Raw genomic sequence first — 57,671 nt, 5'->3', positions numbered from 1 at the left:
ATGTTATGGAAAATATTTTATTTAAAATATCGTTTCCTGCTGAGTTTCATGCCCAAACAGCCGCTGAAGCGTCGGTTATTTTACATCCTCAGGTAAAAGATCGGCTAGCCGATATTGATAAAATTGTTGTGCGTACTCACGAGTCGGCCATTCGTATTATTTCAAAAACGGGTTCCCTTGCTAACGCAGCCGATCGCGATCATTGTTTACAATACATGATTGCAGTGCCGTTAATATTTGGCAATTTAACCGCTGATCATTACGAAGACGAATTTCATAACGCACACCCGATTATTGATAAACTGCGCAACAAAATGCACATTGTAGAAGATGCACGCTTTACCAAAGAATATTTAGAGGATGATAAACGCTCTATCGCCAATGCTATTCAGGTTTTCTTTAAAGATGGCAGTAGCACCGAGGACATAGTTATAGAATACCCTGTGGGTCATCGTCGCCGTCGTGAGGAAGGGATCCCACTATTGGAGCAAAAATTTAAAGCGAATTTAGCATCCCGCTTTGAGAATAAACAATGCCACACTATTTTCACGCTTTGTAAAAATCAAACAGCGCTTGAGGCCATGCCTGTAAATAGCTTTATGGACTTATTTGTTATTGAGTAAGTACACCGCTGGCTGGTTTATGAAAGCGCGTAGATTTAATTATATGGCCAAGTAGTTAAGGCCATAACTTTAAAAGTCACAACTCGCGCCAATAAGAGGATTTAATATGACTGAGCAAAATGAACACAGTATCGCAAACTTTGCAGCGTTAAAAACCGCCATAGTAAATGCAGAAGAAGAGTCTGTAAAAGCGCTATTAACAAAGCAACCTATGCAATATCTTGAAAAAAGTTACCTAATCGATTTAGCCAAGTTAAACAGCAACCTGGCTATTTTAAAGTTACTCGAAGATATTCCCGTTAAAAAATAGCTCATAGCTCCTTATACTAAATAGCCAATAAAGCTTTGCTAAGTATTAGCACAGCTTTATTTAAATATTTTCAAAGTGATAGCTAATATATTTATTATAAACTTCGCCAGGCTTTAGTATTGAGTTTTCAAAATCTGGAAAGTTTACTGCATCGCTATAATTTTGCGCTTCTAAACACACTCCCTGATCAGGGCTTAATGGTGCGGCTAAAAATGCACCAGTATAAAGCTGTATAGATGCTTGGTCGGTGTACAACGACATTTTAACTTTATTGCGTAATGAGCTTAATACCGCTGCAGCTTTGTTTGCTTGTGGCTGATTTATAACAAAACAATGATCAAACCCTGTTGGCCCTGTTAGTTGTGGGTGCTGAGCTGACTGCAGACGCTGGCCAATAATAACCGGTTGGTCAAAACAAAAGTCACTATTTTTGACACTTAACACTCTACCAGTTGGTAAGCTGTTATTGTCACGCTCTAAATAGCTGGCCGCATTTATTTGTAACGTGAGTGGCAAGCAATTTTGCTCACCTAAATTAAAGTAGCAATGATTAGTAGCGTTAATAGGGGTTGCTTTATTTGTGGTTGCGCTAAAACTCATAGTCAACTTATTATCATGTGATAAATGATAACGTATTTGCATTTCAACCTTGCCAGGAAAACCTTGGTCGCCATCTTCTGAGCTTAAGCTCAAAATCACTTCGTTGGCAGTACTCGATTGCACTTGCCAAAAACGCAGAGAAAAGTTATCCGCACCGCCATGTAAGCAATTTTCACCATCATTTTTACTCAGTAAATATTGCTCACCTTCAAGCTCAAAACTAGCACCACTAATACGATTAGCAACGCGACCACAGGTAGCACCTAAATAATAAGTATCGGTTAAATAACGACTGCTATCGGCATACCCGACTGTCATTTCTGTGGGTGTATCGTTTACCGGAAATAAAATAGATTTAACCCGCGCGCCATAATTTAATATTTCGACCCGCATGCCTTGCTCATTGCTTAATATATAACTGTGTAATTGATTCATTTACTGTTTTCTTGTTATGTCTATTAGAACACAAAAAAATCAAAGCAACCTAAGCTGCTTTGATTCAATACATTTTGCGTTAAACGCGTGAGCAGATAGCTATGGCTGTCATACTCACTAAATACGCGCCTTTCATTACCACCAAGTGGTATACAAAGCGATTAAGATGATCACTACACCCAATGCCGCTATGTTAAAGTTGCTTGAGGTTTTAAAGTTAACATCGTCTAGGCTAACGCTACTGTCTTGGCCTTTATCTGGCTTAGCTAATGATACAATTACACACAATGCTAAACACAGTAAAAATACTAAGCCTACTCTGTCCATAAATGGCAGCGCTACCCAGTAAACTTTTAACAGGATTGAGAATACAGCCGAGCCAATTGCCGCAGCTAACGCACCCGCTGAACTGGCTTTTGACCAAAACATACCCATTACAAAAATCACTACAATACCTGGAGTAAAGAAACCGGTGAATTCTTGAATATATTGAAACGCTTGATCGAACTTACCTAATAATGGCTCTGCCACAACCAAGGCTATAGCTAAAGATATTAATGCAGCTGAGCGGCCTATAAATACATAATGTTTTTGTGATTTACCTGGTTTTAACTTGCTGTAAATATCCATAGTGAAAATAGTTGAAATACTGTTAGTCATAGAGGCAAGTGATGAAACAATTGCCGCCACTAATGCAGCAAAAATAAGACCTTTAATACCTGTTGGCATTAACGCCATCATAGACGGATACGCTTGATCTGGCGTGGTAAGTTGCGGGTATAAAACAACCGCAGCAATACCTGGCAACACTACAATTACTGGCATTAGTAATTTTAAATAGGCAGCAAAGGCAATACCTTTTTGTGCTTCTTTAAGGTTTTTAGCGGCAAGTGCGCGTTGAATAATATATTGATTAAATCCCCAGTAGCTAATGTTCATTATCCACAGGCCACCAATTAATACAGATAAACCAGGTAAACTCATATAATGCGGGCTATCTGGGCTTAAAATCATATCAAAGTGGTTTGGAAGCTGATCAGTTAAAACGCCAAAGCCTGCTATTATTCCGTCGCCATCTGCTACTGCATCAAGTGCTAAGTAACTTAAAAATAAGCCACCAAATACCAGCAGTACTACTTGTAAAATATCGGTATAAGCAACAGCTTTCAAACCACCATAAAGTGAATAAGCCACTGAAAAGAGTGCTAAAAAGATCATCCCGTACATCCAGTCAACACCGGCAACGGTTTCTATTGCTAAACCACCAAGCCATAAAACAGCGGTTAAATTTACAAATACATATACCGCTAGCCAAAACAGCGCTAACACTGTTTTAACTTTGCTATCAAAGCGTTGCTCTAAATATTGCGGCATAGTAAATATTTCATTTTTAAGAAATATCGGCAGCATATATTTACCTACAATAATTAAGGTAATTGCCGCCATCCACTCATAAGATGCAATAGCTAAACCAATCGCATAGCCCGAACCAGACATACCAATAATTTGTTCTGCCGATATATTTGAGGCAATTAATGATGCACCAATTGCCCACCAAGGCAGTGCTTTACTAGCAAGAAAGTAGTCTTCGGTATTTTTACTAGCACCTTTCTCCTCTCGCGAGATCCACAGCGCGAGTACTAATAACCCCACCACATAAGTAAAAAATATGGCAATGTCGAGCGGTTGTAATTTCATAACTTTAACCTTGTTGTCTTATTGATTTTTATTGTGTTTTATTAATTACTAAAAGCACCTTGAGAAGCCAGGCATACGTAAACGTCTGCTTGAAGCCCTGTTTTTGCATAATAATGTGTGTCAATAGTGTTACGTACTTGCTCAACTAAATGATCCGGTGTTAAAGCAACGATACAACCACCAAAACCACCACCGGTCATACGCACTCCGCCTTTATCGCCTAAAACTTGAGCAGTAATATCCACTAAAAAGTCTATTTGAGAGGTAGTAATATCAAAATCATTTTTCATTGATAGGTGCGATTGTGCCATAAGTTGGCTCATAGTTACCATATCATTGACGTTTAGCGCTTTGAGAGCTAGTTCGGTACGGGTATTTTCAGTGACTATATGTTTAGCGCGCTTATATATTAATGGCGGTAAATTAGCTTGCTCTGCTTCTATTTCCTCAAGAGTAACATCGCGCAATGCCGGTTTATTAAAGTGCTTTGCTGCAGCTTCGCATTGCTCGCGTCGGGTATTGTATTCGCTGTCGACCAGCCCTCTTTTAACATTAGAGTTAACAATAACTAACGACATTCCCTTTGGAATCACAGCATATTCAAAGGTTAAACTTCTGCAATCGAGCAACATGGCATGCCCTTGCTTGCCCATCGACGAAATTAATTGATCCATAATGCCGCAATTACAGCCGACAAAGTTATTTTCAGCACTTTGTCCCATAAGTGCCGCTTTAACACCATCGAGCGGAATATTGTTTAATGTTGCAAACGTTTTTAAAAGAGCAATTTCAAAACTAGCTGATGAACTCAAACCTGTACCTTGTGGCACATTTCCCGATACCACTAAGTCGGCGCCACTAATATTTGGATAGCTTTGCATTAATGCTTGCAGTGTGCCGCGAATATAATTAACCCACATTTGTTGTTGGCTAAATTCTATTTTATCTAGGCTAAAACTATTGGTTTCGCTGTTACAATCAATTGCTAAGACGTTAATGTTGCGATCAGCTCGTGCTTTTGCAGCAATGTCGGTGCCAAAATTAATCGCAGCAGGTAGCACAAAACCATCATTATAATCTGTGTGTTCACCAATAAGATTAACGCGCCCAGGTGCATGAAATAGCTGTTCTGGCGGGCAATTAAAATGTTGTTCAAATTGGCTAATAAGCATTGTAGTTCTTGGCATTACTGAGCCTCCTTATAATGTACGTTTGGTACATCACGTAATCTTTGTGCTGCTTGCTCTGGGGTTAAATCACGTTGTGATTCAGCCATCATTTCGTAACCCACCATAAATTTACGCACAGTAGCTGAGCGTAATAATGGTGGAAAAAAGCTTGCATGAAGCTGCCATTCACTATGCTCTTGCCCATCATAAGGCGCGCCGTGCCAGCCCATAGAATATGGGAACAAACAATTAAATAAATTGTCGTATTTAGTGGTAATTTGTTTTAATGCATCGGCTAGAGTTACCGCTTGTTCTGGGGTTAAGTCGACCATACGTGTTAACGCAAAACGCGGTAATAATAAGGTTTCAAATGGCCAGCCTGCCCAGTACGGTACAACCACCAGCCAATCTTCATTTTTAACAACAACACGCTCGCCCGACTGCGCTTCACGCTGAGCGTAATCAAGTAATAAGTTACTGTTATATTTTTTAGCATAGTCGCTCAGCGCATGTTGTTTTTTATTTACCAAAGTAGGTAATTGCTGCTGCGACCAAATTTGGCCATGCGGATGCGGATTTGAGCACCCCATCATCGCCCCTTTGTTTTCGAATACCTGCACCCAGTTATACTTTTCGCCTAACTCTAAGCACTGGCTTTGCCATGTTTTAACAATGTCGGTAATGGCGCTAATACTAAGTTGCGGTAAGGTTTTGCTGTGATCTGGAGAGAAGCAAATAACACGACTTTCGCCTTGCTCTGTGGCCATTTTAAATAGCGGATCATCTGTTTTAAATTCTGGAGTATCAATTTTCAGAGCTGCAAAGTCATTAGTAAACACGTAAGTTTTTTTATAGTTGTCATTAACTTCACCGTTTATGCGAGTATTACCAGCACATAAAAAACAGTTTTCATCATGACTTTCTCTAACGTCTTCATCAAGAGTTTCAACTTGTCCCTGCCAAGGTCGTTTGGCACGATGCGGTGAAACTAACACCCACTCATCAATCAATGGATTGTAGCGACGATGTGGATGCTCAGTTGGGTCAAAAATTGTATCCATAAATATCTCAAATGTGGTTTATGATAAAACTAAAAAGGGTAAACGCTTACCCCACTATTTGCAACCTAAAAAATCAACATATACAGCCCACGTTAAATAGTGTAAATTTTATTATTAACAGGATGTAGAAAACGATTACCCGTCAATGACAACAATAAAAGATGTAGCCAGAATTGCAGGCGTGTCTATCGCCTCGGTATCTCGTGTAATTAATAATGGCCCTAAAGTAAGTAAGGCAACCATAGAAAAAGTAAATAAAGTAATGCAAGAGCTTGGCTACACGCCCAATGCTAATGCACGTGCTTTAGTAACCCGAAAAAGTATGACCATAGGCGTGGTGATCCCCGAACTTAGCGATCCATTTTTTGCATCATTAGCCAGCGGGGTAGATAAAGTAGCCCGCGAAAATAATATGCAATTGTTGTTAAGTACCGCAGGACAAAGTGTAGAATCTGAACGCGCTGCTATCAATTTATTACTTGAGCGCCGCTGCCAAACTGTTGTTATGCATAGTAAAATAATTCCTGACTGCGAACTAATTACTTTATGTGAAAAACTCCCCGGCTTAGTGCTTATCAATAGACACATTGAGCAAATAAAACATAAATGTATTTGGTTAGATAACGAAGAAGGCGCAAAAATAGCAGCGCGCCATCTAATGACGCTCAAACATAAAAACATTGCCTGTATAAGCAGTAAATATCAAATTGAAGATCCTGCGCTACGCCTTAATGGTTTTTCGGCAGAACTAAATATGGCAGGTAATCCAATTAGCCCTGCGCTGATTAAATACGCGGAGCCTACCCTACAAGGCGGACAAAGCGCTGCGCAAAACTTATTAGCCTCTGGGCAGCCCTTCAGCGCTATTTTTGTTTATAACGATGCTATGGCTATTGGTGCTATTTCAACACTTGAAGATAATGGCTATAAAGTACCCGGTGATGTGTCGGTGATTGGTTTTGATGATGTGCTGATTGCGCGTTATTCAAGGCCAAAACTAACCACTTTAAACTATCCCATTGAAAAAATGGCGCAGCATGCAGCTCAGTTGGCGTTAACACACTTTAAAAATGAAATAGTTGAAAGTGTCAGTCACAGTGAGCATAAATATTTACCCCGCTTGGTCAAACGAGAGTCAACGAGTATCAAAAATAGCCCATAAATAAAAAAGTTGATGAGTAATACCCTAAAGTATTACCGCATCAACTTATGCATAAATTATAAATAACTTAATCGTAATTAAAACAATGCTTTATTGCGGTACTCTTACCACGCCTTCCATAAGTACCCGTGCACTGCGGCTCATACTGGCTTTAGTTACTTGCCAGTTACCATCCGTATTTGTAGCGTGTGCGCCTACTTTTAAGGTGCCCGATGGGTGACCAAAGTTAACTTCACTCAATGCCCCGCCACCAGCGGCTAAATTAACTAACGTACCGTCAATTGCCGCAGCGGTACCAATAGCTACTGCTGCTGTGCCCATCATTGCATGGTGTAATTTACCCATAGACATAGCGCGCACTAACAAGTTAATTTCACTGGCGTTAATTTGCTTACCGCTTGACGCTTTGTAATTTTGTGCTGCACCAACAAATGCCACTTTAGGTGTATGTTGGCGTGCTGCTGCCTCATCAATATTTTGTATGAGTCCCATTTTAACTGCGCCATAGGCACGAATGGTTTCAAGCTTTTCAAGCGCTGCTGCATCTGCGTTTATATCATCTTGCAATTCAGTGCCGGTATAACCAATGTCGCTTGCATTAACAAAAATGGTGGGAATGCCTGCGTTGATCATCGTCGCTTTTAAAGTACCGACTCCCGGCACTTCTAGGTCATCAACCACATTGCCAGTTGGGAATAACGCCCCGTCGCCATCTGCAGGGTCAATAAATTCAAGTTTTACTTCAGCTGCTGCAAATGTAACGCCGTCTAGCTCAAAGTCACCGGTTTCTTGTACTTCGCCATTAGTCATAGGTACATGCACTAAAATGCTTTTTTTAATATTGGCTTGCCACACACGTACAACAGCAACGCCATTATCGGGTACACGGCTTTTATCAACTAAGTCATTACTAATAGCAAAAGCACCGACAGCTGCGGTTAAATTACCGCAGTTGCCGCTAAAATCAACAAATGCTTTATCTATTGCCACTTGGCCAAATAAATAGTCAACATCGTGATCGGCTTGCTCACTTTTACTTAAAATAACCGTTTTACTGGTGCTAGATGTAGCACCGCCCATACCATCGGTTTGTTTGCCGTACGGATCTGGGCTGCCAATAACGCGCAGTAATAAGTTATTACGTGCCTCACCTGCCACTTGGGCAGGCTTTGGCAAGTCACTAAGGTTAAAAAACACCCCTTTGCTAGTACCGCCACGCATGTATGTGGCTGGTACTTTAATTTGTGGTTTAAACATAATTAACCCTGCCCTTATGCTGTTTTTGTAGCTTCTAAAAAGTCTTGTGCAAAGCGTTGTAATACACCACCTGCAGCATAAATAGACAGCTCTTCTTGTGTATCTATACGACATTTCATTGGTACGTTTAGTACTTCGCCATTTTTACGAGTGATCGACAAGTTAAGTGTGCAACCAGGGGTTGGTTCACCCGTTACATCGTAACTTTCACTGCCATCTAGTTTGAGTGTTTTACGAGTTGTTCCCGCTTTAAACTCTAGCGGTAAAACGCCCATACCCACTAGGTTAGTACGGTGAATACGTTCAAACCCTTCAGCTGCAATTACTTCAACACCCGCGAGTCTTACGCCTTTTGCCGCCCAATCGCGCGACGAGCCTTGGCCATAATCTGCGCCAGCCACAATAATAAGTGGTTGCTTACGCTGCATGTATGCTTCGATTGCTTCCCACATGCGAGTATTTTTGCCCTCTGGTTCTATGCGCGCGTACGAACCTTGCTTAATTTCGCCGCTTTCATCAAGTACCATTTCATTTAGCAATTTAGGGTTAGCAAACGTAGCGCGCTGCGCTGTTAAATGATCGCCCCTATGGGTTGCGTATGAGTTAAAGTCTTCCTCAGGTACGTTCATTTTTAATAGGTATTCACCCGCGGCACTGCTGGCCATTATCGCATTTGAAGGCGATAAGTGATCGGTTGTAATGTTATCGCCAAGTACTGCCAGTGCACGCATACCTGTCATGGTACGCTCGCCCGCTAATGCACCTTCCCAATAAGGAGGTCGGCGAATATAAGTGCTTTCTGGACGCCATTCGTATAGCGGGTCGTTATCTTCACCGTAATCTACGGTTAAGTTAAACATGGGCTCGTATACTTTTCTAAATTGCTCTGGCTTAACGCTTTGCTTAACTACTGCGTCAATTTCTTCATCTGACGGCCATAAATCTTTAAGGGTAACGTCGTTACCTTGCTGATCTTTACCTAGTATATCTTTTTCAATATCAAAACGAATCGTACCAGCAATTGCATAAGCAACAACCAAAGGCGGCGATGCTAAAAACGCTTGTTTGGCGTAAGGATGAATACGGCCGTCAAAGTTACGGTTACCCGACAGTACCGCGGTGGCGTATAAGTCGCGATCAATCACTTCTTTTTGAATTACAGGGTCAAGCGCGCCACTCATGCCATTACACGTAGTACAAGCAAAACCAACAATACCAAAACCTAGCTGTTCAAGTTCAGTAAGTAAGTTAGCGTCTTCTAGGTACGATTGCACGGCTTTAGAGCCCGGTGCTAATGAGGTTTTTACCCAAGGTTTACGCGTTAACCCCTTGGCGTTAGCATTACGCGCAAGTAATGCCGCGGCAATCACGTTGCGTGGGTTACTGGTGTTTGTACAGCTGGTAATAGCGGCAATAATACACGCACCATCTGGCATTAAGCCTGCTTCGTTTTCAACTACGCCTGAAATACCTTCTTTAGCTAAATCGCTTGTAGATACACGGCGATGTGGATTTGATGGCCCAGCAATGTTGCGCCCCACACTTGATAAATCAAACTTAAGCACGCGATCGTACTGCGCTGTTTTTAAGCTATCGCTCCACAAGCCGGTGGTTTTAGCGTAGTTTTCTACCAGTGCAATTTGCTCTTCTTCACGACCCGTTAAACGCAAATAATCTATGGTCATATCGTCGATGTAAAACATCGCCGCTGTGGCACCAAATTCAGGCGTCATATTTGAAATAGTTGCACGATCGCCCAGCGTAAGTGCATCGGCACCTTCACCGTAAAATTCTAAGTATGCTGATACCACACGCTGCGCGCGTAAAAATTCAGTAATAGCCAGTACGATATCGGTAGCGGTAATACCCGGTTGGCGCTTACCTGTTAGCTCAACCCCTACAATGTCTGGCAGGCGCATGTACGAAGCGCGCCCTAGCATTACGCTTTCTGCTTCAAGGCCACCTACACCCACAGCAATAACACCCAGTGCATCAACGTGTGGAGTATGGCTATCTGTACCTACTAAGGTATCTGGGAAGGCAATACCATCGCGGTTTTGAATTACCGGCGACATTTTTTCAAGGTTAATTTGATGCATAATGCCGTTACCTGGCGGGATCACATCAATATTTTTAAACGCTGTTTTGGTCCAGTTTATAAAATGGAAACGGTCATCGTTACGTCTGTCTTCTATAGCACGGTTTTTTTCAAATGCATCGGGATCAAACCCTGCATGCTCTACCGACAAAGAGTGATCTACAATTAATTGCGTAGGTACAACTGGGTTTACTTTAGACGGATCGCCACCTTTAGCAGCAATCGCGTCACGCAGTCCAGCTAAGTCAACCAGTGCAGTTTGACCCAAAATATCGTGACACACTACACGCGCCGGATACCAAGGAAAGTCTAAATCTTGTTTGCGTTCAATCAACTGGTTTAGTGCATCGGTAAGCATTGCTGGATCGCAGCGGCGCACTAAGTTTTCGGCAAATACACGTGATGTATAAGGCAGTGTTGCATATGCACCTGGTTTAATTGCATCAACAGCTGCTTGAGCATCAAAATAATCAACGTTTGAATTGGGTAAGGGTTTTCGATATTCAGTATTATTTATTATAGTCATTAAAATATTCGCTAATTTGGTGACGGTGGTTGTGCACTACTAGCTTATTTAAGGAGAGAGTGAAAAGTGATGAGCCTTAAAATAGTGTGCAGCAAATAAAAAAGGTGAGCACTTTACGTGCCCACCAAATAATTTTAACGTGATTCGATAGGTGTGTAGCTACGTGCATCTGGCCCAGTGTAATCAGCACTTGGACGAATAATACGGTTATTTGCACGTTGCTCTTTAACGTGTGCTGTCCAACCTGTTACGCGGCTCATTACAAATATTGGCGTAAATAATTTGGTCGGAATATCCATAAAGTGATACGCCGATGCGTGGAAGAAATCAGCATTACAAAATAACTTTTTCTCGCGCCACATTACTTCTTCACAACGAACAGACACAGGGTAAAGTACATCATCACCTACTTCTGCTGCGAGCTTTTCAGACCACTTTTTAATAATTACGTTACGTGGATCTGATTCGCGATAAATAGCGTGGCCAAAGCCCATAATTTTATCTTTACGCTCAAGCATGCCCATCACTTCTTGCTCTGCTTGATCTGCGCTGGTGAAGTTTTCAATCATATCCATTGCCGCTTCGTTAGCACCACCATGTAATGGCCCACGTAACGTACCTATGGCACCGGTTACACATGAATGAATATCAGATAGCGTTGATGCACACACACGACCAGTAAAGGTTGAGGCATTAAATTCATGCTCTGCGTATAAAATTAGTGACACATTCATTACTTGAGCAAATAGCTCAGACGGGGCTTTATCGTGTAATAAGGTTAAAAAATGCGCGCCAACTGAGTCGTCATCTGTTTGCGTTTCAATGCGTACGCCATCATGCGTAAAGCGATACCAGTAACAAATAATACTTGGAAATACTGCAACCATGCGGTCAATTGCATCATTGGCTTCGCTAAAATCATTTTCCATTTCAAGGTTACCCAGCATAGAGCAACCTGTGCGCATCACATCCATTGGGTGTGCGTCTTTTGGAATGTTCTCAAGCACTGTTTTAAGCGCTTGTGGTAAGCCGCGTAAGCTTTTTAGTTTAGCTTTGTATTCTGCAAGCTCACCAGTTGTTGGTAATTCGCCACGAGATAATAAAAACGATACTTCTTCAAACTGCGCTTTTTCAGCAAGCTCGCTAATATCGTAACCACAATAAGTTAAACCTGAACCTGTTTGGCCTACTGTACATAATGCAGTTTGACCTGCTACTTGTCCGCGTAAACCTGCACCCGCTAATACTTTAGTACTCATAATTTATCTCCTTAAATTGTTATTATTATTTAGTTGATGAAAAAAGGTTATCTAGGGTATTTTCATAGGTGTGATAATCTAAAAAATCATACAGCTCAGCACGGGTTTGCATATTTTCAATTTGGCTTTGTTGCGAACCTTCATTTAAAATTGAGCTGTATACATTATAGGCTGCTTTGTTCATCGCTCTAAATGCGCTTAATGGGTAAAGCACCATTTCAACGCCTACATCGCCTAACTGCTCTTTAGTATAAATAGGCGTTTGACCAAACTCAGTAATGTTAGCCAATACAGGAACGTTAATCGCTTTTGTAAATGCTTGGTAGTCGGCAAGGTCGTGCACGGCTTCTGCAAAAATGGCGTCTGCACCGGCTTCAACACACGCTGCTGCGCGCTCAATAGCGGCATTTAAACCTTCTTTTTGAAACGCATCGGTACGTGCCATAATGTAAAAGTCACTATCGGTTTTTGCATCTACAGCAGCTTTAATACGGTCAACCATTTCACCTTGGCTAACTATTTCTTTATTTGGGCGGTGGCCACAACGCTTTTGCGCTACTTGGTCTTCAATATGAAAACCGGCAGCACCTGCTTTAGTCATTTCTTTTACTGTACGGGCTATATTAAACGCACCACCCCAACCTGTATCAGCATCTACTAATAAAGGTAAGTCGCTTGCACCGGTAATACGGCGAATATCTTCAAGCACGTTATCAAGGCTAGTCATACCTAAATCAGGCATACCAAAAGAAGCATTGGCAACACCAGCACCCGATAAGTAAATTGCCTGATGACCCATTTTTTCAGCCATCATTGCTGTGTACGCATTAATAGTACCCACTATTTGTAATGGGTGATTATTGGCAATAGCCTGTTTAAACTTTGATCCTGCTGACATTCGTTTCTCCTAACTTTGAACGGTGGCTGCTCTGGGGCAGTTTTGATATTTTAAATACTAAAACGATTTATTTAACTGGCTTTAGTTTGCGCTGCAAGTAAATCAAATTTAGTTTGAATATTGGCTTGTGAAGCACTTATGTGGCGCTTCATCAACATTTCGGCTAATTCTCCATCGTGGTTTTCAATCGCATTAATAATTGCTAAGTGCTCATCAAATGCTTTTGATACACGCGGACCAACCATACCCATTTGTACGCGGTACATTCTTATTAATTGATAAAGGTCGTGGCATAGCAAATGAATCAAGTGGGCATTTTTACTGCCTTTAATAATGCGGTAATGAAAATCTAAATCACCCGCTTCTTGATAGTACGACTCGCCTTCTTTTACTCGTTGCGTTTTTAAATGCTGATTAAGTAATTGCTTTAAACCTTGGACTTCATCGGCTGCCATATTGTCGGCAGCAAGACGACACGCCAAGCCCTCTAAGGCACTGCGCACTTGATAAACTTCTATCAAGCGATCTGCTGTTAACGATACAACTCGGCAACCTATGTTGGCTTTACGCTCAACTAAGTAACAGCTTTCTAAACGATTTAACGCTTCACGCAGCGTTGCACGGCTCACTCCATAACGCTTTGCCAGTTCTGGCTCAGATATTTTACTGCCTTGTGCTATGCTGCCCTCTACTATTTCTCGGCGCATATTTACAAACACTTGATCTGATGCGGTTGTAATAGGTGTTTCATTTAACAGGCTTTGCGTCATAGGTTACTATTAGATTGTCGACAATTTATAAAGCCACTATGAACTCACTACCACTAAGTGTCAACCCTAAAACAGTATGTAAAACTTAAAAAACACACTTATTGTCGACATCATTAGCCTAAAGTATAATAATTATCTGCTCTAAAGTGATAAACCACTGCTAAGTGTCGACACCAATAAAAACTAACTTTTTACCTGTTAAGCACTGAAACACACTTTAAGAAATGTTATTATTTGTCTTTAATATAACGACTGGCCAAACCGTGGACGCAAATACCTTTATCCCCGAGCACTTTATCGATGATGTAAAAACCTATTTACCTGCACACCTAGATATAGACGACTTTATTAATGCTTGCCGGCGGCCACTACGAAAATCTATTCGTGTTAATACCTTAAAAATATCTGTTACTGAGTTTAAGCAATACGCTAAGCAAAAAAATTGGCTACTCACTCCTATTCCATGGTGCGAGGAAGGTTTTTGGTTAGAGCGCCCTGCCGCAGAAGAGCAAAACCTAGCACTTGGCAATACCGATCTTCACCTTAGCGGTGCTATGTATGTTCAAGAAGCAAGCTCCATGCTGCCCCCCATAGCACTAAAACAAAGTATAGAGCACACTAATTACGTTCTTGATATGGCATCTGCACCTGGTTCTAAAACTTCGCAGCTTGCTGCACTAATGAATAACCAAGGGGTGTTGGTTGCAAATGAGCTTTCGTCATCACGCTTAAAAGTACTTAGCGCTACTTTAAAACGCATGGGAGTAGGTAACTGTGCGTTATCGCATTTTGATGGGGTGATTTTTGGTAATTATATGTTTGAGTGCTTTGATAGCATTTTACTCGATGCCCCCTGCTCTGGCGAAGGCACAGTACGAAAAGATGCAGATGCACTAAAAAATTGGTCAATCGACTCTAATATTGAAATTGCCCAAGTACAAAAAGATCTAATTAAAAGTGCATTTTACGCCTTAAAGCCCGGTGGAACCTTAGTGTATTCAACCTGTACGCTTACTCCACTTGAAAACCAACACGTGTGCGACTTTTTACTCAGTGAATTTGGCGACTGTATAATACCCGAGTCTTTAAGTGATCTATTTCCTGGCGCAAGTAAAGCAACTACGCCAGAGGGGTATTTACATGTGTGGCCGCAAACTTTCGACAGTGAAGGCTTTTTTATTGCCAAATTCAAAAAACAAGCAAGTAGTGACAACCCTAATCTAAAAGTCAAAAAAGGTGCTTTTCCGTTTCAGCAATTTGAGAGCAAAAAAAGTGCTGTTTTTATGCAAACACTTAAGCAACAATTTGGTTTAAATACCTTACCGGGCATATTAATGCAGCGCGATAAAGAGCTGTGGTTATTTCCGCAGGAGTTTGAAGCTGTGCAAAACAAAATTAAATACGCCCGTTTAGGCATTCAACTTGGTGCCATTCATAATAATGGCGTGCGTTTAGCCCACGAGTTTGCAACCGCATTTGGTAAGCAGTGTAAAAGTAATGTGTTGCCTTTAACCGACACTCAAGCTAACGACTACTTTCAGGGTAAGGATATTCGCTTAGCTGATGTAAGCCAAAATACAGGAGAGGTTATTTTAACTTTATGTGGCTGCCCTATTGGCTTAGGTAAATGGCAAAAAAATAAAGTTAAAAACTCACTCCCACGCGATCTAGTACAAAATACGCAGCTAATAACATGGGCACAAAGCAATTAAACAGCGTTTAATGTAAAATGTGAGTATTAAAACATGTATACATTTTTGAATATAATTGGGTTGTTAAAAGTACTTAAATTCGGATAATAAATGTGCGGTTTTAATGATTTTAGCTATACTTATATGTACTTTCTTCTTCTCCCTATAATCAAGAAAGCGTCTTCAGTTAACGTAAGGCTCAACTAAGGGCCATTTTATAGCCCAGAGTTTTTATAACTCTGGGCATTTTTATTTGCCACTATCACAATGTTTTTTAAATATATAACTTTTGCGAACAGAATCGAAATCGCCACCAAATTGTAACGATAAACACAATATGGGTAAGCTATTACTTTGTTTTGCAATATCAAATACTTGATTGAATTTATAGCCATATTTAACTGCTAACTTCAATTCGTTAACATATAAAGCTTTGTATTGTGGAGTTAGTTGCGACCAATGAATCAACGCTATTTGAATAATACCTAAATGTACATCAAGCTTATAAGGTCCTACTTTTTTTGCTTGTTGAATATAATCATAAACCTGCTCTGTGGGCCCATCTTGATAACTCACCACTTGCGCCAATGCTATCCAAGTTTCTGCCCATGTTTGCCTTAATTCAATAGACTTTAAAAGCGCTTGTTCGGCTTGTTTATAAGCCAGCTGATGTGTAGGAGCATTAATTACAGTCGGCTGATTTAAAATACTTACTGATAATATTTTTATATACGCATTCAAGTGCCAATAATGAGGATGGCTTGGCTCAAATTTAGCCGCTAAAGTAATAGCTTTTTCGGCCTGCTTTAATTCTGAGCGCTTAATTGGAGAGGACAGCTGTTCCAGCGTATTTCTAGCATTAAAATACCAAGCATTGGCGCGTATGCTTTTTATACTGTAATAGGCAATAAACAAGGTTATAAGCGCTAAAACAATAATAGGGATTAACCTATTTAATTTAAAACTAATCACAAAATAGTGACTCAGTTAAGCGCCAAGGGTTAGTTACAAATAACATATGTGCTTTATCCTCCCCTACTAAATTACTCACAATGTGTTTTGCTTTACTAAGTATTGGCGGCCTACGTTTTACCGAATGCGCATCAGAGGCAACATAATTAACTAAATTACCTTTAAGCATGTCATTGCTAATTTGTTTTGCTTTATCCCCCCACCCCCCTTCAATACTTGAAGCGGTTAATTGAAACTCACAACCTAACTGCTTTAAATGTTCTATATAAAAAGGATTAGCCTGAATATCACGGTTACGTTCAGGGTGAGGTATAATCACTTTAATATTTTGTTTTGTTAACCAGCCAATAAACTTATCGTAGCCTGGTGGTACATGAGAATGTGGTAGCTCTAACAATAAGTAATTTGCTCCGGCTAAATTCCCAATGAAGGGCAATTTATTTGCCTTTACCAGTGCCATTAACTCTATATCAAGGCGTACTTCTGCCGCTACTGCTAGTTTTATAGTAATTTGAGCCTGTTTTGCATGCTCTTTTAAATCAGCTAAGTCTCTGCGAAGTTGTACCGCGGAGTTATCAAATCGCCCTATATGAATATGCGGAGTAATCACCATATGTGTTATTCCATCACTTTGCGCTAGCTTTAATAATGCTAAAGATTCATTTAAATTTTTAGCGCCATCGTCAATACCGGGTAAAATATGCGAATGAATATCAATCATAATTTAGCCATTAGGTTGAGGTTTTTCTGGCGGTTGTGAGTAATCATAATAATCATAGTATCCGTAGCTATGCTCATCTTTAGTTTTGCTCATATCTACTTGGTTAAGTATAACGCCTGCCACATGTGCTTTTACCTCAAACAAACGCTCTAACCCAGCTTTAATCGGTTTTACCCTTGTTACGTCTGCTCTCACTACATACACTACCGAATCAACACTTTGTGCAATTACTAATGCGTCACTAACCGCTTGTGTTGGGGGAGTGTCAATAATGATGTGATCGTACTTGGTTTTTAAAACCTTTAATAACTCATCAAACCGGGCGCTAGAGAGTAACTCTAACGGATTTGATGGTATTTGCCCACTTGGCATAATAGCAACACCAGAGCGCTCATCTAAATGAACGCACTCAGAAAACTGCTCTGTACCAGTAATTAAATTACTTAAGCCCGGGTGAAATACAGGTATATCAAACCGTTTTGCTAAGCTGGGTTTACGTAAATCAGCATCAATCAGTAAAACGCTCCCCATTTGCGCAAGCGATAAGGCTAAGTTAGCTGATGTGGTGGTTTTCCCTTCACCTGGGACGCTTGATGTAACTGCTATTATTTGATGATTTCGGTCTAACTGAGTAAGCAATAAGCTTGTTCTAAATGTACGCACAGATTCTGCAAAGCGACGGTATTTATCCTCTAAATATGCGTATATCGGAAACGGATTCTTTCTCGATATTTTAACTTTGGGTAATAAACCTAGCATGCGTTGCGCTAGTTTACTTTCAACGTCATTTTTTGTTTTTACCGTATCGTTTAATGCATCAAATATAAAGCTCATCACTACTGCAAAGGCAAAGCTAGCTATAAATGTAATTATTACAATAAGCTTTTTATTGGGCTTACTGGGATATTTAGGTGTGTATGCTCTATCGGTAAAGCGAGCTGCTGCTGAGGTGAAGTCGCTGGTTACTTCGGTTTCTTTAGAGCGAGATAAAAATGTATTAAATATATTTCGGTTAGTTTCAACTTCACGTTTTAACTGATTATACTGCGTTTCTTTGCGTGTAATATATTGATAATCATCTCGGATTTTTTTCAAATCCGCTTCTAATGTATTAACGGTTCGAGTTGTTCTGTTTAACTCTTTTTCGATACCTGTAACTAGGCCTTTAATTTGCTTATTTAAATTAGCTTTTACAGTTGCAAGTTCAGCTTTAGCAGAAATCATTTTTGGGTGCTTATTGCCATATACTTCGCCCAAGTCACTCACTTTTCGCTCAACAAGTACTAACTCGCGCTTTACATCTTGTACTACTTTATGTGATGTTATTTCCGGCATACTACCTAAAAATTCTATATTATTATTTCCGTACTCCTTGATTACTCTGTTTATACTCTTTAAATTATTTCTTGCGGCTCGAGCATCAACTAACTGCTGAGACATTTGCTCTAGCTCTTGTGTCACTAGCCCCGCAATACCTTCTATATCAACTAATTGCTGCGCCTCTCGGTACGCCTGCAGTCGAACCTCTGAATCATCTAATTGGATCCGTAACTGTGACAAGCGTGTGTTTAACCAGCTTGTTGCCTGTTGCGTTATCCCCATTTTGGCGCGCATTTGGCTGTCTATGTATACCTCACCTACCGTATTTGCTACTAAGGCTGCAAGTTTAGAATCACTCGACTCAAAACTCACCCTAACTAATTGCGTTTTACGAATTGGTGAAACTATTAATGCTTTATTAAATATACTAAGCAAATCTTGCATTTGTTGCTCAACTTGATCTTCATACGAGAGCGCAGCAACTTCTTTTTTATTTAAAAAAGGCAGCAACTCTTTAATTAGTATATTAACTTCATTAAATATTGAAGGTTTTGGAATAAAGTCAGTGTGTGACTGCAGATCTAGTTTCGTAATAACTTCACGTGCAATACTGTCTGATTTTATTACCTCAAATTGAGTTAAATAATATTCTTTTTGGTTTGAGTCTAAACCATATATTTCTTCAAAACTAACCGCTTTAGCCTGCTCAGCTTCAATTAATAACGTTGCACTTGCTTTATATTTAGGTATTAAAGTTAACGTAATCATTATCGCTAATAATGTAATAACTATCGCAAAGCTCAAAATTCGCCACTTTGCTTGCTTAATAACATTAAAGTTAATGCCCAACTCAATTACATCATCATTATTATTTAATTTTTCTGATTTTTGATTCATTCATCACTGCCTTTAACGGCTTAAAACAAGCGCTGTTCTATTTTAATGGTGTCGCCCGCTGCAATTTGACTGTTTAAACTGCCTCTAATTTGTTGCTCTTTGGTTTGTTCTTTAAAAATATATATTTTATCTATCGATGCTCGCTCTGTTAATCCACCGCCAAGTGCAATCGCTTGATTTACTGTCATTGCCGGCTGATAAGGGTATGCACCTGGGTTATTTACCTCACCATGAATATAAAAAGGTCGATATTGTGTAACTTGCGCATACACATTGGGGTTAACTAAATAGTCAGGCTGTAGCCCTCTTATTATTATTTGTTCAACCTGTGATGTATTTAGGCCAGCGAGTTTAACTTTTCCCAAAAAAGGGTAATTAACTTTGCCACTGTTACCTAATAACGCCGTCACATCTAAATCTGGTTGGCCAAAAACTTTTATTTCAATTTTGTCACCTGGCCCTAAAGTATAGTTTTGCGCATTTTGGCCAAAACTATTAAAACTTAATAAAAAAGCCAGGCAAACAAGCATCCAAAATTTCATCGATTAGCCTTTAAAACAAAGGTAAAATTAATCCCGACAATGACACGATCATATTCAATCGTATTTTGATTAGAGTTTTTATCTATAAAATCAACGTAACTAGATACCATCCCAAAGTTACTAACCAAATAGTTTAAACCTAGTCGAGCCGCTGTTGTTTTATCTTGTCTGCCAACATCCCCAGTGTATTGCTCATCTGCATAATTTAAACTTGCCAACGAACTAAAGTAATTACTCCAATTGTGATCCCAGGTAATGTTATAAACACTCTCTTTAATATAATCACCTGCTACTAAGGGATCTTTAGCTGAGCGGCTAGTTAAAAATTGTAACGATGAATAAGTAAGTGGTTGCCAAAGTACTGCGGCTTCCCAGCTTAAACCGGTAAAATCTTCACGTAGGTCAGAAAAAAAATCTTTGTCTTGATAACCGACTTTGAAGGTACCGGATGTTACCGCCGTTGCCTCCCACTCTATTCCCAGTAATATTTTTCTGTCATCTGAATCTCGTGAAATACCATTGGCTTGCAAAACATCATAGCGGTACTTTTCTTGTGTTAGCTCCAAAAAAGTGCGCGTTGCTGCAAGCGTATTGTAGTAACCGGTTATTCCCACTAAAGTTTTATCATAATCGCGATATTGAGATACAGGTCTAAAATTTTGGTATTTTTTATTGAAAAAACCAGCAATAAGCGCAACTTGAGCTTTAGAGCTTTTTGCGCCATATTCATAACGCGTTGTTACATTTTGCTGTTGGTACTTTACTAATTCATTAACAATATCCCCCAAACCTTCGGTTAAACCACTTCCTCTGGGTTCATATAACCAATCTGCATCACCTTTAATATCGAGTCTATGCTGTTGGGTAAACTCTTTATGAACGCTCGCTGCTGTGGTCACTTGAGTGAAGTTATCTGTGGTATCTTTATTATGAAAGGACGTTATTGTTCCAACATTAAGCTTATAATTGTCTGGGCCATCTTCAATTACAGCCGAAATGTTAGGTGATATATTCCATATTAACCGCGACTCCTCATTAATTGGTGTTCTAAAAAAGTTATTATTAGTACTCACTCCTGTTTGTAGTGTAGGCGTTATTTCGGCACCATCTTTTGTAATAATACTACCTGGTTTTAGGTTAGCCGTTGCATAAGGACTGCCCCCAATACAAACAACGAGTAGGCAAGGGGCAATTGTATTAGTAGGCATTTTCATTCTTAAATCCTTTAAATATTGTTATGATTATTATTTTTATATCAAATAGTAATGACCAGTTCTTAATATAGTGTAGGTCATACTCTACACGTTTCGCCATTTTTATTAACGTATCTGTTTCACCACGCCAGCCGTTAACTTGCGCCCACCCTGTAATGCCTGGTTTGGCTTTGTGCCTAAACATATAAAACTCTACTTTTTTTCTATACTCTTCGTTGTGCGCAACCGCATGAGGTCTTGGGCCAACAATGGACATGTCACCTTCAAGTACATTTAAAAACTGAGGAAGTTCATCAAGACTCGTACGTCGCAAAAATCGGCCTAACTTTGTTATCCTCACATCATTTTTTGTAGCTTGAGTTACCACTTTGCTGTTTTCTGTGACTGTCATTGAACGGAATTTCCAAACTTTTATTTTTCGTCCATCAAGTCCATAACGATCTTGCTTAAATATTACAGGACCAGCTGATGTTAATTTCACTGCCGCGGCAATAACTAATAGTAATGGCGAAATCAATAACAATATAATCATTGAAAACACAATATCCTCTGTACGCTTAATAAACTCATGAGCACCAATGCATGGCGACTCAAACACACTCAAAGTATCAACTTCGCCAACATGTTCAATACGCGCATGTATAAGATTAGAAAGCAAAAAGTCAGGTATTATATGCACATCAACTGTGGTATCACCCAGCTGCAATAAAATGTCTGCAATACGTTTTTCTGCTTTCATGGGAAGAGCAATATATAACACATCAACTCTGCCCTCTCTTGCTAAATCCACAGCTTTTTGTATGTTGCCTGCAACATCATGAGAGGCTAATTTACTAAATAAACGCTCTGGGTTTCTATCATCAAAAAACCCTAAAAACTTAAAGCCTAACTCATCATTCTTCTCAATTTCATCATATAAGTAAGCAGCGGTTTCTGTAGCACCAATGATGGCTACATTGCGTAAATATGAACCAAATTTACGACGATTTCGCCTATACAAGTACACAGCTAAGCGCCATAAATATAAATAAAGCATGCTTAATAAAAACCACAAGCTAATGCCAATCCGAGATAAGGATTCTGAAAACTTAAAAATAAATGATATAAAAAACAAACAAGCGAATGAAACTAATAAAGCGCCCCAAACACACAACATCATTACCCTAAACTTCCCTGCTCGCCACGATCTATAAGTGGAAAATATTTCAGCGCAATATAAGTAAATTAATGCAACACTTAGCACTGATACCATATAAAAAGAGCTTAGATTAAAGTTATAAAATAAGGCGGAGCATTGAAAAGCAAAAAACAATGCAAAAATATCGAAGAGTCTATAAAAGCAGGCATCTGACGAACCTGATAACTTAAATGTCCTTGAAGAGCTCATAACTATTAATTCCTATTAATTGGTCTCAGGTAAGAAGAAGCATCACTAGACTATGGAATTAATACTAAATTAACATCTCAAATTGCACAATTAACATACAGGCGGGTTTACTAATATACAAAAGGTTAAAGCTATTTTATTAAACATATTTCTTAAAATATAAATGTATCTAAACTACAACTCCCCATCTAAACAACAGCCCTTTTTTATGTAATCATGCTTAGATATTTAAATAAACAATGCATGAATCCATCTGGTTAATATTATGAGTAGGGTATACGTAACTTACTCTCTCAGTAAAAACTATGCCGATGAATAAAAGCTAATAGCATAATATTACAATAAATTTTGCACATTTTTGGCTCTGTTCTTGATGTGTAATTTGCCCTACAGCTATTTTTAATTATCATCTACTTAGTTTTAGCAACTACATTCATTTACTAACAACATAATAGCAACCTATTACCTTGGGGCTTAATTACTGTTTACTTGAAGGTTTTAATAGTTTTATTTATAGCCAATAAAATAAACAACTTAAAAAAACAAACACAAAATAAACAAACATAAAACAAAAACAAACATAAAAGATCGCTTTATACAGCCTGCTTATCAGTGTTTAGGTTTAAACTGCGACTATATAAAAACTACTATCAACCAAACCCTGTGAAATAGTACATTTTTACCCTAGTGTAATCCTTTAGAAAAATAATAGGCTGTACAAAAAGTAAGAGAGCAGACCGCTAACTGGTTTAGATAATAATTAATAACACAACCGAAAACACGTTATAAGTGTTTGCTTCTAAGTTTTAAATAAGCATAGTGCGTCTATTATTTGGTGGGTTTAAGGTAGCCTGGGGGAATGTTATACTACACACGGTGGCAATGACTAACCAGTAAGGCTTACACAAACGTTTGGCGTTAGTTAATAAACAAAAAACGCTAAGTACTGAAGAGCTTAAGCGCAAACAATATCAAGCCTAAATACGGTGAATACTGAAAACTTAGCTTTTATATTTTGAGTTGATGGGAGCCCTACACACTTGCAAATTAACAATAATATAAGCTAGGCTCTATTTATCTAAAGAACAAGATAAGTCTTTGTAAATAAAGTTAATATAATTTTTTAATCTGATTTTTTATGCCACGAGGTATAAACGAAGCCAACCGTTCTTTTAAGCTTGTAACTGCTTCATGCTTTAGATTATAAAAGCCGTTGTTAATTATTTGGTTACTAGCTGCACAAAAAACTGGTTTTTTAGTGATATGATTAATTTCAATACTTTGCTTATAGTCGCTTTCAATAAAAAGCTCTGCACTACTTTTTTGATAAAATAAAGCTTTATGCTTTGCATGACTAATTTGCTTTTGTCCTCCTTCTTTACCAGGTAAATCTTGCATAATTAAATACTCGTATTCTACTTTATACTTTTTTAACCATATCTCAGTCTGTTCTCGATACTTTTCTGACCGGCTGGTAACAAGCGCATAAACTTTTCTAGAGGGTATAAATAATGGCTGTGCATTTAAAATAAACTCAATGTACTTTTCGGCATCATTAGTTTGCTCTTCAGTAGGGTCAATACACAAAACACCATCTATATCTAAACAAGCAGTCGTTAAAATTGGATGATGAAAAATGTTCCATTCAAACACCCTTGGTGATGGTAGGTACTCTAGAAAAAAATCAACATCATTTCTTTGTTTTAGTGATGAGTAAATTGCACATGTCGTAATTTTACTGTGTAAATATGTGGGAATTAAAGCCATATCAGCTTTAATCGAGTCACCTTTTGCAATACTGTCATCCACTAATAATATTTTTTGTGCGTTTTGTGGGTATTTTAAATATTGATTTTTACTTTTTCGTGTACTTCCTGTTTTGAGCTCTGAATTATTAATTAAAGAAATCAAATCCGTACAATGAATATTCAAATACAATGCCAGCATATTAGCTGGTGTTAAACCACTTCTTGGAAGGCCTACAATTAAATCAAAGTTTAAACTCTGTATTTTAGGCAAGTGTTCTTTTATATCCTGACTTAAATGACAATAACTTTTATAATTCATTAGAATCACCCTCCCTTAAAAACATTTTACCTAACATACTAAAATTATTATTAATTACATTGCTTTTATTAAGGTTAGTACAATTTATCGCAATAATGTAGATCTCACGTCAAAAATAGCCATCAAATTGTTATTATATCTTTGATTTAAGCGTTAGCTTCACGCTAATAGAAATTAACTTTTACCACTCCCTTTAATTACAAAACTCTTTTAGTACTGGAGCGATATACATTTAAAAAAAACAATGGGATCCCGACAACATAACGAGAAAATAACCTTTTAGGCTCTAGAGCAAATCTGTATAGCCACTCAAAACCAAGCTTTCTAAATATCGTCGGTGCGCGCTTTACCCTACCCGCTTGAAAATCCAATATTGCACCACCACATATTATTATCATTTTATTTTTGCTCTGTAGTTTTAGTTGTGTAGCTATCAGCTCTTGCTTAGGCATACCCATAGCAAGAACGACTACGTTAAGACTCTCAGTTTGATACTGTAAATTGTGCTCAAGATAACAGTCGACATCTTTAAACCCATTTAAACTATAATATTGGGAGGTGTTAAAAAGCGAGGTTGCACCTATATCTAACCAAGGTTGCTGAGTACCGTACGCAAAAAGGGTCATTTCCTTGTTAGATAAATATAATTGCGAGATTAATCGCGGAATAAAGTCTGTACCATTTAAGTTAGATTGAGGGTCAATATTGTTGTACAAGCACGCTAATTCAACCCCTTTACCGTCTCTGAATAAATAATCTAAATCGAAAAAGTTAGCTTTTATAGCATCACTACTACTTATTAAGTTATATGCATACTGATTTAAAAAACCGATCGAAATTGCTTTATCCGTATTTGTGATACGCTCTAAAATACTGGCTAAAGATACCTCATTGACTAAAGTTAATGACTTTAAGATAGGGTCCATCGCTTTAAGCTCCTATTTTATTACTTTAAAGTCAGCAAACTTTATTTTTCTTTGTGAATAATAAAAAATACCAACCATAAGCTTTCGCAAATAGTGATAGTAAAGAGCAGTACTTTTTAGTTTGTGGTTATTTAATACCGCGAAAGAGCCTTGAAAATACTTATATCTAAATTCTGGTAATGGATCACGATGGCCAATAGCTGCAGAGTTCATAAAAAATATAACCTTACTAATAAGTGAAGCTTTTATTGCAAAGTCTAAATCTTCACCTCCATTATTTTTAGCGCCGACGCCAAAGTTTTCATCAAACAGCCCTACTTCATTAAATACTTTAGATGCATAAAATGTAGTGTTAGATGATGCGTATCGTATTAAGTTTGACGAATTATGTTCATTAGAAGTAAAGGGGCTAATACTTGGTGCTGATGAAAATTGAGTATAAAACAATTCAAATCGACTGAGTGCTTGTAGTTCATTAAAGCTATTCCAAAACCCTTCTGGGTACCAACAGTCATCGTCTGGGCAGGACACGAAATCAAAATTATTCAATGAATACCGACTGTTCACTTCTTTAATAAGCTTATTTCTGGCCTTTGATAACGACACAATATGACTTTGACTAATTGTGATTAGCGTATAGTTACTAGCTAGCCCAAGTAAACACTCTTCACTGTAGCCATCTGCACTTTGTAATAGTACATAGTGTACAAATTGAATGTTTCTTACACTATTTATCGATAATATTAGTCTTTTTAAGTCTTTGATATTTTCGTCATTACATATACATGTTGTTAGTAATAAAATTTTCATTACAATCCCTATAAGTAGTTATTACATAATATGAAGTTAAAATTTTATAAAGAAATAATGGTGGAACATTCCGTTAAAATCGAAATCAGAAATATAAATTCTGTACCACAAAAATAAAATAAACGCGATTAAAGATAATGAAAAAAACAGTAGCTTTAGCCTGACAACACGTAGTATTAAAGAAAATATATATACCAAGCCAATCCATCTAAAATAGTCAAAGTAGGCATAATAGCGTAGCTGTAAGAAGTTTGTTGTATGCATAAAACAAATTAATACGATAATACCTATATAATAAAACCACATCTTATCAAATGTCGATTTACGCCTAACCATATAGGCGAATATAGAAAGCAGTACGATAGCAACATCTAAAAGCTTAAATAGTATTCCTGAACCTCTATCATCTAATTCTTCATAATTGGTAAATGTGGCGTAATAAACTAAAAGGTATAATATTGATATTGCCGCAGAGCCCATAACGACATATAAAATTTTGTATCTATTACTTCTTTCATCAGAGGCCGTAACATAATAAACAACAAAATAAATTGCACAAACAACCACGGCTGCATTATGTGTTAATGATGCGATGACACCAAAAAAAATGGCGAAGCGTATTTTGTCAAAATATAAAAAAAATAGAGTAATAATTAAGAAAGAACCTGAGCAATAATGCCGTATCATGTTAAACATGTTTGTAAATTTCATTGAATAAAAAATAAAAAACATCAGCGCTAACGCAATTAACACCTCACTAAATTTAGCTGAATCTAATATCTTGTAAATAACAATACATGCTGGTAAATAGATAAATAACGTAATCGTATACGTATAAAATATATAATTGCCATTCGTTAATTTTGAAAAGAAGTAAGAATAACCATGATAAATCGGCTCCGATATTTTCGGTTGTACCAAAAAGCCATCATTAATAAAAATTGCATAATCTTCATCAAAAATACTCAAAAAACCATATTGATAATTATTGAATGCAAACCATTGAGTTGAATACCAGCCTAAGTCATTGCCTATTCCTAAAAAATCGCCAAATGCCCATGCTTCTTTGTGTAAATTCATATTGCAAAAAAGCAAAATAAAGCTAATAAAAAAAACGTAAAGCCACTCAGATCTTTTAGTTGTTAAATACGTGAATAAAGCAAAAATTCCTATATAAAAAGGCGCTAGCAGTGAAACTAATGATACAAAAACAAGAATCAACATTGTTCTATTTAACAGAAAAGTTTTATTGTGATAGATCAAAATAAAGCTTCCTTTTACTTTGAGTAATATTGATATTTCATCCCAAACTTTACGAGTAACTTAAATGATTCATAAAGTTGTTCGCTTGTTCTTGAGCGCCATACTATTTTTGTGAACAAAAATTTAAATAAAGAGAAATTGCGCCCATGTTCAAGCCAGTAATTATGATAGTCAATTGTGCTCCACCTATAATTCAAATCGTTTTGCTCTGAAGCTGACAACGTGACCTTATTACTTAGCTCTTTTTCTAATTTACACCTGAGCTGTACGCCTGCTATTGGTCGAGTACCTGTGGTAATACTCGCTCCATTGTGGATTGTATGCACAAAGACATTTTCAGCAAATACGCACACACTATAATTTTGAATAAAGGCCTTTAACATTAAGGTATGATCTTGTAAGTAAGGTGTATCATAAAACCCACCTATGGCTTCTAAAACACTTTTTTTTATCATTATCATTGAAGTATAACAACTCCCAGATAGCAAAAAGGTCTTAGCGTCATGGCCTACAAACTTATCATCGTTTGCTAAAACACCTTTACCATTTTCTTCTACTTGCATATGGCTACAACAGACAGCAGGCTGCTCTTGTTGGTGTTTAAAAAAGTTAAGTTTTTCGAGTAATTTCCCATCTATAAAAAAATCATCATCGTCTAAAAAAGTAACATACTCGCCATTGGCTTGCTTAATACCAATGTTTCTGGCAATCCCTGCTCCTGAGTTTTTTTCTAATGGTATGTATTTTATTTTTTTAGAGACAATTAAATCCTCTAAAATAGACTCTGTATTTAGCTGATGCTCTGACCCTTTACCATTATCATCAACAACTATTACCTCACAAAGTGAGTTTATAAGTGCACTTTGTATTGCATTTCTTATTTTTGTGACTCTTCCATAAGTAGGAATAATGATGCTTAACTCAACCATTTAGCTTAATCCTTTTAATTTTTATAAATGAAATTTAGCATAACCAAGTTTTTAACTTTGTTATTTTATATACATCAATCGACATCCAAATATTCCACAGCACTAGACTCATGCTTACAGCTAAAGCCGCCCCAATTGCTTGATAGATAGGCACTAAAATAAATAACAACAACACGTTTATTAATAATGTAGCCAACAATGCTTTTAATGAACGTTTTTCATTTCCTGTCATATTCAGCACTAAACCAACAGAGCCAAAACAAATATTAATTATTTGGCCAATACATAAAATAATAAGAATTGGATGGGAAGCCAGATATTGCTCTCCAAAAAGTATTCTTATAAACCAATCCCCAAAAAAAATTAAAACAACCGCTATTGGTATTGAAAAAGTGGCGCTTAACTTTACACTTTTAGTTAGTAAAGCCTGTGTTGACTGTATATCGCCACTTCTATACAACCTAGCAACTTTAGGGCCTATAATATTGTTTACCGCTGCAAACCCTAAGGTAACTAATGTCACCCCTTGTAAAGCTACCTTAAAAGAAGCGACAGACTCTTTATCATCAAAGTAGCCTAAAAATACGTTTGCAAGCTGTGCATTCATGGTGCTAATAAATATCATTAGCGTAAACGGGAGTAATGCAATATGCCATTTTTTAAAATAGTAAGTAGGTTTAACATGGTTAAGGTTATTCGATCGCTCTTTAAATATTAGCCCTAAGCCTAATAACAGCGTTAATGCCGATGTTATTAACTGTACTTTTATAAGCAGTAAACTGGTGAACTCAGTTTTTGATACAATTAAATATAAGTAAACTAAAATGGCTAAAAATGGCATCAAAATAAACTCTGGAAATAAGCCTAGAATTGGTTTTCTAAAACCGTTTAAAATAGCTCCTTGCTTTGCAGAAAAGCTTTTTATAGGGATCAAAAAAATTGCAAACCAAAGTAAACTAGCAGTCTGGGAACTTATTAAGCCTAAATATAAAATAAGCATGGTCGTAAGCATCACAAGCGCAGAAATACTGATAATAAATGCCGATGACCACCTGAGTAACCCCTTTAATTCTCCCCATTTACCTTCCAATTCAGCATGTGCAATTTCACGGATCAATAATTGTGGTAAACCTGCTATAACAGGTATTGTGACTATGGCAATAATTGATAAAACATAGGTATATAAGCCATATTGCTCAGGTCCTAAATAACGGGCAAGTATTACGCCTGCTATAACGGATAAAGCACGGCTTATCATTTGTAAACCGGCTGTGCCTAAAAACTTATTTAAAATAGCTGGCGATTGGCTCAAAAAACTTACCTTGTAATAATAGAGTCATATTTATAACTTCAATAAATCAAAACTTTAAAATTCAATAACTAAATAAATTAACTGACTGACTGTTTTAGATTTATAAAGATCTCAGTGTAGTAACCATATTAGTAATGTGTACTGCTTTATTAAAATTCACTAATCACTGCTACGTAAAAAATGCGCACATAATTAGTACTCATATACAAACATCGTTTCCTATGTCGACTTTTGTGCATATTTAACAGTACTTTTTTGCCCTAAAAAAATTCGTGATGCGTAATTACTTTTTGATAATACAATTTCAACTGCAATCGGACCAAAGATCCCAAAGAACATGCCAAATACAATATTAAGCTCTGTCGATTGCACACCTAAATAAACTAGTAACATTCTAGATAAAACCAAAAAGTAAACATGGTATAAGTATATTGAAAATGAATATTTACCAATAAACACAAGGGGTATAATCTTTATTTTTGCAAAGTAAAATAATGAACAACCAACAAAGCCAGTTACTAGCCCCATTAGGCTGTTTCTTTCAAAGTTACTCTGGCTTTGTAGTTGTAAAAATTTATACAACATAAGGCCAGCAAACAAAGTTAATAATATTGTAACTAACTTTATATTTAGCTTTTCTTCGCTGTGTCTTTTTGAGCTAAGTAAGCACCCTAACGAGAAGAAAGGTAATAAAAATAAAAATCCAGATAATGAAAAAAATAAATTTCTGTAGGCATAAATACGCATAAAATAATCCCCGTAAATAGCGCAAATATGTATTTATTTTGAGTTGTAGTTTTTATAAATGATGATAAGCCATAAAATAAAAACACCAAAAACATTGCTTGTAAAAACCAAAAATGAAATTTACTTTCCCATATCACGCTAAAGTAATAAGTAATATTGGTTATTTCTATTTTTTGATTTGCTCCTAAAGTATGTGCCTGAATAAATAGATAAATTGGGCCTACAAAAATTAGAGGAATGATTAGTCTAAAGTACTTTCCTTTTAACATAGAAAAAAATTGCTCTGATGTCACTCCTCTAAAAGAGAAAATAACGCCGCCTAAAAATGCAAATAATGGCATTCTGACATTTTCTAACATTAAGTTAAAAAAATAAAAGTCGTTATTTTCGGGTAACTTTAAACCTGATATATTTGGTTCACCTATTAAGTGATTAAGTACTAATAATAAACAAGCCCACCCTCTGAGTGTTTCTAGGCTGAGAATTTTTTTTATTTTCATCTTCACTCCCTTAAAGTAAAAGCGTGAACCATTTATTAAATATACTTATTCTCTTAATTTATTAACCATTGTTTTTAAAAGCTAATTTCATTTTACTTGCTAACTCCCTATCAAACTTTTCAGGCAAGAATTTAATGTACCCATTCCCAGGAGTAAACGTTAATTCACCAAAATATATTTTATCTTGAATATAGAGATCAACTCTTACAAAAGAAAATGAGCTACTCAATGCTTCTACAATTACAACTGCCTCTGCAAAATTTTTTGGTTTGAGTTCAACTTCTCCAATATCACATCCAGCCCTTAAGATTGGAAGTGGTTGCCATAACCTTGAATAGTAGTTGTGCGTTTGCTTATTGCTTGTCCTTTGTGAAATTACCTGTACAAATTCAATTGCGCCCTCTATACAATAAAATTTATAGTCTTTTAGGCCATCTGTTGATTCAATAAACTCTTCACAAATAACTAGCTGCTCAACGTTTTTATACTGTTTTTCTTTACTTATTGCATAAAAATCAGACTTAAGCCATTGTGTAATTAATTGGCGAATTTCAGCATTACAATGATCATTTTTATTATTGATAACAAGATTATAGCCACTACCGTTATTTAGTTTTATGACAAATTTATCTGGCATTTCGGTTAAATTAAAATCTTCAGCTACGGTACAAGTTTTTAGTAAGGTTGGAAGGTATTTTTCACCGCATTTATCAGCGACAAATGCTCTAACTTTATATTTATCCACAAAAATAGAAAAATCAGTTAGTTTCTTACTTAGTTTCCACGAGAAAATCCTATCGCTAAAAGTAAGCACTTTCTTTTTTGAATAAAATTTACGGTGAAGCTTTAAATATTCATATCGAATATATATAGAGTCAGGTATCAATACCTTTAATTTATTTTTCAACAGTTTCAAAAATAAACCCATCCGTTGACTCTCTTAAATTTACTAAACGTAAAATAATTTTTCTAACTCCAAAATTGGAGCTACCATCAAACTCACTTGGTTTAAAATAGAACAATTCATCTTATAATAGATCAACTTATAAGATTAAACTTTTAATTTACTTAGTAAAACAGATCTCAAAAAACTCATAAACATTGTATTTTCATGTGCACCGAGATTGTGTTTAATATTGAGCCTCTCATGTATTACTTAAGCTTTAAGTAATTAATATATATGGTTTATCAATGGTATAACTTAACAATGTAGTGTATTTGCTACATAGCACTTTATATCAATTGCCATACAATTTAATAAAGTCAAAATTTAGTGCCAATTTTTATTATATCCAACGAGCAATCTTTAAAACTTTTAACGCATATGTTGGGGTCACTAATCGCGATTACGTACATTTAAAGTACAAAACAACGCAATTCAATAAACATTAAACCACACCTTTTAATTAGTCAATGCTAACAAATTGTTTCATTAAAACTTATTTAACCTACTTTATTGCTAGTTTCGGTTTTAATGCTAATAATATAATAAGTGTCGCATCTAAATTTTAAGGAACTACTTGTGCGTTTGGGGTGCTGCATTGTTATCTTGTTATCTTTTTATGTTTACTCACAAGACACAATCAATTACTTGCGTAATAGCGAAATAATTGAACGTGCAAAACAACATTATGGTAAAGATGGACATAATCGCATAAAGCAATGGCTTAGGTTTATTGATGCATCGATTGATAAGAATGAATGGCGGCAGGTACATCTGGTTAATAATTTTTTTAATGAACATATAAAATACAAAACAGATAATGAGCTTTGGAATAAAAATGATTATTGGGCTACACCAATAGAAAGTTTGGGTGTAGGTATGGGGGATTGTGAGGATTACGTTATAGCTAAATACTTTACTTTAATTGCGCTTGGTATTCCTGAAGAAAAAATAAGGTTTATGTATGTGCGTCAACACACCATTAATCAGCCCCACATGGTACTGATATACTTTCCTGAAGCAGACCAAATTCCTTTTGTTTTGGGTAACTTTAATACCCAGTTACTCCCCGCAAATAAACGTCACGATTTAACACCTATATACAGCTTTAATGGCCAAGGTTTATGGTTAGCCAAAGCAAAAGGGCTTGGTAATAAAGTTAAAAATAGTAGCGGTGTGTCGGCTTGGGATACTATGCTAAAAAGAATTGAAAAAGGTGAGCTTGCACTCGTAAATGGAATTGATACAGGAGATGAAAATAATGTATCACCCTTTTAAACAAGGTATGAGTCTTAAAATACAGATCTACGGGCTAATAATTTGTATTTCCATTTTATCTTTTTTTGTAAGAATTATTATTGATGTAGATACAACCCGAGACTATTTACAAACACAAATGGCAAGCCATGCAAAAGACACAGCTACAAGCCTAGGACTTTCTATCTCCCCTTATTTGGATACAGATGGACTCATAATAGGGCAAACTATGGCAACCGCAATATTTGATTCTGGTTATTATAGTAAAATACGCTTTGTTAATACGAAACATGAAACGCTATTCTCATTAGAAAACCCTACCCATGTAGATTCTGTGCCTCATTGGTTTACAAACACTGTAAAATTAAGCGCGCCTACAATGCAATCTGAAATAAATACGGGTTGGATCATTGCTGGTACACTTGAAGTTACCAGCCACTTAGGAGAGTCATATTTAACTTTATGGCTACACACAAAGCGTAGCTTTTATAGTTCGCTCATATTATTAATTGCTTCACTGCTGATCACTTATTTTATTTTACAAACAATATTCAAACCTTTAAAAGCAGTTGAGAAGCAAGCACTGCTTGTTACTCGCAAACGCTTTACACTCAATAATAAAGTGCCGTTAGCCCACGAATTGCGCATAGTAACCAAAGCAATTAATAATATGGTGCTTAATTTGCAAAGTACATTCGACTCTTTAGCTAAACAAACCCAAGCACTAACAAACGCCGTGTATAGTGATCCACTAACAGGGTTAGGTAATCGCAAATCTTTTGAAAACTATTTTAACGCCGTTACCCACTCCATTACCTCTGAGCGTCCAATGACAGCAACAATGGTCACACTTCCCTCGCTAGTAAACATTAATCGAACACTTAGCTATCAAAGGGGTGATGAGTATGTGACTGACGTTGCTAAAATATTAAAACTCTCTTTAGCTGAACTAAATAATTATAGGTTATGCCGAATAAATGGCAGTACTTTTGTTTTTATTGCGCCATACGATATTACTTTTTTATATAATTTACACGCTAACCTTATTGACCTGTTTAGCCAAAAACAGCACAGCTCACATAATAATGGTTATGCCCGCTTAGCTTCTATAAATGTTGAAAAAAGCTTAACACTGAGTCATTTACTTTCGTCATTAGATACCAAATGTACTATTGGAGAAAGTACGATTGACGCTAACATTGATAATAAAATAGTCTTTAGTGTTGAAGAGTGGCAAAAAATAATTCAGAGCATAATTAACTCTGGGGAAGTGAGCTTTTCAGTACAGCCTGTGAAAAAAAGTAATACCGAGTTTACACAGTGCTACTTTGAGGTATTTGCGCACTTTATCTATAACAATGAAAAAATAAACAATAGTCACTTATTCGCTATGGCCGAAAAGTTAAATTTGACAGAAGAACTGGATAAAAAATTAATCCGTGATTTTATTAATATTAAAATGCAATATCCAGAGGATAAATTCGCATTAAATATAAGTAAGTCCTCATTATATTCACCGGAGTTTATACAATGGCTAGGTGCGTTTTCTCAACACTACCCCTGCCTCAAAAACAATCTTATTTTTGAGCTTCATGAATTGAGCTTACTAAGTAATATACGCGTTGCTGCACTTCATATTGATGCGATAAAAGAGGTTGGTATTAGTGTGTGTGTAGAGCACTTTGGCACCAGTTTAACCTCTTTTAAGTATTTACATGGTCTTGATATTGAGTATGTGAAAATTGACGGTAGCTACATTCAAGATTTAATTGATAATCCGCAAAGTCGCTTTTATATTCAAACTGTAAATAATATTTGTCATGGCTTTGGTATTAAAGTCTTAGCGTGTTTAATTGAAAAGCCCGAAACATTAAACATACTCGAAAGCTTAGGTTGTGATGGTGTTCAAGGGAATTTAATTTGCTCCGCCTCACAAGTAATCAACATTATTGATGAAAACACAAATAAAAAGTTTACTTTTCATCCAAATGTATTAGAATTTTGTAAATAGCCTATTTTTTAAACAAGGGTCGATCATGAAATCAATTATCTTATTTGGACTAATAGTAGGTCTGTGTGTATTTTATGTACCGCAAACTTATGCACAAACTAATACATCAAAATCTGTTCAGTCTGCAGGGATAGACAACTTGATTTCGATTTTAAGTAATGCACCAATAAATGTATCTCCTGAGCAACTGCAACAAGACTTAGTTGCCGCCATTAAAATTATTTGTAAAAACAATATAAAAAACCAACTAGACAAAACCTTGCCACGAGGCAATTGTAGTAACGCTCAGGTTGATCAAATGATTACTGCCGTTATTGCTGCTTTTGGTGTAGACAGCCCTATGGTTGCTACTTTATTAGCCGCACTTTCTGCATACGGAGTAGATTCAGACACTATTACACTTGCTGCAATTAATGCAGGCATAGATGCTACTATTGCTTCACAAGCCACGGCAGCAGGCCCTATCCAAGCACAACCTAATCCTCCTATTAGCTTACCTGTATTGCCTACACCTCCTGGATCGGGTGGTACTGGTGGTGATACTGGTATATCTGAAGTTGGTAACTAACTTTATTAAATATAAATGCAGCCTTAGCGCTGCGTTTATATTTTGAGATGGCTGTGAATCGCTTTATATTTTTTGTTATATGTTTAATTATTTTTTTACTCCCCCTACCCCTTGGCAGTTACCGCCCATGGGCAATATTAGCTATAGGCGTGCTGATTAGCTTTACGTTTTTATTGCATTTATTTAATAGTGCTATTAAAAATAAACAACTGCTTTATCCTCCTTTATACTCTTGGCCTATATTTATTGCTCTTGGCGTTGTTGTTTTAGTATGCACAATACAGCTATTTAGTATAAGTGTTGATCCGTTTCAAACTCAGCAAATGTTAATTAAAACCTGGTTTATGCTATTATTTTGCTGGTTAATTTTTATTTACTGTAACCACTCCCTACGAATTAAAAAACTAGTTTACACTGTTATTTTTGCTGGGGTTTTTCAGGCCTTATATGCAAGTTATTTAAGCTTATCACCCGATATTATTAGCCCATTATTTAGTTATAAACATACCGATCGTGCTATTGGTACTTTTACTTATTCTAACTTTTTAGCCAACTATTTAGCGCTGTGCTTATGCTTAGGCATAGGTGTGTTGATCAGTGAGTTAAAACGCTCTGCTAACGACAATACACAATCACTCACACAAACATTACGTGACTGGGCTGGTATATTATTAAGCTCTAAAATTGTATTACGCGTATCATTAATTATTATTATTGTTGCCTTAATATTAACTCGCAGCCGCATGGGTAACTCGGCATTTTTTATCGCTTTAATGGTTATGAGCTTATTGGCTTTATTTATTTACAGACAAAAGCCCAAAGCGTTTAAACACCTTATTATTAGCTTTTTTATTATCGATTTAATTATTATTGGTGCAATATTTGACGTTGAAAAAGTAAAACAGCGTATTAGCGAAACCAGTATACACTCAGAAACGCGTGACGAAGTGGTACGCGACTCTATACCACTTATATTAGATAAACCATTGCTGGGATCAGGTGGGGGTACTTTTTACACTGCTTTCCCTGCGTATCAATCAGAGCCCTTTTCTGGCTACTACGATAATGCGCATAACGATTATATACAATTTGCTGTGGAGCTAGGTATACCGGCAACATTAGCACTTAGTTTGCTGATACTTTATTGTTTATGGCTCTGTATTGCGACCATGCGCCAACGCAAAACCGCACTTTATCAAGGAGTAGCATTTGGCTGTGCAGTAGCTATTATTACTATGCTACTGCATTCTTTAGTCGACTATTCGCTGCAAGCAGGCGCTAATTCAATGCTGTTTATGGCTATTTTATGCTTAGCTATTTTAACTAATAAATTACCTGCGCCTAAAACTATAAAAAAAAGACGTAATCAAGCCGACTAGTGCTGTGCTAAATCAAACTCTGTTAAGTGACCGTCGCCATGAATAAGCTGATAGCGGGCCAAATTACCTTGCTCTAGCGTTATTAAGCTAATAGCTGAATCGCTCACTAAATACTTTTGCCCATCGCCTTTGGTTTGGTGTTTATCAACCTCCATATGCCAACGTTTAGTAAAGAAATTCAGCGGACTTTTCGGGCTATATAAAATTGAATCGAGTTTATCGAGTATATTTATTAATTTACGCGGAAATTCATTTTTTATACCACTGGCAGTCAGCTGCCACACTCTATTAGGATGATCGCCAAAACGTTTTTGCACCGAAAAACAAAAGGAGTAATGTACATCACCAGATAAAATTAGCGTTTCGTTTGGGGTATCGTCTCTTCTAAAAGTATCGAGCAATTTTCTTGCCGAGCCTTCGTGAGCCATCCAGTTCTCTACGTCTACCGTGAGCGGTTGGCCGCACATATTAAATAGCGCTTGAATAGCTTCAATCGATTTAACGCCAAATACTGGCGCGGGCGATACAATAATAACTTGATCATGGCTCAATAAGCTCTGCTCAAGATCAGTAAGTCGCTCCCAATCAAGTAGACCAGAGGGCTCATTAAAATTTTGCTCATTACGCCAACGATGTGTGCGAGTGTCGAGCACCACCACTTTAGGAACCGTTGTCAGTTCATAATGCCAATGACTAAATTCTGTTAGTGTTTTATCAAATGTTTTAAATTGCCAAATATTACTACTCGCTAAGCTGTGCTTAAACGCAGCGATTAATGTGCCCGTTTTAGTGAGTGCATCATTTCCCATCCCTTGAAACAACCAGTAACTAATTAAACCATTGCTTACAATACGTTTACTCACTGGGTTTTGACTAATCGCTTGCTCCCATCCAGCTGTCAGGTTCCAGTCATCGGTTACATCATGATCGTCAAATATCATTAATGTAGATACATTGGCAAACAACCGCTCTACATCACTCAATCCTTTTGTATAATCAATCAGTGCTGATTTTTCGGCGTTAAAAATAGTCTTGTTTTGCTCGTTTTGACCTGCATACGTTATGCTTTGTATATCTACACATTGCCAAGCGGCAGCACTAAAATTTAATAAATAAAGTGCTATATATTCTTCAAAGTGAATAAGGTGATTGTGGGCTTTTACACTTGAAAAGTGAGGTTCATCTTTTTTCAGCCAGTAACTAACACCTAACTTTGAGCGTTTTTGCCAAGGTGTTTTTGGTAAGAACAAATGGCGATTATAAAGCTGCTCATTTATATCGTTCGGTAGCTCAACTGTAAGTGGTTGCTCTTTATAAATACCTAAGGCTTCAATTAACTGATGAATGGCTAATAACATAGGTCCTGCTACGTCATCGGCATAAACCTGATCACCGCTCAGTAATAGCAATTGTGCACCTTGGTTGTTATTACCGCGCTGAGTGTTTTGCCAATGACTTGCACAGACTAAACTGTCTTTTGCGGGATGATGTGCATTACGACATGATCCGTGCAAAATATCACTGAGTTTATTGGGAATTACAAATGCAGGTGTTGCTTGATTGCTATAGCACCAAGGCGATAAATCAATTGGAGTATCGTCAACTATAAGTTCGTAGCTTAATAAGCTGTCAGTAGGAAACTTATGATTTACTGGCTTTATAATGACGAAATGCAGATATAAGTGCTCGCCGAGAGAAACGCTGTGCTGATCGCTGTAACATTCATAATTTAACAGTTCAATGCGACAGTTTACAGGCTTAGAGGTAGCAAACTGAATGCATACACTGGTTTGCTCTGCACGGCGCACCATAGGCCCCATTAATAAAATAGGAAGTTGCGCCGTGTGAGTTTTCATGTATTTAGCCTTTGGCTGCTAATTTAAATAAAGAGTAAAAGTTCTCTGTAGTCGCTTTTGCCAGCTCGTTAAAGCTAATTCCCTTTAATTCACTAATGTAATAAGCCACATCTTCTACATATGCTGGCTGATTAGTTTTTCCGCGATACGGTACTGGTGCTAAATATGGAGAGTCGGTTTCTATTAACAAGCGATCGAGCGGTATTTGTTTTACCACTTCTTTTAACTCTACGGCATTTTTGAAGGTAACAATGCCCGAAATCGAAATATAAAAGCCCATATCAATGGCTTTTTTAGCCATATCCCAATCTTCAGTAAAACAATGTAGTACACCACCACAATTTTCGGCGTTATGCTGTTTCATTAAATTAATGGTATCGCTACGAGCGTCACGAGTATGAATAATTAATGGCTTTTGTAGTTGATTTGCTACTTCTATATGACCTACAAAGCTTGCCTGTTGTACGGCATGCGTGTCTTTTGCGTAGTAGTAATCAAGTCCTGTTTCACCAATGGCGACGACTTTATCGTGCGACGCTAAATCGATTAATTGTTGCTTATTAAGCGCATCTTTTTGATCAAGTGGATGTACGCCACACGAAGCTGACACATCATCATAATGCTTAATTTTATCAAGCATATTCGGGAATTGATCAAGTGTTACGCTTACACATAAAAAGTGTTCAACCTTTTTTGCACGCGCTTTATCAAGCACTTGGTCAAGGTTTAAATCGAGCTTATCAAAATCAAGGCGGTCTAAATGGCAATGAGAATCTACAATCATGGTACTACTTACATGGTATAAGTTGGATTACCGGAGTTTAACATAGTCCCCAGTAGTTTTTCGATCTTGGCGTTTAGGTTTGTTTTATCATCTAAAAAACTAATACCTATGCCAGGCGGGTTAGAGCTTTGCGCTCCTTGTGGTGTGATCCACGACACTTTCCCGGTCACAACGTCATCCTCTAACGCATCTGGAAGGGTAACTCGTAAAGCGAGTGAATGCCCTACTTCGTAACGCATATTAGTGCGTACAAATAAGCCGCCTTTTTTTAAATAAGGCATATAACAGCAATATAATTCATCTAAATCGTCTATATCTACTAATAGCTCTTGCATGCTCAGTCCTTTAATTATTTCGCAGTACGGACGCTAATCTCGATACTGCTAGCGGTAAATTTAGCCCGAGTATTTTGGTATTATTTTGTAAAAACTCGTTTAGAGCATGTTGCACATTTTGATAAGCGTCAAAGCTCATGCCTTGCATAAGCTGTTGTTTTAATTGCTCGCTTAAAAACAACGTAAATATACGAATAAGCTCAGGCTGTTTATTTATTATTGCTATTAACTCAGTAAAATTATGACTTTGTTTAAACTCAGTTGCAAATTTATAAAGTGTATTTATATTTTTTAGCTGATTTTGCTCTTGCCAGTATTTAACTTGCAGTGGTTGGCTGTAAAACAGCGGCAACCAGGTGTAATTAGTTATTTCTAGTGATTCTAACCATTGCTGAGCAAGTGCTAAGTTTGTTACTTTTACATCCGTTTTTGCACAGCGACTTAAAACAGTGGCTGGCAATTGTGTAGTTTGACTGGTTGTGAGAATTAAAAACCGGCTTTGACTTGGCTCTTCTAGCGTTTTTAATAACGCATTTGCAGCAGCGGTAGTCATTTTTTCGCAGTTTTCGATAATAGCGACTTTATTACCATTTTGCGCTGCCGAATGATGCATAAAATCACTAATACCACGTATATCGTCTACGCCAATACTCTGCCCATCAACTTGCGTTAAGCGCTTATCAGGGTGAGTACCTGCCTTTATTAATAAACAACTTTTACACTGTCCACAAGCCGATAATACACTTTTTTTTGCCGCAACTTGCTCGGCTATATTGTTGCACAACAATGCATTTGCTAACTGGTTTGCAAAAGCAAACTTGCCAACACCAATAGGACCACTAAACAACTGCGCATGATGAAAGCGCTGTGCTTTAAAACTTTGTGTTAAGCGTTGCTCTATATCGTGTAGCCAAGGCAGTCTCATATTATTTTTGCTCTGCAAAAAATGTGCGTAATACATTCGTTATATCACGATGTACGTGCTCAATGCTTTGGTTTGCGTCAACAGTTTTAATGGAGTTGTCGTCATTAGCAAGTTCTAAGTAACGCATCCGTGTACGCTGAAAAAACTCAATCGCTTCTTGTTCTATTCTGTCTAATTCGCCTCGACCTTTAGCGCGTTCAAGGCCAATAACCGGATCAATATCTAAGTAAATGGTTAAATCGGGTTTTAGCCCTTTTAATACCATGGAAGAAAGTGATGCAAGTGTATTAGCACTAATACCACGCCCACCACCCTGATACGCCTGCGATGACAAGTCATGACGATCGGCAAGTACCCATTGCCCTTGCTCAAGTGCTGGGTTAATAACATTATGCATTAGCTGCGAGCGTGCAGCGTACATAATTAATAACTCAGTTTCGAACGCTATTTCTTCGTCATGTTGTGCTTTTACTAATGTACGTAACGACTCAGCAAGCGGCGTACCACCGGGTTCACGCACATTAATAAAATCAATTTTTTTGCTGTTTAAAAACGACTGGCACAAAGCAATAGCGGTAGATTTACCGGCCCCTTCTAACCCTTCGATTACTATAAATTTAGGTTTCATAAAAAATTAGTTCTTTTTGTTTAATATATACGTTTTAACTGCCGCATTGTGTTGCTTCAATGTGGTTGAAAATTGATGACTGCCATCACCTTTTGAAACAAAGTAAACATACTCAGTTGTGGGTGGATTAACCGCGGCTAAAATAGCTGCCTTTGATGGCATGGCAATGGGTGTTGGCGGCAGGCCATTAATACGATAGGTGTTATAGGGCGTGTAGTTACGCAAGTCTTTGCGTTTAATATCGCCGTCAAAGCTCTCCCCAATGCCGTAAATTACGGTTGGATCTGTTTGTAGACGCATATTAGTATTTAGTCTGTTTACAAATGCAGAGGCGATTAATGGCCGCTCAGTGGCAAGGCCCGTTTCTTTTTCAATAATGGAGGCCATTATCAGTGCTTCGTACGCTGTTTTATAGGGTAAATTTTGTGCACGCTGCTGCCAAGCAGTATCAAGGGTTTGCTGCATTTTTTGGGCGGCGCGTTTTAGCACACTGCTAATTGTGTCGTTATTATGATAGTGATAGGTTTCGGGAAATAACCAGCCTTCTAAGTGCATATCACTGCCAAGTATTTGCTGACTTAGTTGCTGCTCTTTTAAATCATTTTTTAAGTTATTGGCATTTTTAATAGCGGCTAATACTTCGCGCAGCGCTTGGCCTTCAATAATTGTAAAACTAAAGCTAACTTGTTGGCCATTATTTATTTTTTTTATATTGCTAATAACACTATCACTATTAAGTGCGTAAAGCCCCGTTTTTAAATCTGTGAGTGTTGGGTCTAGTTTAGCAAGTAATTGGTAACGCCAGCAGTTTTCTACCCAGTTATTGGCTTGCCATTGCTTACATAACTGATTAAAGCCAGTACCTTTTTTCACTTCAAATTGGGTGTTATTCGCTACTTTTAATGGGCTATGGAGCGTTGCTTGTAATTGCTGATAACCAAAAACACTGGTAATTATAGCTAATAATAATACCGATAAAGTAACTTTTAACACTTAGCCTCCTTGGCTAATAATTTATTTAATAATAACTGGCTATGCACAATATCAAAGCTACGCTGCTCAAGACGATTAATAGGCACTACGCCCATTAAGCTATTACAGATAAAAACCGCATCTGCTTCAAGCAAGTCTGCAATACTTACGCACTTAAAATCAACGGCTAATTTATCACATAATGATTGTAGATAAACCCCCTTTATCCCGCACTCATTAAGGCTTGGGGTAAATAATTTATTTTGCTTAATAGCAATAATATTTGCTGCAGAGGCTTCTATCACATTGTTGTTATAATCAAGTACAAGCACATCGTCACAAGGTTGCGTTTGCAGCGCTTTTTTTATTAATACTTGTTCAAGGCGGTTTAGTGTTTTGAGCCCTGCAAGCAAGGGTTGTGCGGCTAGTTTAATGGGGCTGATGTTAAGGCTTATACCCTCATCTGCCAGTCTGCTGTAATTTTGAGGATACTCTAAAACACTCAATAACACGGTTACATTACAGGTTTGCGGCAAACCATAACCGCGCCCTCCTTCGCCTCGCGTTATTACAATTTTAAGCACACACAACGTATGCTCCGCTATACTTTTAGCTATGTGAGCTTCAAGTTCAGCAATATCTACTAATGGAAAACCAAGTCGTGCAGCACATTCAATTAAACGTGCTTTATGATGTGACCAATGCTCTACTTGCCCATTTACTACTTTTGCAGTTGTAAAAAAGCCATCACCATAATTTAAGCCACGATCGTACGCGCTTATAGTGCTGTTTTTAACTGTTGTAATAATAGTTTGTGTGTTTTTTTGTGTTTTTTGCATATAAAAAAAGCCCAGTTAAACAACTGAGCTCTTATAGTCTGGTCTGTTGTTTAAAAAGATTATACCTTTTTAAACAGTAACGAGCCATTAGTACCACCAAAGCCAAACGAGTTACATAGTGCAAACTCTAATTTTGCATCTCGGGCAGTGTGCGGTACATAGTCTAAATCGCACCCTTCATCTGGGTTATCAAGATTAATTGTTGGGGTAACTTTTTGATCGGTTAACGACAATATTGAAATAATCGACTCAACCGAACCAGCAGCACCTAATAAGTGACCCATCATAGATTTAGATGAACTCACCATTACGTCTTTTGCTGCACTGCCAAAAACACTTTTAACGGCCGAGGTTTCTGCTTTATCGCCTGCATGAGTCGATGTACCATGTGCGTTAATGTAACCAATTTGGTCCGCATTTACTTGCGCATCGTTTAGCGCATTTTCCATCGCTAATGCTGCGCCTGCACCATCTTCTGGTGGTGAAGTCATATGAAATGCATCACCACTCATACCAAAACCAACTAGTTCTGCGTAAATTTTTGCACCACGTGCTTTTGCGTGTTCGTATTCTTCAACAACCACAACACCCGCGCCATCTGATAATACAAAACCATCGCGGTCTTTATCCCAAGGACGCGAAGCCGCTTGTGGATCATCGTTGCGTGTTGAAAGTGCACGAGCAGCATTAAAGCCCCCCATACCAATTGGTGTACAGGCTTTTTCAGCACCGCCAGCCACCATAGCATCTGCATCGCCATACGCTATCATACGGGCAGCATGGCCAATATTATGCAAACCCGTAGTACAGGCTGTAACAATAGAAATATTAGGGCCACGTAGTCCATTCATTATTGATAAATGACCAGAAATCATATTAATAATGGTAGAAGGTACATAAAATGGGGATAACTTACGCGGTCCACTATTAAGTAGTTTTATATGGTTTTCTTCAATAAGCGTTAAACCACCAATACCTGAACCCACTGCTACGCCAATACGCGTCGCGTTTTGTTCAGTTACTTCAAGGCCTGAATCTTTAAATGCTTGGATCCCCGCGGCAATGCCGTATTGAATAAATAAATCCATTTTTTTAGCATCTTTTGCTGGCATATAAGCCGATGCATCAAAATCATTGATTAGACCCGCGAAATGCGTACCAAATTTTGATGTATCAAAGTGTGTGATAGTTTGAATACCACTTTTGCCATCTAATAAGCCCTGCCAGGTTGATTGCACATCATTACCTAGCGGCGTCAACATTCCTAAGCCAGTTACGACAACTCGACGTTTAGCCACGGTTTGCCTCCAATAAGGTGTTTTATAAGGGGATAATAATACCCAAGCAACTTCAAAGTACTCGTCCCAAATTAGATTTAAAACGCATAATACCAATAAAATCAGTGTAAATTAGATTGATGTTTAGCTTTGCTTTGAATCATATACTTTGAAGTGGTTTGGATATAGAGATTAAGGGCAGCGAATGCTGCCCTTAATATGCGATTAATTACTCAGCGTGAGCTGTAACGTAATCGATAGCAGATTGTACTGTAGTGATTTTTTCAGCTTCTTCATCAGGGATCTCAGTATCAAACTCTTCTTCAAGAGCCATTACTAATTCAACTGTATCAAGAGAATCTGCACCTAAGTCATCTACGAAAGAAGATTCATTCTTCACTTCTTCTTCTTTAACACCTAGTTGTTCGATGATAATTTTCTTTACGCGTTCTTGGATATCGCTCATTCTTCTTTCCTTTATTAAAAACGCCAATGCGTTATTTTCAGATTGCGGCGTAGTTTACGTCGCATAATTCTCTGATTCAATCTTTTGACCATAAATAATTGTCTGGTCAAACCTCTTGAGTGTACGTTTCGTCTTTTATCGCTTATTTTAACCACGATTTCAAGTATGTTTAAAGCAAGATTGCCAATAATTCAATCTTTTTTGGCAATTTAATTACTTATATTTAATTACTTTCTTTGCACATAGGCTATTAAACCATGTACATCGCACCATTTACATGCAAAGTTTCACCCGATACATACGCAGCCGCATCTGACGCTAGGTAACATACAGCAGCAGCAATTTCATCTGGTTGCCCTAAACGCCCTGCTGGTACATTTGCCAGTGTGGCTGCTTTTTGCTCATCCGTAAGACCATCAGTCATATCGGTTTGAATAAAACCAGGCGCAACTACGTTTACCGTAATACCACGCGACGCTACTTCGCGTGCTAGTGACTTAGAAAAGCCAATAACACCGGCTTTAGCCGCTGCATAGTTAGCTTGCCCAGCATTACCCATAGTGCCCACTACTGAGCCAATATTGATAATACGACCGTTCTTTTTCTTCATCATTGGGCGTAATACTGCCTTAGATAAACGGAATATAGAACTTAAGTTAGTGTCGATAATATCATCCCACTCACTTTCTTTCATGCGCATTAATAAATTATCGCGAGTGATGCCGGCATTATTTACCAATACGTCAACATCGCCAAAATCAGCTTTAATCGCCGCCAATGTCGCCTCAATAGATGCAGGATCAGTTACGTTTAACGCATAGCCTTTACCGCTTTCACCTAAATACTCGCTAATTTTAGCAGCGCCCGACTCACTGGTTGCCGTACCCGCTACTTTTGCGCCTTGGGCAACTAAAGTAGTTGCAATGGCTTTACCAATACCACGGCTAGCGCCCGTGATCAGGACAACTTTGCCCGCTAATGAAAATAAATTAGTCATATTTTATACTCTTATTTTGCAGCATCAATTGAGGCACAGTCGTTAACTGAACCACAGATCATTGCTTTATCAATTCGTTTTGCAAGGCCAGTTAATACTTTGCCTGGGCCAAATTCGTAGCTTTGCGTTATACCTTGTGCAACTAATGCTTGTACTGTTTCAGTCCAGCGTACTGGGCTGTATAACTGGCGTACTAATGCGTCTTTAATTGCATCAGCTGACGTTTCAGCTTTTACATCAACATTATTAATAACAGCGCATTTAGGCGCGTTAAATGTTAACGCAGCTAAATCAATAGCTAGCTTTTCAGCGGCCGGCTTCATTAGCTCACAATGCGATGGTACGCTAACAGCAAGTGGCAATGCACGTTTTGCACCTGCATCTTTACACGCTTGAGAAGCGCGATCTACAGCCGCTTTATGGCCTGCAATAACAACTTGCCCAGGAGAATTATAATTTACAGGAGAAACCACTTCACCCTGCGCTGCAGCGGCGCAAGCCGCTTTGGTTTCATCGTCGCCTAAGCCAATAATAGCAGCCATTGAACCCACACCTGCAGGTACGGCTTCTTGCATATATAAACCACGGTTTTCTACTAGCTTTACCGCTTCACTCAAGCTTATTACTTCGCTACATACTAATGCTGAGTACTCACCTAAGCTGTGTCCAGCCATAACAACATCTGCATCTGGGTTAGCTGCTAACCAGTCACGGTAAATAGCAACACTGGCTGTTAATAATGCAGGTTGAGTGCGGTGAGTTTGATTTAGCTTTTCTTCTGGGCCATTAAGAACCAGTTCTGCTAGGTCATATCCTAACGCCGCTGACGCTTCGCTAAAAGTTGCTTTAACAATGTCTGAGCTTTGGAGTAACTCAGTTAACATGCCAACACTTTGTGAGCCTTGACCTGGAAATAGAATTGCAATTTGTTGTGCCATATTTTGCTCTTTTTAATTAAACAAATAAATAATGTTATAAACACGGCAACTCAATTACTACTCGTTCACCGTGTCTTTAGAATGTATTTTTTCAAAAATTGCGGCTATTTTGTCAGGAAGTTGGCGTTCAACCTCCTTTACCGCTTCATCAATTGCTGCTTGAAATGCTTTAGCTGAGGCATTTCCATGGCTTTTAACCACAATACCGCGCAATCCTACCAGACTTGCACCGTTATACTGGTCGGGGTTCACCCTTTTATAGAGTTTTTTTATTATAGGACTCAGCATAAACGCCATGCATTTATATACGAGGTGCTTTTCAAGCGCGGCGGTAAACTTATTCATTATAAGTTTTGCAATCCCTTCACAGGTTTTAAGCGCCACATTACCCACAAAGCCTTCGCATACAATAACATCGGCTTTTCCGGTAAATATATCGCTACCTTCACTGTAACCAATATAGTTGATTAAAGGGCTTTGCTGCATTAATTGTGCAGCTTGCTTAATATCTTCATGGCCTTTGATATCTTCAGAGCCAATATTTAATAAACTTACTTTGGGATTATCGCAGCCAAGTGCTTGCCCTGCGACTACCGACCCCATAATGCCAAATTGATATAAGGTTTGCGCATCGCAATGTACGTTAGCACCCAGATCGAGTAAATAAACAGGGTTTTTTCGCTCTGTAGGTACCGCAGAAATAAGTGCTGGACGTTTTACACCAGGAAGCATTTTTAACACGTAATGTGCCATAAAGAATAACGCGCCAGTATTACCTGAACTTACGCATGCTTGAGCCTCGCCCGATTTAACTAAGTTAAGGGCAACGCGCATAGATGAATCTTTTTTGGAGCGTACAGCAACACCGGGCTTACATGCATTTGTAACAACTTCGCTACAGTGGCGAATAATAAGTCGAGGGTGTGCTAGTGAATCGAGTGATTCGAGTTGTTTTGATATGACTTGCTCATTACCGCATAAAATTAGCGTTAAATTAGCATGAGCATTTACCGCGTTAACGGCAGCGGGGATAGATGAACGGGGGCCGTAATCGCCCCCCATCATATCTAACGCTATGGTTAGATTATTCAGCATAAAGAAATCTCTTATTTAGAAATTACTTGAACGCCTTTGTAGTAACCATCTGCAGTCACATGGTGGCGACGATGAGTCTCACCAGATGTTTGATCTACAGTTAAGCTTGGACCACTAATCGCATCGTGTGAACGGCGCATGCCGCGTCTTGCACGAGACTTTTTGCTTTTTTGTACAGCCATAGTCTTCTCCTAAGAATCTTTCTTAAGTTGTTTCAAAATATCAAATGGATTAGGTTTCTCATCTTCCGCCTTTAAAACACCAAAGCTGGCAGGCTTTGCTGAATAACTGCATGAAGCTTCGTTGTGGGTAGAGACTAATGGAACTGCTAAAATTAATTCGTCTTCAATTAAATTAAAAACGTTAATTTCACCATTTTCATCAAGCGCTACTTCATCGTAGTCTTCTGGAAAAATGTCTGATTCTGTTTCATCACCAACTGGTGAATAAACAAAATCTTGCACCAAATCCAACCCTAAATCACCATTACAACGTTGACAAGTGACAGTTACGTGTGTGGACAAATTGCCTCTAATCACAACAAAACCTTGGTCGTCGTTTTTGCAATGAATTTTTACCGCTATTTCACCTACTTCTTCCTGCACAACTTCTCGTAAACGAGTTAGTTTCTCAAGCGGTACAATGCCGTCATACTTTAAACGGTGTTGCGCTGCTTTGCCTGGATGAAGAGTGATGGGAATTTTCACCTTTTGCATAGGGGCTGCATCATATAGATAGTTAGTTGGTTAGTCAAAGTAAAAAACCATATTTACGTGGTTTTTCACGTGTTTTACTCACAGATCTGATTTATCCTAACTCAATCTGATTTTGGTTAGGAAAACAATCTATGAAGTACCCACTTATATTAGCCTCAAGCTCACCCTTTAGGCAGTCTTTATTACAAAAATTCAATCTACCATTCGATACATTTTCACCGAATGTTGACGAGTCAGCATTAAACAATGAAACCCCTGCACAACTAGTTAAGCGTTTAAGTGAATTAAAAGCCCGCGCAGCTAGTAAACACTTTAGTAAAGGCTTAGTGATTGGCTCAGATCAGGTTGCTGTATTTAATGAGCAAATTTTAGGTAAACCTCATAATAAACACAATGCCGTAAAGCAGTTATCCCTTTTTAGCGGCCATAGTGTAACATTTTTAACTGGCCTGTGCGTTTACGATCTTACATCTGGGGAGAGTAAAACCTGCATTGAACCATTTAATGTTACTTTCAAAACACTCACTGATGCGCAAATAAGTGCTTATTGCGATGCTGAGCAGCCCTATAATTGCGCAGGCAGTTTTAAAAGTGAAGGCCTAGGGATTTGTTTATTTGAAAAATTAACTGGAGACGATCCCAACAGTTTAATTGGTTTACCACTGATCAAACTCAGCCAATTATTAGCTGAGTTTGGCCTTGATGTGCTAAGTGCGCAATCAAATACCCCCCTTAGTTAATGCTCAGGCAGCAATAACTGTTGCAACTGCTGATAACTATCAACAGTTGCAATCGGGTTAAACTCGCTAAGTTGCTTTGCGTTATGTACACCCATAGTGACACCTATGCTATCCATACCCGCGGCTTGCGCCATTGCCATATCAATTTTTGTATCGCCAATCATAACCGCTTCATCGGCGCTTATGCCAAGCTCTGCTAATAATTGAAACAACATATCCGGCGATGGCTTAGAGCTTGCGTCATCACTACTACGCGTTGCACTAAAATAATGCCCTAACTCACTTTGATGTAATAAACGATCGAGTCCTGCGCGCCCTTTACCTGTTGCCACGGCTAAAATAATGCCACTGTGCTGTAGTGCTAATAGCACTTTTTCTACATCGGCAAATAATGGTGTAGCCGTAGTATCTGTTTGGTAATGCTGCTTATATCCACTAATTAACGCTTGGTGCTGCGCTCTATGCAGCGGAAATAATACCGCAATGGCTTTATCAAGCGACAAACCTATAATGCTTTTTGTTGCTTCATTGCTTGGCGGTTCTATATTTAACGCAACGGCACTGCTGCGAATACAATTAACTATTTTAGTTATTGAATCCATTACTGTGCCGTCCCAATCAAAAATAACCAGCTTGTACTTTTTGAGCGAACTGACTGCTATCACGTTTTATTAGCACGCAATTTAACTAAGCAATTAGCCAGTGCTTTATCAAGCGGTGCTTCTACGCGCATGGTTGTTTCGTTTTTAGGATGATAAAAAGTTAAGTCATGAGCATGTAAAAACAAACGATTTAACCCAGTTTTACGCATCGAATTATCAAACTCTTCATCGCCATATTTATCATCACACGCAATGGGATGCCCTTTGCATTGTGTATGCACACGTATTTGGTGAGTACGCCCGGTAACCGGTGACGCCTGCACTAACGAGCACTCGTTAAAGCGCTCAAGCACTTTAAAGCGGGTATGTGAGGGTTTACCTTCAGTGTTATCTACACGCACTACGCGCTCCCCAGACTTAAGCGTATTTTTACGCAGCCCTTCGGTAACATTTTTAGTTTTAGAGTCCCATTGGCCATCAACTAGCGCCCAATAGTTTTTTTCCATGGTTTTTTCACGTAACTGCTCATGTAAAGCAGTCAGTACTGAACGGCGCTTAGCAATTAATAAACACCCCGACGTATCGCGATCTAGTCTATGCACAAGCTCTAAACTGCGCTCTTCTGGGCGTAATACTCGCAGCGCTTCAATTAGACCATAACTTAAGCCACTACCACCATGTACCGCCATACCCGATGGTTTATTAATAACAATCAGGTATTTATCTTCAAATATAATATCATTTTCAAGGCGTGTTACTTTATCAAGTTTTGAAGGCACAAACTCTTCTCGTTCTGCCACCCTAATTGGCGCAATACGAAGAACATCTTCTAGCTGCAGTTTATATACCGGCTTAATGCGTTTTTTATTAACGCGCACCTCACCTTTACGCAAAAGTTTATAAATTGCGCTTTTAGGCACCCCTTTTAAATGGGTAATAAGAAAGTTATCAATTCGTTGACCTAAATGGTCTTCGTTGATCGTGACATAAGTTACTTGTAAGTCGTTTTTTTCTGACATTGCCTAATCACTAATTTAAGAAAAATAATTTAGTTGCTAACACAGTTATAATAGTGGGATAATCAGCAGCGCAAATATTTAGTATTTGCAAATAACAACGGTGCTTTTTAACGCAGTAATACATTCGTGATGCACATTCTGGGTAATTGATCATACAGATCCGAGTTAAGTTTTCCAAAGCTTTTATACATACCCAGTCAACACGTGCGATCAATTAGCGGCAATGCGCGTAATATATTGCCAGTTAAGTTTGAACATGAATTGATTTTTAATGCGATTGAAAAAGCAATGAACAGATAATTTGTCTGATAGTGACGACGTAAAAACGTCGTTCAGCACTTGCTCAATTGTAGTACCGTACAGCAGCTTATTTAGAACTAAAAAAATCTAATAAATAAGTCGTCATTAACATTGGCAGCGATTTTTGCTCACAAAAATGGATTTTAGTAGTACATCACATTGTATTACTCACTTACTTAACGAGCCCTATGCGCCTAAATATGAACGGCATTTAATAAGATTAGTATGACAGGCCAACTTCTGGGTATAACGTGTAACGTAGCTGAAAAGCCGACAGTTTTAGCCCTGCTATGAATTTAATAGTAATAAATACACTATTGTTTGCCTGCATTTAAAAATACTGCGTACGCAAAAAACAGAGCCGTTCCATTAAAGACCCAGTCGTGAGGCTGCACATTCTAAAAATAGGAATAACTGAACAGACGTGAAAACAGCGTCATGTCAGCGACACAAACTAGTAGAGTAACAATATGAAACGTATGCTAATCAATGCAACGCAGCAAGAAGAAATGCGCGTAGCACTGGTTGACGGCCAGCGCCTATATGATTTAGATATAGAAAGCCCAGGTCACGAACAGAAAAAAGCCAATATTTATAAAGGCAAAATCACTCGCATTGAACCATCTCTTGAAGCAGCATTTGTTGAATACGGTGCTGATCGTCATGGTTTCCTTCCTTTAAAAGAAATTGCCCGTACTTACTTCCCAGCTGGGTATACTTTCCATGGCCGTCCGAATATTCGTGACGTGATCAAAGAAGGTCAAGAAGTTATAGTACAAGTTGATAAAGAAGAGCGTGGCCAAAAAGGCGCAGCACTTACTACCTTTATCAGCGTTGCCGGTAGCTACTTAGTTTTAATGCCTAATAATCCTCGTGCTGGCGGTATATCTCGTCGCATTGAAGGTGATGAGCGTACTGAACTAAAAGAGTCACTTAGTCGTTTAGAACTTCCTAAAGGTATGGGCTTAATTGTTCGTACTGCTGGTGTTGGCAAATCGTTTGAAGAATTAAACTACGATTTAAAAGCCTTACTTGTTCATTGGGAAGCAATTGGTGTTGCAGCCGACAGTGCTAAAGCGCCGTTTTTAATACACCAAGAAAGCAATGTAATATTTCGTGCAATTCGCGACTATTTACGTCGTGATATTGGCGAAATATTAATTGATAAACCACGTGTTTTTGAAGAAGCTAAAGCGCATATTGAACGTTTTCGCCCTGACTTTATGAGCCGTGTTAAGCTTTATCAAGGTGATACGCCATTATTTACGCATTACCAAATTGAAAGCCAAATTGAGTCTGCGTTCCAGCGTGAAGTACGCTTGCCTTCAGGTGGTTCAATTGTAATTGATCCTACAGAAGCATTAACCTCTATCGATATTAACTCGTCTAAAGCAACAAAAGGCGGCGATATTGAAGAAACAGCACTTAATACTAACTTAGAAGCAGCAGATGAAATTGCACGTCAATTACGTCTTCGTGACTTAGGTGGCTTAATTGTTATCGATTTTATCGATATGACACCACCACGCCATCAGCGTGAAGTAGAAAACCGCCTAAAAGATGCTGTTCGTCCTGATCGTGCTCGTGTACAAATTGGTAAAATTTCACGCTTTGGTTTACTCGAAATGTCGCGTCAGCGTTTGCGCCCTTCATTAGGTGAAGCAAGCCAAGGCCCATGTCCACGTTGTAGTGGCCAAGGTACGATTCGTTCTAACGAATCAATTGCCCTGTCTATTTTGCGTTTAATTGAAGAAGAAGCAATTAAAGACAACACTGCACAAGTTAATGCTCAAGTGCCTGTTGCTGTTGCCGCTTATTTATTAAATGAACAGCGCCGTAGTGTTCATCGCATGGAAAAACAACATAAGTGCGACATAGTGATCATTCCTAATCAACACATGGAAACACCACACTACGAAGTAATGCGCTTACGTAAAGACGAAACGATTGAAACAGTAAGCTATGGACAAATTGTTGCTCCAGAGCCTGAAGCATTTGAAATGTCTAAGTCGCCTGTAGCACCAGTACGTGAAGAGCCAATGTTAAAAGGCGTTGTAATGCCTGCAGCACCAGCTCCACAAGCGGCTCCTGCTAACGTTGTTGCCCCTGCTGAAACTAAAGCGCAAAGCGGTTTACTGGATGCAATTGGTAAGTGGTTTAAATCTTTATTCGCCAGCGAAACCGTTGAAGTGAAAAAAGAAGAAACACAAAAACAGCAACAAGAAACGCGCGATAATACGCGTAATAACGATAATCGTCGCCGTAATAACAACAATCAGCGTCGCCGTAATAACCCTCGTTCTAAGCCACGCACTGAGCGTACTGCGGATGAAGAGGTTAAAACTAACTCTGTATCAACACCTGAAGCAGCAACGCAAACTAACGAGAACCAAGAGAGAGGCGAGAATCGCAATAAGCGTCGTCGCAATCCTAATTCACGTAAGCGCCCAGAGCCACGCACTGAAGATAAAGATGCAGTAAAAGTTGATGCACCTGCAAAAGCAGAAGCTGAAACTAAGCCAGTTCAAGCCGAAGAGCCAAAGGATCAAAAACCAAAGGTTCGTCGCCAGCGTCGTAATTTGCGTAAAAAAGTACGCCTGCAAGATGAAAATGCTGAGCAGGTACAAACAACAGATGAAACACCTGTACAAGCTACAGAAAAAGAAACACCAGTAGCCCAAGAGCAAGCACCTGTTGTAGAAAAGCAAACTCAAACAGCGGCAGAAAAAACAGCTCATATTAAAGAAGAAAAAGTTGAAGATGTTGATTCTAACGATGAAACACCTACAACCGAAGACGAGCAAGAGCAAACTCGTACACGTTCACGTCGCTCACCTCGTCATCTTCGTGCATCAGGTCAGCGTCGTCGTCGCCCTGAAGGTGAAGGCAATGAAGCTAAGTCAGATGAAGCACCGGCATTTGTTCCTGTTGCCGACCAAGCTGCTGCAGAGTATGAAGCAGAGCTTAAAGCTAAATCTGCAGCTACACCTGCGGATGCAGCGCAACAAGTTGAACAAGCCGTTGCGGTTGAAGACTTAGCCAAAGTTGAAGCTGTAGAAGAGCCAGTACAAACTGAAGAGCCAGCTAAGGTTGAAACTCCAGTAGCAGCTGAAGAGCCAGCTAAAGTTGAAACGCCAGTAGCAGCTGAAGAGCCAGCTAAAGTTGAAGCGCCAGTAGTAACTGAAGAACCAGCTAAAGTTGAAACTCCATTAGTAACTGAAGAGCCAGCTAAAGTTGAAACCCCAGTAGTTACTGAAGAGCCAACTAAAGTTGAAGCGCCAGTGGTAACTGAAGAGCCAGCTAAAGTTGAAGCGCCAGTGGTAACTGAAGAGCCAGCTAAAGTTGAAGCGCCAGTGGTAACTGAAGAGCCAACTAAAGTTGAAACTCCAGTGGTAACTGAAGAGCCAACTAAAGTTGAAGCGCCAGTGGTAACTGAAGAGCCAGCTAAAGTTGAAACTCCAGTAGTAACTGCAGCACCACATGTTAAAACAGCGATAGCTCAAGGGTCAGCAAGTGCGCCAATGGCACAGCCTACCCCTGTAGCTGATAGCGAAGTAAAACATACATCTGTTGCTATGGCTCACGATAAACGTGAACTAGTGCCAGACAGTGGTTTACGTGCGGGTTCAATCAAACCTGCTGGTCGTGCAAGTTCTACAATGACTAAAACAATGAGTGTTGATTAACAATACTCATTAAAAAGCCCCGCTAGTTAATTATTAACTAGCGGGGCTTTTTTGTACCTGTAACTTTATATCAATCGCATTAGTCTTGTTCTTTTTCCATGAAGCGTTGTAACTGATCTTTTAAATTTGGCGGAATGCCTTTGATCACTAAGGTATCGGTTGCTTCATTATAAGTAACACGTTCACCTAAGTGTTTACGCTCAAAGCTCACACTTACACCGCCACCTAAACCGGAGAACTTAACCATACTTGCCACTGTTTTTTTATCAACGGGGAATGACTCTTCTAAATCGTAACTTTGCTCTTTGCAAAAGCTGTCAAACGGACTGTCATCGCCTTTTGTAAGTGTTGCCGAAAGCTCACTTACGTTGGCATCTTCACCTGTCGTTACACAATCATTACAGTAATCAAATACTTGTTTACGTAAATCATCTTTTTCTGATTTATCAAATTGTTGCTCTGATAAGTAATCCTCTACAGCACTGAGCATTACTTGGCTTTGTTGTTTAGGATCAATACCTTCTTCACAGCCTAAAAAGTCTAAGAAGAAATCGGCAACTTTGCGCCCTGCGCGGCCTTTAATAAATGAAATATAACGATTGTCTTGCGCTTGGGTGTCCCAAGCGGTTAAATCGATTCGTGCCGCTAATTGCATACGCGAAATATCTAAATGACGTGACGATGCTAAATCAAGCTCAGAGGTAATTGAGTAATGCTCTTTAATATTAATCATCGCAATCAGCATGTAGTCTGTGGCCACATACTGATAATGACAAAACACTAAATAACCTGTTTCATTAAATGCGTATTTATCAAGTTCCTCTTTTAACACACTCGATGCTTGATCTGTCATATGCCAAAAGCCAAGTTCGTTGTTACGGTAACTTTGCATTGCCGATGCAACTACGCTGTTTTTATCGCCACTAAAAGCGCAAAAGCCTTTACCTGGCTTACCATTATATGCATGATGCAATTGCTCAATAAACACAGCTACTTTATCGTTGATTAGCATTTCATCATTACGTAAATGAATTTGAGTATCGCCGTCTTTTTTGTCTACATAATGAACGACTAGTTTTTTAACGTCTGTTGCCATCTTTGTTTTTCACGCCTCTGGTGTTAAAATGTGAGAATATAACTATTAAATTGAACCAACTGATGCCAATCTTATCAAAATACTCTAATGAACAAGTAGAACAAATCGTCGATCAGCTTATTGATGTGTTAACTCAACACAATGCGCCGGTTGATTTGAGTCTTATGTGTTTAGGAAATTCTATCACGCATATCTTAAAAGAGCATGTACCAACAGGGAAAAGACAAGCCGTTACCGAGAACTTTGCTAAAGCTCTCGCACAGTCGGTTAAATAAACTCTATGAATTTATCGCAGCACAATCAGTTTTCATCAAAAGCGAGTCAATTACTAAGTTGGGGGCATTGGTTTACCTTTGCCAATATTGGCTTAGCGCTCTTAATTAGCTTAAGCTACTTGTTTGCCGACTCGCCACCTACAAGCTTTATGGGTATTACTTATATGCTAGTTACTTGGCTTAGCCATACTAGCTTTATTGCCTTTTTAGCGTTTGTGCTGACGGTATTTCCGCTCAGTTTAGTTTTTCCATACCCTCGCCATATTCGCGGTATGGCTGCAGTTATTGCTACCTTTGGCGCCTCTTTACTCACACTTGATGCTTATGTTTATTTTAATTTAGGTTATCACTTAAGTAGTTCTGCTTTACCTGAGATCATTTCGCTTTTATGGCACCGCTTAAACAGCTCACCCGCTTTAACAACTATTTTAGCCGGTGGCATAGTTTTAGTTATTTTAGGTTTTCAGTTAACGGTCAGTAATTTTACTTGGCAAAATTTAGCGCGTTTAAAGCAGCTCAAGTTTGCTCGCTACGCGAGTTCATTTTTAGTGATTTGTTTTGCTTTAAGTCATAGTATTCATATTTGGGCAGACGCTAATTTAAAGTTTGATGTAACTAAACAAGATAACTTTTTACCACTCTCTTACCCTACAACGGCTAAAAGCTTATTAGCTAAAAATGATCTACTAGACATAGAAAGCTATAAACAAGCGCATAATGTGCAAATTAATCAACAAAACATTAGCTACCAATTGCCTACTCCGCTGACAAAATGCGAAGATTACACACCGGCTAAAATTGAT

General features: G+C 38.2%; 51 protein-coding genes and 1 pseudogene (2 of these 52 cut by a window edge). 12 read left to right on the top strand and 40 right to left on the bottom strand.

The window, feature by feature from the left end; all coding sequences use genetic code 11:
• Positions 1-623, top strand: the end of a protein-coding gene (locus tag AAEZ22_RS05265) for a bifunctional 2-methylcitrate dehydratase/aconitate hydratase (protein WP_352296457.1). The gene continues 865 nt to the left of window position 1, outside the view; only the last 623 of its 1,488 coding nucleotides appear in the window; its start codon lies off the left edge, out of view; it ends in the stop codon at positions 621-623.
• 106 nt (positions 624-729) lie between these two features.
• Entirely contained in the window at positions 730-933 is a 204-nt protein-coding gene (locus tag AAEZ22_RS05260; protein ID WP_352296454.1) for a hypothetical protein, read from the top strand.
• A gap of 60 nt (positions 934-993) precedes the next feature.
• Here the strand turns inward: AAEZ22_RS05260 and AAEZ22_RS05255 are convergent, their stop codons facing one another.
• The 4 genes from AAEZ22_RS05255 to AAEZ22_RS05240 all read right to left on the bottom strand — a co-directional run bounded on the left by AAEZ22_RS05255 (position 994) and on the right by AAEZ22_RS05240 (position 5,896).
• Positions 994-1,968: an aldose epimerase family protein gene (locus AAEZ22_RS05255; RefSeq protein ID WP_041454464.1), complete on the bottom strand. Its 975-nt coding sequence runs from the start codon at positions 1,966-1,968 to the stop codon at positions 994-996.
• A gap of 135 nt (positions 1,969-2,103) precedes the next feature.
• The gene (locus tag AAEZ22_RS05250; RefSeq protein ID WP_086995003.1) at positions 2,104-3,666 is read right to left on the bottom strand and encodes a sodium/sugar symporter; all 1,563 of its coding nucleotides are present in this window, start codon (positions 3,664-3,666) and stop codon (positions 2,104-2,106) included.
• Positions 3,667-3,707: 41 nt separating this feature from the next.
• A complete protein-coding gene (gene galK, locus AAEZ22_RS05245; RefSeq protein WP_352296451.1) occupies positions 3,708-4,853 on the bottom strand; it encodes a galactokinase in 1,146 nt (381 codons plus the stop codon).
• Positions 4,853-5,896 (bottom strand): UDP-glucose--hexose-1-phosphate uridylyltransferase, encoded by a 1,044-nt coding sequence (locus AAEZ22_RS05240; protein ID WP_352296448.1) that lies wholly within the window; start codon positions 5,894-5,896, stop codon positions 4,853-4,855. The genes galK and AAEZ22_RS05240 overlap by 1 nt, the downstream gene beginning before the upstream one ends.
• A gap of 145 nt (positions 5,897-6,041) precedes the next feature.
• On the opposite strand from AAEZ22_RS05240, the gene AAEZ22_RS05235 reads away from it, so the two are divergent.
• Complete coding sequence (locus AAEZ22_RS05235) at positions 6,042-7,058, top strand: LacI family DNA-binding transcriptional regulator (protein WP_179807279.1); 1,017 nt, start codon at positions 6,042-6,044, stop codon at positions 7,056-7,058.
• A gap of 90 nt (positions 7,059-7,148) precedes the next feature.
• On the opposite strand, the gene prpF is transcribed toward AAEZ22_RS05235, so the two are convergent.
• The 5 genes from prpF to AAEZ22_RS05210 all read right to left on the bottom strand — a co-directional run bounded on the left by prpF (position 7,149) and on the right by AAEZ22_RS05210 (position 13,866).
• Positions 7,149-8,315, bottom strand: a complete 1,167-nt coding sequence (gene prpF, locus AAEZ22_RS05230) for a 2-methylaconitate cis-trans isomerase PrpF (RefSeq protein WP_041454466.1) — start codon at positions 8,313-8,315, stop codon at positions 7,149-7,151.
• A gap of 14 nt (positions 8,316-8,329) precedes the next feature.
• Positions 8,330-10,939: a Fe/S-dependent 2-methylisocitrate dehydratase AcnD gene (acnD, locus tag AAEZ22_RS05225; protein ID WP_011328449.1), complete on the bottom strand. Its 2,610-nt coding sequence runs from the start codon at positions 10,937-10,939 to the stop codon at positions 8,330-8,332.
• A gap of 134 nt (positions 10,940-11,073) precedes the next feature.
• Positions 11,074-12,198, bottom strand: a complete 1,125-nt coding sequence (gene prpC, locus AAEZ22_RS05220; RefSeq protein WP_011328450.1) for a bifunctional 2-methylcitrate synthase/citrate synthase — start codon at positions 12,196-12,198, stop codon at positions 11,074-11,076.
• A 25-nt stretch (positions 12,199-12,223) separates the two neighbouring features.
• A complete protein-coding gene (gene prpB, locus AAEZ22_RS05215) occupies positions 12,224-13,096 on the bottom strand; it encodes a methylisocitrate lyase (RefSeq protein ID WP_011328451.1) in 873 nt (290 codons plus the stop codon).
• 71 nt (positions 13,097-13,167) lie between these two features.
• Positions 13,168-13,866: a GntR family transcriptional regulator gene (locus tag AAEZ22_RS05210; RefSeq protein WP_011328452.1), complete on the bottom strand. Its 699-nt coding sequence runs from the start codon at positions 13,864-13,866 to the stop codon at positions 13,168-13,170.
• Positions 13,867-14,129: 263 nt separating this feature from the next.
• Here AAEZ22_RS05210 and rsmF point away from each other — a divergent pair, with 263 nt between their 5' ends.
• The gene (gene rsmF / locus AAEZ22_RS05205) at positions 14,130-15,578 is read left to right on the top strand and encodes a 16S rRNA (cytosine(1407)-C(5))-methyltransferase RsmF (RefSeq protein WP_041454719.1); all 1,449 of its coding nucleotides are present in this window, start codon (positions 14,130-14,132) and stop codon (positions 15,576-15,578) included.
• A 228-nt stretch (positions 15,579-15,806) separates the two neighbouring features.
• Here the strand turns inward: rsmF and AAEZ22_RS05200 are convergent, their stop codons facing one another.
• From AAEZ22_RS05200 to AAEZ22_RS05135, 14 genes and pseudogenes are all read right to left on the bottom strand, one after another.
• Positions 15,807-16,529 (bottom strand): VpsP family polysaccharide biosynthesis protein, encoded by a 723-nt coding sequence (locus AAEZ22_RS05200; RefSeq protein WP_352296443.1) that lies wholly within the window; start codon positions 16,527-16,529, stop codon positions 15,807-15,809.
• On the bottom strand, positions 16,522-17,250 hold the full coding sequence (locus tag AAEZ22_RS05195; protein WP_179807281.1) for a tyrosine-protein phosphatase: 729 nt from the start codon (positions 17,248-17,250) through the stop codon (positions 16,522-16,524). Before AAEZ22_RS05195 ends, AAEZ22_RS05200 begins: the two co-directional genes overlap by 8 nt.
• A 3-nt stretch (positions 17,251-17,253) precedes the next feature.
• Positions 17,254-19,467: a GumC family protein gene (locus AAEZ22_RS05190; RefSeq protein ID WP_089368428.1), complete on the bottom strand. Its 2,214-nt coding sequence runs from the start codon at positions 19,465-19,467 to the stop codon at positions 17,254-17,256.
• A 20-nt stretch (positions 19,468-19,487) separates the two neighbouring features.
• Complete coding sequence (locus AAEZ22_RS05185; RefSeq protein WP_089368429.1) at positions 19,488-20,009, bottom strand: polysaccharide biosynthesis/export family protein; 522 nt, start codon at positions 20,007-20,009, stop codon at positions 19,488-19,490.
• A complete protein-coding gene (locus AAEZ22_RS05180) occupies positions 20,006-21,223 on the bottom strand; it encodes an outer membrane beta-barrel protein (RefSeq protein WP_352296440.1) in 1,218 nt (405 codons plus the stop codon). The genes AAEZ22_RS05185 and AAEZ22_RS05180 overlap by 4 nt, the downstream gene beginning before the upstream one ends.
• Positions 21,207-22,610, bottom strand: a complete 1,404-nt coding sequence (locus tag AAEZ22_RS05175) for an undecaprenyl-phosphate glucose phosphotransferase (RefSeq protein WP_352296437.1) — start codon at positions 22,608-22,610, stop codon at positions 21,207-21,209. Before AAEZ22_RS05175 ends, AAEZ22_RS05180 begins: the two co-directional genes overlap by 17 nt.
• A 1,110-nt stretch (positions 22,611-23,720) precedes the next feature.
• Positions 23,721-24,677: a phosphoribosyltransferase gene (locus AAEZ22_RS05170; protein WP_011328461.1), complete on the bottom strand. Its 957-nt coding sequence runs from the start codon at positions 24,675-24,677 to the stop codon at positions 23,721-23,723.
• A gap of 197 nt (positions 24,678-24,874) precedes the next feature.
• Complete coding sequence (locus AAEZ22_RS05165; RefSeq protein ID WP_089368434.1) at positions 24,875-25,603, bottom strand: WecB/TagA/CpsF family glycosyltransferase; 729 nt, start codon at positions 25,601-25,603, stop codon at positions 24,875-24,877.
• Positions 25,604-25,615: 12 nt separating this feature from the next.
• Positions 25,616-26,413 carry a glycosyltransferase family 2 protein gene (locus AAEZ22_RS05160; RefSeq protein WP_182683396.1) on the bottom strand — a complete coding sequence of 266 codons (798 nt, stop codon included), beginning with the start codon at positions 26,411-26,413 and terminating at the stop codon, positions 25,616-25,618.
• A gap of 36 nt (positions 26,414-26,449) precedes the next feature.
• Positions 26,450-27,637: an EpsG family protein gene (locus AAEZ22_RS05155; protein ID WP_011328464.1), complete on the bottom strand. Its 1,188-nt coding sequence runs from the start codon at positions 27,635-27,637 to the stop codon at positions 26,450-26,452.
• A 53-nt stretch (positions 27,638-27,690) separates the two neighbouring features.
• Positions 27,691-28,605, bottom strand: coding sequence for a glycosyltransferase family 2 protein (locus tag AAEZ22_RS05150; RefSeq protein WP_089368435.1), 915 nt, complete (start codon positions 28,603-28,605; stop codon positions 27,691-27,693).
• A gap of 34 nt (positions 28,606-28,639) precedes the next feature.
• Positions 28,640-29,917, bottom strand: a complete 1,278-nt coding sequence (locus AAEZ22_RS05145; protein WP_352296434.1) for a flippase — start codon at positions 29,915-29,917, stop codon at positions 28,640-28,642.
• A 219-nt stretch (positions 29,918-30,136) separates the two neighbouring features.
• Positions 30,137-31,164, bottom strand: a pseudogene (locus AAEZ22_RS05140) (acyltransferase family protein).
• Between the two features lie 61 nt (positions 31,165-31,225).
• Positions 31,226-32,092 (bottom strand): ATP-grasp fold amidoligase family protein, encoded by an 867-nt coding sequence (locus AAEZ22_RS05135; RefSeq protein WP_341255318.1) that lies wholly within the window; start codon positions 32,090-32,092, stop codon positions 31,226-31,228.
• A 594-nt stretch (positions 32,093-32,686) separates the two neighbouring features.
• Here AAEZ22_RS05135 and AAEZ22_RS05130 point away from each other — a divergent pair.
• From AAEZ22_RS05130 to AAEZ22_RS05115, 4 genes are read left to right on the top strand one after another with little or no spacing between them, the layout of a single operon-like run.
• A complete protein-coding gene (locus AAEZ22_RS05130) occupies positions 32,687-33,385 on the top strand; it encodes a transglutaminase-like cysteine peptidase (protein ID WP_089368437.1) in 699 nt (232 codons plus the stop codon).
• Complete coding sequence (locus AAEZ22_RS05125) at positions 33,369-35,375, top strand: bifunctional diguanylate cyclase/phosphodiesterase (protein ID WP_341255317.1); 2,007 nt, start codon at positions 33,369-33,371, stop codon at positions 35,373-35,375. Before AAEZ22_RS05130 ends, AAEZ22_RS05125 begins: the two co-directional genes overlap by 17 nt.
• Before the next feature lie 25 nt (positions 35,376-35,400).
• Positions 35,401-35,943, top strand: coding sequence for a hypothetical protein (locus AAEZ22_RS05120; protein ID WP_011328472.1), 543 nt, complete (start codon positions 35,401-35,403; stop codon positions 35,941-35,943).
• 53 nt (positions 35,944-35,996) lie between these two features.
• The gene (locus AAEZ22_RS05115; protein ID WP_352296430.1) at positions 35,997-37,322 is read left to right on the top strand and encodes an O-antigen ligase family protein; all 1,326 of its coding nucleotides are present in this window, start codon (positions 35,997-35,999) and stop codon (positions 37,320-37,322) included.
• On the opposite strand, the gene AAEZ22_RS05110 is transcribed toward AAEZ22_RS05115, so the two are convergent.
• From AAEZ22_RS05110 to yceD, 14 genes are all read right to left on the bottom strand, one after another.
• A complete protein-coding gene (locus tag AAEZ22_RS05110) occupies positions 37,319-39,178 on the bottom strand; it encodes an alkaline phosphatase D family protein (RefSeq protein ID WP_192531806.1) in 1,860 nt (619 codons plus the stop codon). The two genes, AAEZ22_RS05115 and AAEZ22_RS05110, sit on opposite strands and share 4 nt — an antisense overlap.
• A 4-nt stretch (positions 39,179-39,182) precedes the next feature.
• On the bottom strand, positions 39,183-39,962 hold the full coding sequence (locus AAEZ22_RS05105; protein ID WP_011328476.1) for a TatD family hydrolase: 780 nt from the start codon (positions 39,960-39,962) through the stop codon (positions 39,183-39,185).
• A gap of 8 nt (positions 39,963-39,970) precedes the next feature.
• Entirely contained in the window at positions 39,971-40,297 is a 327-nt protein-coding gene (locus AAEZ22_RS05100) for a PilZ domain-containing protein (RefSeq protein WP_011328477.1), read from the bottom strand.
• A 10-nt stretch (positions 40,298-40,307) separates the two neighbouring features.
• Positions 40,308-41,222, bottom strand: coding sequence for a DNA polymerase III delta subunit-related protein (locus AAEZ22_RS05095; RefSeq protein ID WP_182678855.1), 915 nt, complete (start codon positions 41,220-41,222; stop codon positions 40,308-40,310).
• 1 nt (position 41,223) lies between these two features.
• Complete coding sequence (gene tmk / locus AAEZ22_RS05090; RefSeq protein ID WP_011328479.1) at positions 41,224-41,850, bottom strand: dTMP kinase; 627 nt, start codon at positions 41,848-41,850, stop codon at positions 41,224-41,226.
• A 6-nt stretch (positions 41,851-41,856) separates the two neighbouring features.
• A complete protein-coding gene (mltG, locus tag AAEZ22_RS05085; protein ID WP_352296427.1) occupies positions 41,857-42,843 on the bottom strand; it encodes an endolytic transglycosylase MltG in 987 nt (328 codons plus the stop codon).
• Positions 42,837-43,661: an aminodeoxychorismate lyase gene (pabC, locus tag AAEZ22_RS05080; RefSeq protein ID WP_350552147.1), complete on the bottom strand. Its 825-nt coding sequence runs from the start codon at positions 43,659-43,661 to the stop codon at positions 42,837-42,839. The genes mltG and pabC overlap by 7 nt, the downstream gene beginning before the upstream one ends.
• Positions 43,662-43,720: 59 nt before the next feature.
• The gene (fabF, locus tag AAEZ22_RS05075; RefSeq protein WP_011328482.1) at positions 43,721-44,959 is read right to left on the bottom strand and encodes a beta-ketoacyl-ACP synthase II; all 1,239 of its coding nucleotides are present in this window, start codon (positions 44,957-44,959) and stop codon (positions 43,721-43,723) included.
• A gap of 208 nt (positions 44,960-45,167) precedes the next feature.
• The gene (gene acpP, locus AAEZ22_RS05070) at positions 45,168-45,404 is read right to left on the bottom strand and encodes an acyl carrier protein (RefSeq protein ID WP_006792304.1); all 237 of its coding nucleotides are present in this window, start codon (positions 45,402-45,404) and stop codon (positions 45,168-45,170) included.
• Between the two features lie 250 nt (positions 45,405-45,654).
• Positions 45,655-46,401 carry a 3-oxoacyl-ACP reductase FabG gene (fabG, locus tag AAEZ22_RS05065; protein ID WP_011328483.1) on the bottom strand — a complete coding sequence of 249 codons (747 nt, stop codon included), beginning with the start codon at positions 46,399-46,401 and terminating at the stop codon, positions 45,655-45,657.
• Between the two features lie 11 nt (positions 46,402-46,412).
• Positions 46,413-47,339 carry an ACP S-malonyltransferase gene (fabD, locus tag AAEZ22_RS05060; RefSeq protein WP_011328484.1) on the bottom strand — a complete coding sequence of 309 codons (927 nt, stop codon included), beginning with the start codon at positions 47,337-47,339 and terminating at the stop codon, positions 46,413-46,415.
• Between the two features lie 57 nt (positions 47,340-47,396).
• The gene (gene plsX / locus AAEZ22_RS05055; RefSeq protein ID WP_011328485.1) at positions 47,397-48,434 is read right to left on the bottom strand and encodes a phosphate acyltransferase PlsX; all 1,038 of its coding nucleotides are present in this window, start codon (positions 48,432-48,434) and stop codon (positions 47,397-47,399) included.
• Positions 48,435-48,445: 11 nt separating this feature from the next.
• Positions 48,446-48,616: a 50S ribosomal protein L32 gene (gene rpmF, locus AAEZ22_RS05050; protein WP_011328486.1), complete on the bottom strand. Its 171-nt coding sequence runs from the start codon at positions 48,614-48,616 to the stop codon at positions 48,446-48,448.
• A 9-nt stretch (positions 48,617-48,625) separates the two neighbouring features.
• Positions 48,626-49,150: a 23S rRNA accumulation protein YceD gene (gene yceD / locus AAEZ22_RS05045; protein ID WP_011328487.1), complete on the bottom strand. Its 525-nt coding sequence runs from the start codon at positions 49,148-49,150 to the stop codon at positions 48,626-48,628.
• Between the two features lie 131 nt (positions 49,151-49,281).
• Between yceD and AAEZ22_RS05040 the strand changes: the two genes are divergently transcribed.
• Positions 49,282-49,890: a Maf family protein gene (locus tag AAEZ22_RS05040; RefSeq protein ID WP_058373622.1), complete on the top strand. Its 609-nt coding sequence runs from the start codon at positions 49,282-49,284 to the stop codon at positions 49,888-49,890.
• Here AAEZ22_RS05040 and AAEZ22_RS05035 read toward each other — a convergent pair.
• Complete coding sequence (locus AAEZ22_RS05035; protein ID WP_182683383.1) at positions 49,887-50,555, bottom strand: HAD-IA family hydrolase; 669 nt, start codon at positions 50,553-50,555, stop codon at positions 49,887-49,889. The two genes, AAEZ22_RS05040 and AAEZ22_RS05035, sit on opposite strands and share 4 nt — an antisense overlap.
• Positions 50,552-51,511, bottom strand: coding sequence for a 23S rRNA pseudouridine(955/2504/2580) synthase RluC (gene rluC / locus AAEZ22_RS05030; protein WP_011328490.1), 960 nt, complete (start codon positions 51,509-51,511; stop codon positions 50,552-50,554). The genes AAEZ22_RS05035 and rluC overlap by 4 nt, the downstream gene beginning before the upstream one ends.
• 770 nt (positions 51,512-52,281) lie before the next feature.
• On the opposite strand from rluC, the gene rne reads away from it, so the two are divergent.
• Positions 52,282-55,497, top strand: coding sequence for a ribonuclease E (rne, locus tag AAEZ22_RS05025; protein ID WP_352296423.1), 3,216 nt, complete (start codon positions 52,282-52,284; stop codon positions 55,495-55,497).
• Positions 55,498-55,576: 79 nt separating this feature from the next.
• On the opposite strand, the gene yejK is transcribed toward rne, so the two are convergent.
• Entirely contained in the window at positions 55,577-56,593 is a 1,017-nt protein-coding gene (yejK, locus tag AAEZ22_RS05020) for a nucleoid-associated protein YejK (protein ID WP_011328492.1), read from the bottom strand.
• Positions 56,594-56,655: 62 nt separating this feature from the next.
• On the opposite strand from yejK, the gene AAEZ22_RS05015 reads away from it, so the two are divergent.
• Together AAEZ22_RS05015 and AAEZ22_RS05010 are read left to right on the top strand one after the other, a co-directional pair.
• Positions 56,656-56,868, top strand: a complete 213-nt coding sequence (locus AAEZ22_RS05015; RefSeq protein ID WP_011328493.1) for a YejL family protein — start codon at positions 56,656-56,658, stop codon at positions 56,866-56,868.
• Positions 56,869-56,873: 5 nt separating this feature from the next.
• Positions 56,874-57,671, top strand: the 5' portion of a protein-coding gene (locus AAEZ22_RS05010) for a DUF3413 domain-containing protein (protein ID WP_182679242.1). Its footprint extends 696 nt past the window's final position; only the first 798 of its 1,494 coding nucleotides appear in the window; it begins with the start codon at positions 56,874-56,876; its stop codon lies beyond the right edge, outside the window.

Origin of the sequence: Pseudoalteromonas sp. 20-MNA-CIBAN-0454, from assembly GCF_040308685.1 — a bacterium.
GTDB lineage: Bacteria > Pseudomonadota > Gammaproteobacteria > Enterobacterales > Alteromonadaceae > Pseudoalteromonas > Pseudoalteromonas nigrifaciens.
The sequence above is the reverse complement of the archived record's forward strand: the minus strand, read 5'-3'. Positions and strand labels throughout refer to the sequence as shown.

What these genes read in the sequence shown, in the direction of transcription:
- AAEZ22_RS05160 (WP_182683396.1), bottom strand. Translation starts at nt 26,413, where the DNA reads ATGAAAATTTTATTACTAACAACATGTATATGTAATGACGAAAATATC.
- rpmF (WP_011328486.1), bottom strand. Translation starts at nt 48,616, where the DNA reads ATGGCTGTACAAAAAAGCAAAAAGTCTCGTGCAAGACGCGGCATGCGC.
- yejK (WP_011328492.1), bottom strand. Translation starts at nt 56,593, where the DNA reads ATGGCAACAGACGTTAAAAAACTAGTCGTTCATTATGTAGACAAAAAA.
- yceD (WP_011328487.1), bottom strand. Translation starts at nt 49,150, where the DNA reads ATGCAAAAGGTGAAAATTCCCATCACTCTTCATCCAGGCAAAGCAGCG.
- pabC (WP_350552147.1), bottom strand. Translation starts at nt 43,661, where the DNA reads ATGCAAAAAACACAAAAAAACACACAAACTATTATTACAACAGTTAAA.
- AAEZ22_RS05260 (WP_352296454.1), top strand. Translation starts at nt 730, where the DNA reads ATGACTGAGCAAAATGAACACAGTATCGCAAACTTTGCAGCGTTAAAA.
- AAEZ22_RS05100 (WP_011328477.1), bottom strand. Translation starts at nt 40,297, where the DNA reads ATGCAAGAGCTATTAGTAGATATAGACGATTTAGATGAATTATATTGC.
- galK (WP_352296451.1), bottom strand. Translation starts at nt 4,853, where the DNA reads ATGCCAAGAACTACAATGCTTATTAGCCAATTTGAACAACATTTTAAT.
- AAEZ22_RS05105 (WP_011328476.1), bottom strand. Translation starts at nt 39,962, where the DNA reads ATGATTGTAGATTCTCATTGCCATTTAGACCGCCTTGATTTTGATAAG.
- prpB (WP_011328451.1), bottom strand. Translation starts at nt 13,096, where the DNA reads ATGTCAGCAGGATCAAAGTTTAAACAGGCTATTGCCAATAATCACCCA.
- AAEZ22_RS05125 (WP_341255317.1), top strand. Translation starts at nt 33,369, where the DNA reads ATGTATCACCCTTTTAAACAAGGTATGAGTCTTAAAATACAGATCTAC.
- AAEZ22_RS05185 (WP_089368429.1), bottom strand. Translation starts at nt 20,009, where the DNA reads ATGAAATTTTGGATGCTTGTTTGCCTGGCTTTTTTATTAAGTTTTAAT.
- AAEZ22_RS05165 (WP_089368434.1), bottom strand. Translation starts at nt 25,603, where the DNA reads ATGGACCCTATCTTAAAGTCATTAACTTTAGTCAATGAGGTATCTTTA.
- rluC (WP_011328490.1), bottom strand. Translation starts at nt 51,511, where the DNA reads ATGTCAGAAAAAAACGACTTACAAGTAACTTATGTCACGATCAACGAA.
- AAEZ22_RS05250 (WP_086995003.1), bottom strand. Translation starts at nt 3,666, where the DNA reads ATGAAATTACAACCGCTCGACATTGCCATATTTTTTACTTATGTGGTG.
- rne (WP_352296423.1), top strand. Translation starts at nt 52,282, where the DNA reads ATGAAACGTATGCTAATCAATGCAACGCAGCAAGAAGAAATGCGCGTA.
- AAEZ22_RS05175 (WP_352296437.1), bottom strand. Translation starts at nt 22,610, where the DNA reads ATGAGCTCTTCAAGGACATTTAAGTTATCAGGTTCGTCAGATGCCTGC.
- AAEZ22_RS05190 (WP_089368428.1), bottom strand. Translation starts at nt 19,467, where the DNA reads ATGAATCAAAAATCAGAAAAATTAAATAATAATGATGATGTAATTGAG.
- AAEZ22_RS05170 (WP_011328461.1), bottom strand. Translation starts at nt 24,677, where the DNA reads ATGAATTATAAAAGTTATTGTCATTTAAGTCAGGATATAAAAGAACAC.
- fabG (WP_011328483.1), bottom strand. Translation starts at nt 46,401, where the DNA reads ATGACTAATTTATTTTCATTAGCGGGCAAAGTTGTCCTGATCACGGGC.
- acnD (WP_011328449.1), bottom strand. Translation starts at nt 10,939, where the DNA reads ATGACTATAATAAATAATACTGAATATCGAAAACCCTTACCCAATTCA.
- AAEZ22_RS05180 (WP_352296440.1), bottom strand. Translation starts at nt 21,223, where the DNA reads ATGAAAATGCCTACTAATACAATTGCCCCTTGCCTACTCGTTGTTTGT.
- AAEZ22_RS05235 (WP_179807279.1), top strand. Translation starts at nt 6,042, where the DNA reads ATGACAACAATAAAAGATGTAGCCAGAATTGCAGGCGTGTCTATCGCC.
- AAEZ22_RS05240 (WP_352296448.1), bottom strand. Translation starts at nt 5,896, where the DNA reads ATGGATACAATTTTTGACCCAACTGAGCATCCACATCGTCGCTACAAT.
- AAEZ22_RS05135 (WP_341255318.1), bottom strand. Translation starts at nt 32,092, where the DNA reads ATGGGTTTATTTTTGAAACTGTTGAAAAATAAATTAAAGGTATTGATA.
- AAEZ22_RS05150 (WP_089368435.1), bottom strand. Translation starts at nt 28,605, where the DNA reads ATGGTTGAGTTAAGCATCATTATTCCTACTTATGGAAGAGTCACAAAA.
- acpP (WP_006792304.1), bottom strand. Translation starts at nt 45,404, where the DNA reads ATGAGCGATATCCAAGAACGCGTAAAGAAAATTATCATCGAACAACTA.
- AAEZ22_RS05155 (WP_011328464.1), bottom strand. Translation starts at nt 27,637, where the DNA reads ATGTTGATTCTTGTTTTTGTATCATTAGTTTCACTGCTAGCGCCTTTT.
- AAEZ22_RS05095 (WP_182678855.1), bottom strand. Translation starts at nt 41,222, where the DNA reads ATGAGACTGCCTTGGCTACACGATATAGAGCAACGCTTAACACAAAGT.
- AAEZ22_RS05110 (WP_192531806.1), bottom strand. Translation starts at nt 39,178, where the DNA reads ATGAAAACTCACACGGCGCAACTTCCTATTTTATTAATGGGGCCTATG.
- plsX (WP_011328485.1), bottom strand. Translation starts at nt 48,434, where the DNA reads ATGCTGAATAATCTAACCATAGCGTTAGATATGATGGGGGGCGATTAC.
- fabD (WP_011328484.1), bottom strand. Translation starts at nt 47,339, where the DNA reads ATGGCACAACAAATTGCAATTCTATTTCCAGGTCAAGGCTCACAAAGT.
- tmk (WP_011328479.1), bottom strand. Translation starts at nt 41,850, where the DNA reads ATGAAACCTAAATTTATAGTAATCGAAGGGTTAGAAGGGGCCGGTAAA.
- prpC (WP_011328450.1), bottom strand. Translation starts at nt 12,198, where the DNA reads ATGAGTACTAAAGTATTAGCGGGTGCAGGTTTACGCGGACAAGTAGCA.
- AAEZ22_RS05210 (WP_011328452.1), bottom strand. Translation starts at nt 13,866, where the DNA reads ATGACGCAAAGCCTGTTAAATGAAACACCTATTACAACCGCATCAGAT.
- AAEZ22_RS05255 (WP_041454464.1), bottom strand. Translation starts at nt 1,968, where the DNA reads ATGAATCAATTACACAGTTATATATTAAGCAATGAGCAAGGCATGCGG.
- AAEZ22_RS05195 (WP_179807281.1), bottom strand. Translation starts at nt 17,250, where the DNA reads ATGATTGATATTCATTCGCATATTTTACCCGGTATTGACGATGGCGCT.
- AAEZ22_RS05015 (WP_011328493.1), top strand. Translation starts at nt 56,656, where the DNA reads ATGCCAATCTTATCAAAATACTCTAATGAACAAGTAGAACAAATCGTC.
- prpF (WP_041454466.1), bottom strand. Translation starts at nt 8,315, where the DNA reads ATGTTTAAACCACAAATTAAAGTACCAGCCACATACATGCGTGGCGGT.
- AAEZ22_RS05040 (WP_058373622.1), top strand. Translation starts at nt 49,282, where the DNA reads ATGAAGTACCCACTTATATTAGCCTCAAGCTCACCCTTTAGGCAGTCT.
- AAEZ22_RS05120 (WP_011328472.1), top strand. Translation starts at nt 35,401, where the DNA reads ATGAAATCAATTATCTTATTTGGACTAATAGTAGGTCTGTGTGTATTT.